Genomic DNA, 57,671 nt, shown 5'->3' with positions numbered 1-57,671 from the left:
TAATATTGAAAGCTCCGATATTACCGTAAATCACTGGTTAGAACTTTCTAAGTTGGTGCAAAAATTGGTTAATCGAGAGGATATCGGTGGTGTTGTCATTACTCACGGCACAGATAGCATGGAGGAGACAGCATATTTTCTGAATCTGACAGTTCATACAGACAAGCCAATTGTTATTACTGGATCTATGAGACCTGCTGGTGCTATTAGTGCAGACGGGCCAATTAATTTACTGCAAGCAATCCAAGTAGCGAGAACGCCATCGTCTGTAGGTAAAGGTGTGGTAGTCGTATTAAATGGCTATATTGATGGGGCAAGGGATGTATCTAAATGCAACACTACTAATGTAGCGACTTTTGATAGTCCATTAGTGGGACATCTTGGTATTGTACAAGATGGTATTGCCCACTATTATAAAGCGTCTACTCGACGCCATACGCAAGACTCTGTATTTGATGTGAGTAAATTATCTGAGTTGCCTCGTGTAGTTATAATGACTTGCTACGGTGGTATGGATGATATGGTGCCTATGAGTGTAGTTGCTACAAATCCTGACGGTTTGATCTTAACAGGGCTTGGTCATGGTACAATTCCACAAAATGTACGTCAGATTACACAGAATGCAAAATTTCCAACGGTACGTGCTTCTCGTACCGGTAGTGGTATGGTATCTGCAGTGCCACAAGATGCACTGGCAAACTATCTCGTATGTGATACTTTAAGTCCACAAAAAGCTCGTATTTTACTGATGCTAGGGCTTACAAAAACTAAAAATCTTAAAAAGTTACAACAATTTTTCCATGAATATTAAAGGCACATAATATTCATGGAACATATGAAACATAATAATTCTTTGAATCTAATAATTAATTTGAAAAATTTGAGAAAATATCTCAAATTTTAATTTGATATTCATTTTCAAAAATTATACTATATGTAACAGTTTTATATGCAATAAACCGCACATTCCGATCGCCTAGGATGTGCGGTTTTTCATTTGTATTATATTTTTCATATATGAGTGGGGTATTGAATGATAATTTTTGGGGTATCATTCTAGATATTTTTGTATATTACAAAATAGGATTATTCAGCGCCGATAGCATTTTCTAGTGCTCTTTGTACGCCTACATAGACAGCCTTGGCTAAGGTATCTCCAAATAATGAGAAGGAACCAGCATCTGTTAAGATATCTCCATTTGTATCGATGGTGAGGATGATACCATCTGTAGAGGTACCTGTGGCAGATGTTTTGCGTTCTTTTGTGATTGCGTCAGGAATGTCTTCATTAATAAACGGATGGAGTCGTACGCTTTCAACATTCCAATCTTGTAGGGCTGCGGTTTTTGCTTCGGTAATAGTCATAATAGCTTTTACCATAGCGCTATCTGTTAAAGCTTTATTTGTAAATACGAGGATATTGATTGTGCCTGGCACTATGAAGTCTCCATCACGCTCTTCGTAACAATAGCCTGTACCTGCGCGATGTGCCGTTTTTTCATAGCCTGCAGTCACGATAGTTTCCACAATAGTATCATGTTCTTCAACTTTGGCATAGGCGTGTAGATGCATTGTGGCAGACGTGAGAAGTGCTGTACCAAAATGAACAGGAGTATCAATATGTTCAAATTCTTGAGCCAAATAATCGGCTACAGAGCCACCGGGTAAATCTTTTTCTGTTTCGATTTGATATGTTAGCTGTTGGTTGCGTACCGCTAGCGTATGGTGATAGCCACCATTTAATTGTCCGCTCGAAAGAGAATAGTGGATATCGTCAAAGTGTACCGTAACGGAGTGTAACTCTCTAGTTACATAGCCTCCAGTAGCAAGCTCTTGGGGTGCTTCGTATAGATTTTTGAACATGTAAGTCTCCCTAGTTTTATGATTGTTATATATGGAATATAACGATATAATATCTTTATTATCGTATTGCAAATGCATATGTAAAATTATAGCATATATATTTACCGTTATTATATTGCTATTATGTTGTGATAGATATTTGTTATTGTATCGATTTATATTATGGATGGTTACTATGGCTAATTTCTTAAGTGCTGTTTCTGAATTTCTTTTTAAAGACGCTAATATATTAATTCAAATAAGGGACTGGTTTTTTGCACAAGCTGGAAATATCTTATTAGCATTAATTTTATTTTGGATTGGGCGATATGCTATTAAATGGGTAAAAGCATTTGCGGTCCGCATTATGACAAAAGCTTCCTATGACTCAGCAGCAATGAGCTTTATCACTCAAATTATTAATTATGCCTTGCTAGTAGGGTTAGTATTGATTTGCTTAAACCAAATCGGTATTCCTACAACATCCTTTATAGCTGCTTTTGGTGCGTTTGGTTTAGGTATTGGTCTCGCCTTACAGAATAACCTTTCTAACTTAGCATCTGGTTTATTAATTCTTATCTTCAAACCTTTTAGAGCGGGTCACGTTATTCAGGTAGGTGATGTAGTTGGCAGTGTTAAATCAATTCAATTTATGTATACAGTTATTACTACAAAAGATCAAAAGAATGTATACATACCTAATTCTCTTCTTACATCACAAGCTGTAACTAACATTGTTTATACTACAGAACGGGTTATCCCATTTACGTTTGACATTGGTTATAATAATGATCATCATGAGGCAATAAAAATCTTAAAAAATATTTTTGCAGCAGATAAACGTGTCCTTAATCCGAAGAATATGGAAATAGGTATCTCTGAATTTGGAGATAATTCTGTACGAATCGCCGCTTATGCTCGTGTTAAGTCGAATGATTTTCTCGATGTTCAATATAGCATTATGTCTGATGTAAAAGATGCATTCGACAAATATGGCATCGATATTCCATATCCTCAACGTGTAGTATATATTCAAAATGTAGATACATCGACAGGTGAAATTAAAGGGACAAAGAAGAAAGCAACTGCTACAAATGTAGCACTAGATGATAGTCTTGAAAGTTAAGATACTGGAAGGTAGAACGAGAGTGATGACACTTTTAACGACGAATATTCATATGTTTTATAAGAAATTGGTATTGGCCATAACTTTTATAGGAATCATATTTATAGGTGCTAGTGTTGCTCAAGCTGCATACATTGCACCTCCTTCTACTGTTGGTGAGGCCGTAGTCCTAATTGATGCAGATACAAAACAAATTTTATTTGCAAAGAACCCAGATAAGTGGATGCATCCAGCTAGTACTACAAAAATGGTCACCTTGTTAACTGCCTTAGAATTAAAGGGCACACAGCTTGATGAATTAGCTACTATAAGTAGCTATGCAACGAGCATGGAAGAATCAAACCTTGGGGTTCGCGTAGGCGATCAGATTACATTGGAAGGTGTTCTTGAAGGTATGATGGTTGCTAGTGGCAATGATGCGGCCGTTGTAGTAGCCGAAAATGTAAGTGGTTCTGTAGATAAATTCGCTAAGGATATGACTCGCATTGCTGCAAAAGCGGGTGCAAAGAATAGTGTGTTCTTGAACCCTCATGGATTAACACAAAAGGGTCACCATTCTACGGCTCGTGATTTAGCGATGATTGCAGCGTACGGCATGAAATACCAAATGTTCCGTGACAAGGTTGCTAATGATTATTACAAGGTGCCGTATCAAAACCGTGCACCAGAAACAATTCGTACTACAAACCATTTTATTCGCAATAAATATCCAGGTGCAAATGGCTTGAAAACAGGTTTTACAAATGCAGCAGGAGAATGTTTGATTGCGTCTGCCACACGGAAGGGCCATACTATGATTGTAGTTATGCTTAATGATGATAATCGTTGGGAAGAAGCTGTACAATTCCTTGATTATGGATTTAAACTCCGTGGGGTAATTTAAGGACCTATTGTGTAATGGGGGACATATGAGTTCATTTTTTGCATTTTTAAAACGCATGCGCTTTATCAATCGATGGAGCCTCATGCGAAATACGGAAATAGAAAATATTCAAGAACATAGCCTTGAAGTGGCTATGGTAGCGCACAACTTAGGGGCCATAAAAAATGAATACTTCGGTGGGAATGTAGATATCAATAAGGTAGCTGTCATAGCTATGTATCATGAGGTGAGCGAAATCTTTACAGGAGATATGCCGACACCAATCAAGTATTTTGATCCAAAGTTGCGGGAACTGTATGGTGAGGTTGAAACTTTGGCGCAAGAAAAAATGCTATCAACCTTGCCAGACCGGTTACAATCTGTTTATAAGCCTATACTTGTTGATGCAGAGGCTAGTCCAGAATGGCCTCTCGTTAAGGCTGCCGATACAATTTCAGCCTATATGAAATGCGTCAAAGAGCTCAAGGCAGGGAATGATGAGTTTAAAGAGGCACATGACTCTATCTTAGCTAAGTTGAAAAATCTAAATATGCCTGAGGTAGATATGTTTCTTGAAATATATCTACCTGCTCTTGGTAAAAGCTTGGATGAGTTGAACTATTACGAAATTAAATAACTACTAAAAGAGACGACTTCTTGAACTGTACCCCAAAAATTGGACACAATTTTGAAGGTATAGTTCATTTGGGCCGTCTTTTTTTGATTTTAAAGATTTGTAGATTATGTTGCTAATGCTTTATCAAATTTTGTTAGTTTGTTTAATAATAATTATTATTATAAGCGTATTTGTTAATTATTATGCCTTATTGAATATTATAGTTTGCTTTTTCTATCTATAATCTCTTGATTTCTCATTAGTATTTTTTTACCTCGCCACGAGAAGGCTCGATGACCGTATTTTGCTTTGAATTCTTTGTTCGTTAGTGTTTCTAGTTCGTCTATATTAATATACGGTTCTATCTGTTGGAATTCTGGGATGGGCGTAGTTGGAATATCTTTGTTGTGAGGACACACCTCTTGGCACACATCACAACCAAATACGAGTGGTGTTTTAGCGAGAATCTGCTCCTCTTCATCGGTGAGTTCTCCTTTTTTCTGAGTTAAGTAGCTTTTACAAGTCGCGAATTTAAATTCGTCATGGCCCAAACATTGGCCTAAGCATGCTGTAATACAACGATTACATCCTATACAGGACTGCTCAAGAGGGGCATTTGGTTTGAGTTCTAGTGTTGTTAAAATCGTACCAATAACGACATAAGAACCCCATTTAGGGCTGATAAAACAGTTGTTCTTTCCGTAAAAGCCGAGACCTGCTAAGTAGGCCATGTACCGATCTGCTAAAGGCGAGGTGTCACAATGAATGGAGAACTGAGCCGAGTCATCAATTATTTGTAATCTTTCAATAAGACGTTCTAAATATTCATTAATGACCAGGTGATAATCTGTTGACCATGTATAGCGCGATAGATTGGCATGGCCTTTGTGTTGTACATGGTACGGGAATAGACAAACGATGGCACTTTTGGGCATAAACTGAGTCGTTCCTAGTAGTCTTGCCTCCACATCTTCCGTAGTAAAGGGGCATGGATTGCTTTCAAATAAAATAGTTTTGGCCTGTTCAGGTAGTGGCCATGAGGCAATTCCAAATTCATAAATATGTAATTCTTTGCAAATTTCCTGTAAATTTATATCTTTCATCGTAGATTTAGTGGTAAATAATTGGTAAAATAAAAGTATAAGAAATGCACGAGATTTTATAGTTTTTTGTTAAGTTTGTAGTTTGGTGAGAACTGTATTTTTATAGTTAGCACCGTAATTCTGTTAGTATTAGTATACCATTGAGAGGACAGATTATGTTAGCATTTATGAAAGTATTACAACCGAAGACGGTGGAAGAGGCTTATGAATTAGCCACAAAGAACAAAACTGCTCCTATGCTAGCAGGCGGCTGTTGGCTGCGTCTAGGACGACGTACTTGGCCATCAGTGATTGATATGGCGAGTCTTGATTTGCGTTATGTTCGTGAAGAAGATAAGGAGTTTGTAATTGGCGCTATGGCGACACAAGGAGATGTGGAACGCTTTGAGCCTTTACAACAATTCTGCGGCGGTGCCGTAGTTAAAGGCGTTAAGGAGATTCTTGGCGTTCAATTTAGAAATACTGCTACCATGGGCGGTTCTGTAGCAAGTAAGTTTGGCTTCTCTGATATCATCCCTGCGCTATTGGCAGTGCATGCAGACATCGTTACCTTCAAAGGCGGTCGTATGTCCATGCAAGATTATATGGCATATAGAGAACGTGATATTCTCATGGAGATTCGCATCCCTAAGGTAGATGTACCTGTAGCTGTTGAAGCCCTTCGCATTTCTCGTGGTGATTTCCCGTTATTGACAGGTGCTCTTCGCCATGATGAAAAAGGGGTTGAATTGTATATCGGTACAAGACCTGGTGTACCTCAATTAGCTGTTAAAGCAAGTGCCTTGCTTTTAGAAAAAGGATTATCTGCCGCAAAAGAGGCAGGTCAATTGGCATCTGAAGAACTGGTGTATCAATCTAACTCTCATGCGTCCAAAGAATATCGCATGGAAATGGTAAAAGCAATGGTTCAACGCTTAGCTAAGGAGGTGGCACAATAATGGAACTCGTACTTAATATTAATAACAAAAATGTAACTGTTAATGTGCCAACTGATGAGATGTTGCTAGATACATTGCGTAATCTTGGCTATTACAGTGTCCGCTGTGGCTGTGACACTACAAACTGTGGCCTTTGCACTGTATGGGTGGATGACGAAATTATTTTGTCCTGTGCATACCCTACATTTCGTGCGCCAGGCCATAAAATTACTACATTAGAAGGCTTACAAGAGGAAGCTGAATTATTAGCGGCTTGTATCGCAAGTGAAGGCGCAGATCAGTGTGGTTTTTGTACAACTGGCATGATGATGAGTGCTATTAATTTGAAACGCAAAAATCCAAAGGCTAGCGATGATGAGATTCGCGAATACCTCATAGGTAACTTGTGTCGCTGTACTGGTTATGAATCACAACTTCGAGGAGTTCGTAAATTCTTAGAAGGAGGCCTATAATGATGAATAAGCATATTGGAAAATCCTATGACAAAGTTGACTCCAAAGGTATTTTGTCTGGTAAACCGTCTTATACTGGCGATTTTGTTCCCAAAGATGCGCTCGTTATTAAGGCTCTTCGTAGCCCTCATGCTCAGGCGCGCATCAAATCTATTGATACATCTAAAGCTAAATTGATTCCTGGCGTAGAAGCTATTTTTACTTATGAAGATGTGCCTAATACGCGATTCACATTAGCAGGCCAAACATATCCAGAGCCATCCGCTTATGATGCGCTCATTTTGGACCCTGTAGTTCGCTATGTTGGAGACGAAGTAGCTCTTATCGTAGCAAAAGATGAAGCTACAGCGCTTAAAGCAATGCCGCTTATCAAAGTTGAATACGAAGTACAGAAACCTGTACTTGATATGCACACTGCTATCGATCATGAAACTATAGTACATCCTGAAGATGATATTCATAACAATATCCCTGTAGGTCAAGATTACAAACGTAATATTTGCGTATCCTATCACAAACGGGTAGGAGATGTGGAAGCAGAACTTGCTAAATGTGATTACGTGGCAGAAGGCACATACTTTGACCAGGCCACACGCCAAACAGCGATGGAACCATTCCAAAGCTTTGGATATATAGATGCGCTAGGTCGTGTAGTTATCGTATCCTCGACGCAAATCGTATTCCATGTACGCCGTCACATCGCTCGTGCACTCGGTATTCCGGCCACAAAAGTCCGTGTTATTAAGCCTCGTATCGGCGGCGGTTTCGGCTCTAAACAAACGGCTTGTACAGAAATTATGACGGCCTTTGTAGCGTGGACATTGAAAAAACCTTGTTATCTCTTATACGATCGTACAGAAGCACAAACGTGCTCTACTACACGTCATGCTCGTGAATGGAAAATCCGCGTAGGTGCTACAAAAGATGGCATTATTAAAGTTATTGATATGGACTCCATCACAGCCGCTGGTGCACATGCAACTCATTGCTTCACTACTACAACGGCTGGCGAACATAAATCTGTACCTTTGTACAACAAAGCGACTGCTGTTCATTATGGTACAGAAGGTGTGTATACTAATCAAACTCCGGGTGGTGCTTTCCGTGGATATGGTGCAACAGAAGCATTGTGGCCATTAGAATGTGCAGTAAACCAGTTAGCTGATAAGATGGGGATTGATCCAGCTGAATTACGTCAGAAGAACTTAATAGCGGAAGGTGAACAAAGCTTAGTATATGCTCCAGATGAATATCTTGATTCTGGTCTTTTCCAAGATACTGTAAATCGCGTAAAAGAAATGGCTCGTTGGGATGAACGCCCTCATTCTTGGGATATCGATGAGCGCTACCGCGGTGGACTTGGCATGGCTTTAGCATTACAAGGCTCTGGTGTCGCAAATATCGATGTGGCATCTGTTGAAATTCGCCTTGGTGACGATGGTAATTATACATTGTATACTGGGTCTTCTGATATGGGCATGGGGTCTAATACCGTATTGACTCAAATGGCCTGTGAAGTAATCGGCTGTCCTATGGAATATATGACTGTTATTGAATCAGATACAGATATCGTACCATTCGATCCAGGGTCTTACGCATCTAGTACAACCTATGTAACAGGTACTGCTGCTAAGATGGCGGCAGAAGAATTGCGCACTAAGATTATTGCTAAATTCGCTCAATTCTTTGAAACTGACGTTGAAAACGTTGACTTTGACGGCGTTGTAGCTACCACAAAAGATGGTGCTAAAACAATGGATATCCATCAATTGGCACCAAAATTATTAGTTGGTGTTAATGCGGAGCAATTGTCTGGTTTTGCTACATGGGGGAGTCATACATCCCCACCTCCATTTATGGCATCTATTGCTGAGGTGAAGGTAGATAAACAAACAGGTAAGGTTATTCCTCTTCATTTCTATTCTTGCGTTGATTGTGGTACTGTTATCAATCCTAAATTGGCTCGCGTTCAAGTTGAGGGTGGTGTAGTACAAGCTATCGGCATGGCTTTATATGAAGATGTACGCTATTCCAACAATGGTCGTTTGGAAACAAACAATCTTATGACTTATAAAATCCCAACCCGTCAGGATATTGGTGAATTACATACAGACTTTGTAGAATCTTACGAGCCTACAGGTGGCTTCGGAGCTAAATCTATTGGTGAGGTTGTCATCAATACGGGGTGCCCTGCTATCCAACATGCCATTAAAAATGCAGTTGGTGCGGATATTCGTACATTACCTATGACACCTGAGAAGGTATTTATGGCTATGGACGAGAAATATAAAGTATAGAGATTTCTAGTTCTTTTTACTTTCTAAGGAGGCCTGGTTCTATGACATCACAAACATCCTATTGGAATCGATTGATTCAGCCGGGAATCGTTGCCCTTGTTGGGGCAGGCGGTAAAACGACTGTGCTTTCAAAACTAGTAGAATATGGACGGCTGAAAGGTCAGCCCATCGTAGTTACGACTACGACTCGACTTTATGAGTCTCAGGTGGCTCATTATGAACCGATTTATACTCGTAATATTAATGAAGCTGATGAGTATTGTACTGACCGACTTTTACGTGGCTATTGTGGTGCGTGGTTCGCTGGAATTACAGGAACAAAAGTAGACTCTTTAGATTGTGATCTCATCGATGGTTTATCCAAGTTACATCCCAATTGGCAAATTGTTGTAGAAGCAGATGGGGCGAAGGAAAAATGGCTCAAGGCACCTAAGATGACCGAACCTGTCATTCCATCTCTTACAAAGACTACGATTGGCCTCGTGAATCTACAAATGCTAGGGGCCCCGTTAGATGATGAGCACGTACATAATATCGAGCTTGTTCAAGATATTGTAAAACGCGATATGGGGGCTATTGTAACTCCTCGTATGTTGGCTGATCTTGTTTTGCATAGGCAAGGTTTATTCCAATACAGTAAAGGTAAGAAAATATTATTCTGTACTGGTTATGAAACAGTGCAACATCGCATTATCGATGATTTTATTGATCATATTGTTGATAGTGATATTACGGCTATCATTTTGGCTGATGGATATAAAGCAAGTTGTGAAATCCGTCGCATTATTCAATGTCGGTAGGTACTCATGACTATTATGAAAGCAAATTGTAACACCGCTTTTAGTCCCATGAGAGACCCCATAGACCGTCATCCTTTGCATATTGGCATTGTCCTCCTTGTGGGAGGACAATCCAAGCGTATGGGATGTAATAAGCAACTCTTGCCCTGGCGTGGTAAGACTGTTCTAGATGCGGTCTGTGGGGCTCTTCAAGGTGGATGGGGTGGACAGGTGGCTTCTACTGTATCGTGTAGGCTACCTTTTGTGGCGGTTACTGGTGATGATCATGAGAAATTAGAACCAATTGTCACAAACTATGGTTTTGAAGCCATTCGAAATGACCATCCTGAACTAGGGCAAGGCGTATCCATAGCGATGGGAGTACGTCATTTGATGAATACGTCATCCATACCGCTAGACGGTATTCTCTGTTCAGTAGGAGATCAACCACTTCTGACGAGTGCTGTTGTACACGAGGTCATTCGTGCGTTTAATGAAAACTTTCATCCGAAAACTATCGTCGTTCCACATTATGGGGCAAATTATCACTCGGGAAATCCCGTTCTCTTTGGTTCTCATTGGTTTGATTATTTACAACAGATTCAAGGGGATCAAGGGGGGAAGACCATTATTCATGGTGATGGTAAAGCCCATGTCGTGAAATTATGGATTAGTGATGATATTGGCGACGATATCGATACACCCGATGATTTTGAGCGTTTGAAACATCGTGAAAGTGAGGCATTATGAAACCATTGGTACTCATGCGTGGAGGCGGAGACATTGCTTCCGGCGCTGTATATAGATTGAGACGGGCGGGCTATCCCGTTGTAATTAGTGAAATAGCGATTCCTACCATGATTCGCCGCGAAGTATGTTACGGTAATGCGGTTCATCGTGGAGAAATGATTTTGGAACGTTTTGTTGCTCGTCATGTGTCTCTTAGTGAAGTGAAGGATACATTGGCACAGGAAATCATCCCCGTTGTCACTAGCTCATATGAGGAATTATTGGACACTTTAAAACCAGAGATTGTAGTCGATGCTATTTTGAGTAAAAAGAATCTTGGTACAAAACGGGATGATGCAGATCTCGTTATCGGTGTGGGCCCTGGATTTATTGCTGGAGAAGATGTAGATGTAGTCATTGAAACGATGCGTGGTCATTCATTAGGTCGCTGTATCTATGATGGACCAGCTCAACCTAATACGGGTATCCCTGGAAATGTAGGTGGCTACACTCATGAGCGTGTTATTCATTCTCCAAAGGCTGGACTATTTACAGCAAAACGTCATATTGGAGATTCTGTACAAGCTAATGAAGTAATTGGTTATGTTGATGAAGAACCAGTAAGAGCGAAAATTACAGGTATTCTACGAGGCATTTTAAAAAGTGGGCTCATCGTATCAGATCATTTTAAGTTGGCTGATGTGGATGCTCGTTGTGAAGAGTCTCATTGCTATAGTATTTCAGATAAATCCCTTGCTGTCGGTGGAGGTGTATTAGAGGCTGTTACCGCTTGGGATTATGAAAGGAATCTAGATGGAAACAATTTATGATGTGATGAAAGATCGTCTACAGGTTGCTGAAACTACTGTGATGGTTACTGTTCTATCCGGTCCTCGTCAAGGGGATAAGACTATTTATGCTGAAGATGGAAGGGTTCTATACGGAACTCCTATTGAAGGGTTTACTGTAGATAAAGCAAAGCTAAATTCTCTATGCATGGTAGGCGAAATGGAGTGTTTCGTACAACCTGTAGAAAATGATCCGTCAGTTCTCGTATTAGGCGCAGGTCATGTTAGCCGAGCGATTACAGATTTGCTGTTGTTTATTGGATGTCGTGTTACAGTCGTAGATGATCGTCCAGAATATGTAGTTCCTGAATTCTTTGATGAACGTGTCATACGTAAATGCTTACCTTTAGAAAACTTCAAGAACGATTTACCTCTTGATGAATATACTGGTTTTATCATTGTGACACGTGCTCATGAGTACGATAATATATGCTTAGAACAATTACGAGGGTACTTGCCTACCTATATGGGCGTTATGGGCAGCCAAAAACGCATCCATCACGCTTTTGAAGTGTTGCGTGAGCAGGGATGGACTCAAGATGAGTTAGATATGGTATATGCGCCTATTGGTCTAGATTTAGGAGCTCAAACGCCTGAGGAAATTGCATTATCTATCGTTAGTGAATATTTGGCAGTGGTGCGTGGTAAAAAAGGCGGCTCATTGCGGAAAGGTAGAGTGATCCATGAATCGTGAGTTTATTGAATACCTTAGTGAACGTAAAAACGAAACCTTAGCAGTAGCCACTATTTTATATACCTGTGGATCCACACCTCGTAAAGCTGGTACATCTATGGTTGTATTTCCTGATGGATCTATTTTTGGTACTATCGGCGGCGGCCGTGCGGAAAATGAAATCCGCCTAAGTGCGGTGGACTCTTTGAATAAAAAAGAAGCTCACCGTCGTATCGATGTTCATCTCGATGATGACGTAGCTGTTAAAGAAGGCATGGTTTGTGGGGGCCAAATGGATGTTTGGATTGAAACACAAAACATCTAATAAAAATCTCATTCAGCGTTTGTTTATAAATTTACAGTACTCTCAAAATGAGTTAAAATATAAGGTACAGTCAAAGAATTGATTGTACCTTATTATTTTGTATAAGGAGCTATTTTTATGCATATTGACGCACTTATACATACCTTTAGGCTTCTTGATATCGTTGATATCATAATCGTTGCCATTGGTATTTACTATTTATATAAATTGCTTAAAGATACACGGGCCGTTTCTCTTTTAAAAGGTCTCGTTATGTTGGCAATTTTAAATTTATTGAGTCATCTGTTAAATCTATACGTTATCAACTGGATTTTGCAACAAAGTATGACCGTTCTTCTCTTTGCGTTACCCGTTGTATTCCAACCAGAATTGCGTCGTGCTCTAGAACAATTGGGGCGTGGACGAATATTCAGCAAGGCACAAAATGTAAACGAAGAAGAAATGGATATGGCTATTAATGAAGTGATGGCCGCGGCTCGCGTTATGTCTCGTGAACATACGGGGGCACTTATCGTTTTTGAACGTGAAGTAGGTCTCAATGATTTTGTAGATACTGGTATTCTTATCGATGCTGTATTGAGCCGCGAGTTGATTAAAAATATCTTTGTTCCCAGCACACCTCTTCATGATGGGGCTCTCATTATTCGTGATGGGCGAATCCGTGCAGCGGGCTGTTTGTTGCCGTTGACTGAGGACCGCACATTGAGTACTGAACTAGGTACACGTCACCGTGCAGCTATTGGCTTATCTGAGCAAACTGACGCTGTTGTAGTCGTTGTCAGTGAGGAAACAGGGACCATTTCTTATACATATGGCGGTCATATTTATCGCCATTTACCAGAGGATCAAATTAAAGAGGCATTGCGCACCTTTATGGAACGCCCTCGTCAAACCATTACTAGTATGTGGAAATGGAGGGCAAATAAATGATGATTCATTTGAAACGCAATTGGCCTGCTAAATTATTATCCTTGTTAGCAGCTATCGTCATGTGGTTCTTTATTATGCGCGATCAGAATCCTGTGATGGAGGTAACCTATACAATACCTGTACAGGTTCAAAATCTCAATTCTGGCTATATCATAGAAGATGCACCAGATGTGGTCCGTGTTGTTCTGGCTGGTCCACGTGATACCATTATGTCTATGAAATCAGATAATTTACGGGCTTATATTGATGCATCTGGTGTAAAACCAGGTCAAAATAATGTAACTATTAATTTTACTCCTCCGGCAGGGATGAATCTTGTGGAGGTTAAACCAGATACCATCACCATCAATGTTGATGAATATGCAGAGAAAACGATTCCTGTTGAAATAGTTCCAATCGGCAAGTTCTCTGATGATATTGCTTTGAAATCGGTAACGATTGTGCCGAAAGAGGTAACTGTTTCTGGTCGTAAGCAACAAGTTAATGCAGTGAGCAAGGTTGTCATGAAAGTCAATGTGGCTGGTCAAACGAAGAACTTTAGCGCTGTTAGTACCTTAGAAGCTTGGGATACGGCAGGTAATGTACTAGATGTACATATTAATCCAAACCAAGGTCAAGCACAATATGAACTTAACTTATTACGTAAAGAAAAGGCGGTTCCTATTACTGTTCCGACTGTTGGTACAGTAGCAGAGGGTTATGAAGTTAAATCCACGTCTGCTACACCAACGCAACTAACGGTTACTGGTCGTGAAGAAATGATTGATTCCGTTACAGAAATACAAACAGAACCTATTGATGTGTCGGGTGCTACTGAAACTGTACAGGGTAACTATAATTTAGTATTACCGAATGGTGTTAATAGCAATACCACAACGGTACGGGTGAAAGTAGAAATACAAAAGAAAGTACTTAATGGATGATAAGTTTTTATGAGGCTTTGAAATCTTGCGACAAAGACCCTAATAGAGTGAATATTTCTCTATTAGGGCCTTTTTATGATTTATATATTAGCTTTTATAGTAGTGTTGTATAATAAAGATGTATGACTATTTTCTTACAGATCAAGTGGTAAAGAATTTTGGTCAAAGATTAAAGAAGTAGGCTCACCTAAAAGGGAGGCTTTAATAGGAAAGCTATGATTAGAATAATAAATCTCCGCGTGGCTGTTACGGTTAAGTCGGATATCAAAAGTATTGTAGAAAAGAAATATCCCCCGTTACGTGGCGCTATCGAAACGATTCATGTTGTTCGACGTGCCGTAGATGCCCGTAAGAAGCCAAACATTGTTTTTGTATATACCCTATTCATTGAGGTTCATAATGAAGCTCAAGTCATGAAAAAGCTTGGTAAAGAAAAGGATATATCTGTATTTGCTGCAGAAGATCCAGAACCTATTGTTTTTGGGTCCGTACCATTAGCTCATCGTCCTGTAGTTATGGGCTTTGGCCCTGCGGGGATGCTTGCAGCCTTTTACTTAGCTCGTGAAGGCTATCGCCCAATCGTGCTTGAACGCGGTCAAGATGTAGATACACGTAGTCATGATGTAGAGACATTTTGGAAAAAGGGCATATTTAAGCCTGAGTCCAACGTACAATTTGGGGAAGGCGGCGCAGGAACTTTTTCCGATGGTAAGTTGACAACTCGCATTACCCATCCGCGTTTACATGAAATATCTAAATACTTTGTAGAGTTTGGTGCGCCTGAAGAAATCTTATATAAACATAAACCTCACGTAGGTACTGATAAATTGCGTACCATGGTAAAAGCCATGCGTGAGCGCATCATCGAATGGGGCGGTGAAGTCCGCTTTGGTTCTAAGGTAACAGATTTATTTATTGAAAATGACCGTATCGTAGGCGTTGAAGTTAATGGTAGTGAGCGTATTGATACGACTGTTGTTTTGTCTGGTGTAGGCCATAGTGCACGTGACACATATGAAATGCTTTATAAACGCAATGTGGAAATGACGGCAAAACCATTTGCTATTGGTGTTCGTATTGAGCATGATCAGGCTGTAATTGATGAGTCCCAATATGGTGTAGAACCATCTAGTTTGGGCCTCGGTGCAGCAGAATATTCTCTCGTATACCACGATAAAGAATCAGGCCGTACTGCATATAGCTTCTGTATGTGCCCAGGAGGTCAAGTAGTAGCATCTGCCTCTGAAGAAGGTGGCGTTGTCGTAAATGGCATGAGCTTATACGCTCGGAACAGCGGTGTTGCTAATAGTGCTATCGTGGTTAACGTAGGTCCAGATGACTTTGGTACTCATCCATTAGATGGCGTTGCATTCCAACGAGAATGGGAACAAAAGGCCTATGAGTTGGGCGGATCTAATTTCCATGCACCTGCACAAACAGTAGGGCAGTTTTTAGGGCTTTCACAAGCACCTAGTGTACAAAATAGTATATATAGCTACGAGCCAGGTGTCGTGAATTGCGATTTACATGATTGCTTGCCACCGTTCGTCACATCCGTATTAGAGCGGGCCTTGCCATACTGGGGTCGTCGTATCCGTGGATTCGATAATCCTGCGGTGTGTATGACAGGCGTTGAAACGCGCACCTCTGCACCGCTTCGTATGGGACGCAATGAAGAACGCATTTCTCCTACTGTAGGAGGTTTCTATCCTATGGGTGAGGGGGCTGGCTATGCAGGGGGAATTATGAGTGCTGCCCTTGATGGTGCGGAAACGGCCATTTTATGTATGGCAAAATACGCAAAACCTAATTAGTGGGAAATTATACTGATGGATTGAATTACAGTATAGATTCATACTATTTATGTAATATAGATGTGACTTTATAGTAGGTATGCTTTCTATATTATGATATAATACACAACAGTAATTATTGAAAAGATACACACGGTAGATATATAGACTTGTGAAACTTTCACAAATCCTTAGAGGAGGATAATTATGGCTCGTTTATTTGGTACAGATGGTGTACGTGGTGTTGTTAATGAGTTTTTAACGCCGGAATTAGCCTATCATTTAGGTCGTGCGGCAGGAACGCATTTTGGTAAGAAAAAGGATCACCCTACGTTCTTGATTGGTCGCGATACGCGAATTTCTGGTTCTATGCTTGAAAGTGCATTAGCGGCGGGCATTTGCTCTGTTGGTGGCAATGTAGTAATTGCAGGTGTTATCCCAACACCTGCAGTAGCGTATCTTGTACGGCAACAAGGTTTTGATGCGGGTGCTGTTATTTCTGCATCCCACAACCCATATCCAGATAATGGCATTAAATTCTTTGATGGTAATGGCTATAAATTACCTGATGAAGTGGAAGATGAATTGGAAAAATATGTTCGTCAAAGTGCAGATAATGAATTGGCACGTCCTACAGGTGATGGTATTGGTAAAATTGAGTTCAATAGTAACTTGGCTCATTTATATGCTCATTTTGTACGTCACACAATCGATACGTCCCTTGAAGGGTTGACTATCGTTTATGATGGTGCCAATGGTGCAGCTTCCAGTGTAGGTCCGGAAATTTTGTCTGGACTAGGTGCTAAAGTCATTAATATTAATGTGAATCCAGATGGTTTGAATATCAATCATCATTGTGGTTCCACACATATTGAAGGCTTACAAGTAGCCGTACAACAACATAATGCAGACCTTGGTATTGCTAATGATGGCGATGCTGACCGCTGTTTATTGGTTGATGAAAAAGGTCAAGTCCTCGATGGTGATCAAATCATGTTGCTATGCGCCCTTAAGTTGAAAGAAGAAGGCAAACTTAAAGGGGATACCATAGTTGGTACCGTTATGAGTAATATTGGATTCCATAAAGCAGCAGAAGAACTTGGTATGAAAACAGTTTCCACTGCTGTTGGTGATCGATATGTATTAGAATACATGCGTGAACATAATCTTTCCGTTGGTGGTGAACAATCTGGTCACGTAATCTTTTTAGATCACAATACCACTGGTGACGGCATGTTAACAGCTGTTCAAGTGGCGGCTCTTATGAAGGAGAAAAAGCAACCTCTTTCTGAATTGGCCGGCATTATGACAAAATACCCACAAGTTCTTGTAAATGTTCGTGTAGCTACAAAAACTGGCTGGGAAGACAATGACCTCATCAAAGCTGCTATCGTAACAGCTGAAGGAGAACTTGGTGACGAAGGTCGCGTCTTAGTACGTGCATCCGGGACAGAACCACTCATTCGTGTCATGGCTGAAGGGCCTAACCAAGAAGAACTACAATCCCTGTGCCAAGAAATTGCTGATATTATCGGTAGAGAACAAGGGTTGGCTGAATAAAAGTAGGGTGTGAGGCGGCAGAGGAGCTTGCGACGATGAAGCCCACATATCACTTTGTTCCGAGCGTAAGATTTTGCGAAGCAAAATCCACAGCGAGGAACCATCTTTACTGAGATTAATCCTATGGATTTTAATAATTGTGAATCCATTCTACAATTTGACATTAAAGGTATCCCCTCCTATATATGTCCCTTTGCTCCGTCCTACGTAAAGTCGCTGCAGGAACATATATAGGAGGTTTAGAGATGAGTGATATTTAAAATTGAATAATCATAATGAATAATCTTTTTATTTTGGTTTATTCTAAGCTTAGAGGGTGAAATTATGAAAACAATAGGTTTAATTGGGGGAATGAGCTGGGAAAGTACGATTACGTATTATCAAGTCTTGAATGAAACTATTAAGCAAGTTTTGGGCGGCTTACATTCAGCAAAATGTATTTTATATAGTGTCGATTTTGAAGAGATAGAAAAGTGTCAAGTAAATGGAGATTGGATCAGAAGTGCTGAAATTTTATCCGATGCTGCTCAATCTTTAGAAAAGGCTGGTGCTGATTATATTGTTATATGCACGAATACAATGCATAAAGTAGCGGATGAAATAAAAAGACATATTCATATTCCACTTCTTCATATTGCGGAAATGACTGCAGTAGAGTTGGAAAAATCAGGTATTACAAAGGTAGGTCTGCTCGGTACCAAGTACACGATGCAACAAGATTTTTATAAATGTATCTTGGAAAATCGGGGGATTCATGTTGTTATACCTAACGAAGATCAAGTCGAACTTGTGAATGATATTATATATAATGAATTGTGTTTAGGTGTTATTTCTAATGAATCTAAACAACAATACTTAGATATTATTGGTGATTTGGTAAAATCTGGTGTACAAGGTGTTATCTTAGGCTGTACTGAAATTGGGCTACTTATTAAACAAGATGATACGGATATACCTTTATTTGATACTACATTGATACATGCAAAAAATGCGGCTTTAATTTCTATTGATAGAGCATAATATAGTTAGGTTTTATTTTGTTCAAGCAACATAACTCTCTATTAGATATTTTATTCATTTTTAGAATATTTAATAGAGGGTTATTTTTATGCAATTAGAATTAGATAGAGGCTAAAGGAAATCTTTTTGTATAGTTTGAATTTATATGAGCGGCGTTATTATAGGCACAACAGTATATAAGTAATAAATTATGTTATTATAAACATATGGTCTAAAACATGTTCGGTGATAGTAAAGGTGTAATATGAAACTTGCTATAAGAGAGTATTGGCAAAATCTAAAAATAGAATATGAAACTACTTATAAGGTATCTATATTTAGTGATTATAATGTATTAAAGGAATATGTAGAGTGTTTTAAAACATACTTGAATGGTTTGCTGCATGAGCATCCGCATGATTTAAATATAGTATGTGCTTTAGCAACTGTTGAACAGGTGTTGCGGCATGAAGAAAATTCAATACAACTATTAGAAGAGTTTCTCAGAAAATATATAGAAGAACTGAGTGATACCGATAAAGCAAGAGTTTATACTAATTTAGCTTTTTATTATAACGATGAGGGAAATATAAAAGAATATGACTATCTATCTGCAGCTGTGAAGCTAAATTCTCCATATATAGAAACTTACAGAGGGCTGGCTTTATATCATTTTTCAGCTTATAGAGATAAAGGTTCTGTAGAGGAATTGAAGGAAAGCTTACGTGCCTTTGAAAAGGGAAGAACAGTATCCGATGGTTATGAAATGAACTTTGGCTATGCAGTGTGTTTGTTTGAGCTTAAGGAATACGAGAAAGCAAAGGTCATTTTTGAAGAGTTATTAAAAAGCTATCCCAATAGGATGAGGTTACTAGTTTGTATTGCTTATTGTGATGTGTATTTAGGTAATAAAAAGCAAGCCCTCGATCGTTTGAAGCAAATTAAGCTTGGAGGCGATGTAGCATATCATTTAAGTAATGATGAAGTTTTTGAGTTTGATATCATTGACGTCTATTATATATTAGATGAGTATAGCCTATTCTTAGACGAATGTGAAAAGGCTAAAGAGCACTGTGATTTAAGTGATGGCCCTTATTACTTTGGTCTTTGGATTATGAATCAACATGATATGTTCCGTCGTGAAGTGGACAAGCAACGAACAGAAATATTGGCATGCATTGAAAATGCAAAAATGGACGAAGACTTTGATAGCGAAGAAGAAAAGCAGGACTATATCAAAAGCTGGGAAGATGATTTAGAGAATCTAAATTTATTGGAACATAAAATTAAAGATGGAAACTACAAGCCTATGGTTGAATTAAAACTGTGGCCTATATATGGCTGCTATTTAATAGACTGTTTAATTCATAACTTATAATACGCTAACTTCATAGTAATAGGTCAAAAGAATATTTATATAGTTGAAGTCTTTTATAATTTTGATTGAAAAAGAATAGCACTACTTTGGATTGGAATAATTCAAAGTAGTGCTTTTATTATTATTTATCAGCCACAACGAGTTTATATCCATTCAAGTGAATGTTACTACCTGTGGTGTCTTCGTTATTCAAAGATTTTACATGGCTGTCGCCTGTGAGTATCCAATTGGAGTCTTTGCTGAGTTTCACAGTTACTTCTTTAGCAGCATTGTCTGTGTTTACAGCGCCTACAAGGCTAGATCCATTTGTCATGTCTAGTGCGATGGTACTGATTGAATCAGCTATAATATTACCGCTTAGTTCTTGATTAGATGTGCGGAGTGTAAGATGACCGCCGTTCTCACCAGTTTTTCCCCAACGGGAGTCGGCAGCTGCTTTCACTAGGGTAGAAGTGTTCGGCATAGAGATTGTATTGTTAGAAAGGTCTACTTCAGCAGTAGTGTTGTTTACATAGAGGAACGCACCCGTAGCGTGAGTTGTAAGTGTATTATTCTCTGCTTTCAGACGAGCAATACCGCTTTCAGCATCACCAGAGAAGCTTTGATATAGCATGAAACCATTATCTTTGTAGCCTGTTACATTGGAGTTTGTAAGGGTAATGGAGTTCTTACCTTCTACGACGCCAATTTCACTGTTATTCGCTATGCCGTTGACATTGTTCACTATAATATTACCCGTGGAGTAGATAACAGGACTGCCTTCGCCAGATGTCGTAAGTTTGGCTGCTTCTGCGTTGATAGTGCCTTCTCCGCGATCTGTAGCAAGTGTGGCAGAATGAGCCCCTTCAGTGGTGATAGTTAGGTTTTTGCCATTTACAGTACCTTTGTAAGTAGCATCTAATCCACGAGAGGAATCGCTTTTTGTGTGAATATTAGTATTTTCTACGTTGATAACCGAGCCTTCACCAGTGGCAAAGACTGCGTTAGAGCCTTTAGAATTAGATGTAATATTACTGCCTTTAATATTGATTTGGCTCCCGTCGATACCGAGGACTACTGCATTTTGACCGTGGAAATTGCTGTTGTCATCGCTTGTAGTGTCGCCTGTTTTATCGAAAACGCTATTTTCAATATCAATTACCGCTTTATTTTTACCGATGAAAGCATTCTGATCAGCCGTTGTGTTTGTCATCGATTCGTGAGCAATGGATTTGTTTTCTGTAACGATAGTTGTGCCTTTAAAAGTACTAGGATCTACTTCAACTTGTGGTGCCATTCCATTAGGGGCTCCATTCTGCATAGCCATTGGAGGCATACCGTTAGGAGTGCCAGAAGGAGGATTTCCATTTGGATGTATTTGGTTAGACGTGCCTGTAGGTGATTGACCTGCAGGTGGTTTGCCGTGAGGTGCACCGTTTGGAGGTGTGCTTCCTTGTGCGGATGGTACTGTTTTAGTTTGTTCTGTTGAGGTTACAACTGCTACGTTAGTACTAGTTTGAGTCTCTGCGGCTAAGGTTGGGATAACCGCTAATGTCGACAGAGCTGCACCAAGGACTGCAGGTAATACCCAACGACGCAATTTTCTATATGACAAACTGTTCTTTTTAATTTTATGTTGCTTCTTTATAGTTGTTTTATTCATGATTATCATCTCCCAAATTATATACATACATTTTGAAAATACAACAAAATCTAATTGTGTAAAATTTAGAATGGTAGAAGTATAATTTCTTACAATGAAAAGGACGTGAAGCATAGAATCAATCTTTTCTATTCTTTTTGAATTATCTGTGGTGGTTTACTTTTTATCGATATTTTTAGTATAATATACGTCAGTACATATTTTATTTTGTACTGATTCTGCCGTATATCATAGAAAGGAATTCCAAATTCGTAAAGGCGAATAGCGCAAGTACCCGCGAAGGCAGTCGTTAGGGTAGACGAGGTGAAGAGTGATCGAGTCATCAGCGGATGCTCTTCCGGCATATTCATGTCGTAACAGGTATTAAAAAGCCCATCGGTAACGATGGGGACAAAGTATATCTGAATGAATTGTATTGAACTAATATTTAATACATTAAATAGAATATTAATCTAGAACATTAATTAGTTAGCCTTAGTTTTTGCTGGGGCTAGAAATACCCCCAGTTATAGGAGGATATACGTATGTGCGGTATCGTAGGATACATTGGCTTTAATCAAGCATCTGATTTCTTGTTGGACGGTATGGCAAAGTTAGAATACCGTGGTTATGACTCTGCAGGTATTGCTGTTATCGGTCCTGAAAATGTAATTAAAATTCAAAAGAAGGTTGGCCGTCTTGCTAATCTTGAGGCAGTTGTGAAAGCAGATCCTAATGAAGGAACTGTAGGCATTGGTCATACACGTTGGGCTACACATGGTCGTCCATCCGATATGAACGCCCACCCTCATGCATCTGAAGATGGTAAATTTGCTGTTGTACACAACGGCATTATTGAAAACTACATGCCTTTGAAAGAAGAGCTCCTTGCAAAAGGGTACCATTTCAAATCTGAAACTGATACAGAAGTTGTAGCTCATTTGTTAGAGGATATGTACGATGGCGATTTCGTGGGCACAGTACGCCGCATGCTAGCTCGTGTTGATGGTGCGTATGCTCTTGAAATCATCTGCTCCGATGAGCCAGATAAAATCATTTGTACTAAAAAAGAAAACCCATTGGTTATCGGCCTTGGCAAAGGTGAAAACTTTGTAGCATCCGATATTCCAGCTATCATTAACTACACACGTGATACATACATCTTGAGCGATGGTGAATTAGCTATCGTAACTCGTGATAATGTATCCGTATTCGACCGTGAAGGTAACCCTGTTGATAAAGAGGTATTCCATGTAAATTGGAACGCTGAAGCAGCAGAAAAAGGTGGTTATGAGCATTTCATGTTGAAAGAGATTCATGATCAACCTAAAGCTGTTCGCGATACATTCGGTACACATATCGCTGAAGATGGTAAAACAGCAATCTTTGATGAGCTAAATTGGACTGCTGAAGATGTAGCCGCTTTCAATAAAATTCTCATCGTTGCATGCGGTACTGCATACCATGCAGGTCTTGTAACAAAACAATATATTGAAAACTTGGCGCGTATTCCAGTTGATGTAGAAATTGCATCTGAATACCGTTACAGCAATCCGTTGACTGATGATAAAACATTATGTATCGTTATCAGCCAATCTGGTGAAACATCCGATACATTGGCGGCTTTGAAAGAAGCTAAACGCCTTGGTGCTAAATCCTTGGCTATCACCAATGTTGTTGGTTCCAGCATTTCTCGTGAAGCAGATAACAAAGTTTACACATGGGCGGGCCCTGAAATTTCTGTAGCGTCCACAAAAGCGTACACTACTCAATTAGTAGCGGGCTTGTTGTTCGCCGTATATCTAGGTCAATTAAATGGTAAATTAAATCCAGCCTTAGCCGAAGAAATTCTTAGCGGCGTTAAAAACTTACCATCCTTGATTCATGAAATTTTTGAAGTAGACGAAGATATGAAAGCCTTTGCTAAACATTATGGCTTCAAATCTGATGCATTCTTCTTGGGCCGTGCTATCGACTATGCAGTAGCGATGGAAGGTGCTTTGAAGTTGAAAGAAATTTCTTACATCCACGCTGAAGCATATGCTGGTGGCGAATTGAAACATGGTACATTGGCTCTTATCGAAGAGGGCGTACCTGTTATCGCATTGGCTACACAAGAGGATGTGTACGATAAGATGATTAGCAACATCCGTGAAGTAAAAGCTCGTGAAGCTATTGTAATCGGTATTGGCATGAAAGGTGACGAAGAATTATCTAAACACGTAGACCACACAATTTATGTGCCTCGTGCGAATAAATTTATCGCTCCAATCTTAGCAGTTGTACCATTGCAACTATTGGCGTATTATGCAGCAATTACACGCGGTGCAGACGTAGATAAACCACGTAATTTGGCTAAATCTGTAACCGTAGAATAATATATAACCAACAGTGCTTTGGCACTGTTGGTTTATTTCAATATAGGGAGACTATTATGGCAGTTATATTTTCCGGCATCCAACCAAGTGGGGAGTTAACACTTGGTAACTATTTGGGGGCTTTACGTAATTTCTTAGACTATCAAGATACTGATGAATGTTACTATTGTATCGTTAACCAACATGCGATTACGGTACCGCAAGATCCAAAAGAATTATTTCAAAACACTCGTAATTTGGCTGCATTGTACCTTGCGGTTGGCCTTGATCCTAAAAAGGTAACATTGTTTGTTCAATCTGAAGTACCTGAGCATGTTAAGCTCGGTTGGGTTATGCAATCTATTAGCTATGTTGGCGAATTAGAGCGTATGACTCAGTACAAGGATAAGTCTCAAAAGCAAGGGGATTCTATTCCAACTGCATTGCTTACGTATCCACCGTTGATGGCGGCAGATATTTTGCTATATGGTACGAATTATGTTCCTGTAGGGGAAGACCAAAAGCAACATCTCGAGTTGACTCGTAATTTAGCAGAGCGTTTTAACCGTAGATTCGGTGAAACTTTTGTAGTACCTGATATCAAGGTCGGAGAAGGTGGTGCTCGCGTTATGAGCTTACAAGAACCAACTAAGAAAATGAGTAAATCTGATGATAACCAAAATGCTACAATCCGTCTTTTGGATGCACCAGATTTAATCGTGAAAAAGTTGAAACGAGCTCAAACTGATTCTGATAATGCAGTGCGTTATGATAAAGAGAATAAACCTGGCATTTCTAACTTGATGGGAATATACCGTGCTATTACAAAAGACAGCTATGAAGTTATCGAAGAAATGTATGCCGGCAAAGGTTACGGTGTATTTAAATCCGATATTGCTGATCTATTAGTAGCAACCCTTGAACCAATTCAACAACGTTACAATGAATTGATTACAAGCCCTGAATTGGATGTAATCCTTGATGAAGGGGCTGCTAAGGCGCATGCTAAAGCAAGTGTAATGTATCGTAAGGTAGAACAAGCTATGGGCTTGTGCCGTAAATAAAATCATATAGTAGACTTTCAATTTGTGAGGTAAACCATGACGAAACAAGAGGCGATGGAACGCTTTTCATCAGGTGCCGTACAACAGAGCTTAGAAATACATCGCGGTATACAGTGGACCGGTCGCATCATCGGTCTAGTTGCGTGTGCGTTGATTGTAAAATATATGCCCTCAGACTGGGCGGAACGTGTATGGTATTATCTGTTGTTGCTCGTGATATTATGGACCCTTCATAGATTAGGTGAAAGTCAAGCTTTTATCTGTGAAAAGGGCCTCGTGTTAAAACGTAGGCCTTTTTCTGTGAAAGAATACTTTCACAGTTTATTCTATGGGGATGAATATTTCGTCTTTGTTGATTATGAGCATATTATCGGATTCACTGAGGAATGGCGCGAGTTGCAAGCGATGAATGGTCATGGTGGAATCTATGTGATACCACTTGATCTGCATCAGGTGGCGTACAAGGATAAAATGGCGATGATTGAGGCCATCCATAAACATACGCAGTCATAAAGCATAAGCACTAAGCGTCATATAATATAGGCATACAGAAAGATAAAGCAAATGAATCTAGAATCATAAAATGTATATGTGGAGAATCTGTAAGATAAGAAACTCAAAAATTCACCAAATTAACTATTTACAACTTTAATGAACTAAAGTATAATACAATCATTAAGTACGGAATCTAAATCTATATTGAACATATTATTAAGTGGTAAATAGGCGATAATCGCTGTGGAGGATAGTTATGAATTGGAAAAAGATGATGGCCGTTGGCCTTGCAGCTGTATCTATGATGGCATTTGTAACAGGTTGTGGTGGTGACACTAAAAAGGCTAATACAGAATTGCCTAAGAAAGTTGTTATCGGTTTAGATGATAGTTTCCCTCCAATGGGCTTTAAAGATGAAAAAGGTGAAATCGTCGGGTTTGATATCGACATGGCTAAAGAAGCAGCTAAACGTGCTGGTATGGATGTAGAGTTCAAAGCTATTGACTGGTCCAGTAAAGAAGCGGAACTAAAATCTAAAAAAATTGATGCTTTGTGGAATGGCTTAACAGTCTCTCCTGAGCGCGAGAAGAATATTTTATTCTCCAATACATATATGAAGGATAAACAATACGTCATTGTTCGTAATGACGATGACTCCATTAAAGGTAAAGCCGATTTAGCTGGTAAGGTAGTAGGCGTGCAACAAGCTAGTACTGGTGAAGCAGCATTGCAAAACGATCCAAGCGGTAAGACTGTTAAAGAAACAAAATCCTATGCGGATTTTGTAAGTGCATTTATGGATCTTGGTATTGGTCGTGTTGATGCGGTTATTGCTGACGGTGTAATCGCTCGTTATCTTATGACAAAAGAACCTGGTAAATACAAGATTGTAGAAGGTACTGACTACGGCGTTGATAATTTCGCTGTTGGTTTCCGTAAAGATGATACTGCTTTGCGTGACAAAATTAATGGTATCTTAGCTGAAATGAAAAAAGACGGTACTGCTGATAAAATTGCTGAAAAATGGTTAGGCTCAGGCGCAGACTTAGATAAGAGCGATGCTAAATAGTACAATTCGTGATATACTAATAGTACTATGGTCAGTAGGTACAACTGATAATTAAAGAACGAAATGTACACTAGAGAAGCGGCCAGATGGCCCTTCTCTAGTCGTGTTTTGAAGGAGTCTTTCATGTTAGATTATTTATTGCAGATTATCCCAACCATCGCTGATGGTTTAAAGGTAACCGTATCGCTATTCTGTATTGTATGGATTTTATCTATTCCTGGTGGCATTTTAATGGCTATGTTACGTCTATCTAAATTGCCTTTAGTAGATAAGCTTGTTGATGCTTTCGTGTACTTAATGCGTGGCACACCGTTGATGTTACAAATTTTATTCGTCTATTATGCCTTGCCAATCATTACAGACGGTGCCATTCAGATGGATGATGCGACGGCAGCAGTTCTTACCTTCGTATTAAACTACGCAGCTTATTTATGTGAGATTTTCCGTGGGGGCATTCAATCTATCTCTCGAGGTCAGTACGAAGGGGCGAAGGTGCTTGGTTTTACCTATGCGCAAACTATGCGTAAAATCATCTTACCACAAATGTTTAAACGTGTATTGCCTCCTCTTGCGAATGAGACGATTAACTTATTGAAAGATACATCTCTCGTGTATGTATTGGCGATGAATGATATCTTGCGTATTACAAAATCTATCGTACAACGTGATTTTGATATTTCTGCATTCCTCGTGGCAGCATTATTCTACTTAATCTTTACCTTTATTTTGACGAATATCTTCAGCTACTTAGAACGAAGATTTGCTGTATACGAAGATTAATCTAATTCTATGGTAGTTTGTCGTATGTAATGGTGTAGCTAGTTTTATAGGTGGAATACTTTTATTTGATGTCTATAGATGCGATTTCGTAGATGAGATATCTTTACTTGAGACGCTAATTATATACTTAATCTGACGATGTAAGAGGTACTTATGACATTTGTAAATATGGAGCGTATTGAAAAACGCTTTAATAATCAAACCGTATTGCGCGATGTGTCGCTCAAAATGAATAGAGGCGAAATTGTTTCTATTATCGGACCTTCTGGTTCTGGTAAATCTACATTTTTACGCTGCTTGGGTCAGTTAGAAACGATTGATGGAGGCTCTATTACCGTTGATGGTACGATTCTTGCTAGTACTGAAAATGGGGTTGTAAAATACGCTTCTCCTCAAACTCAGCATGAATTATTGCTCCGCATGGGTATGGTATTCCAATCTTTCAACTTGTTCCCGCATATGACGGTATTAGATAATATTATGATTGCTCCACGTATGGTAAAAGGTATGAAAGATGACGAAATCTCACCGATTGCAGAGCAATTACTCAATAAAGTAGGATTATGGGAAAAACGAGATATGTATCCATCTCGCTTGTCTGGCGGTCAGCAACAGCGTGTAGCTATTGCCCGTGCGCTAGCGATGAATCCAGAAATCATGCTTTTTGATGAACCCACATCTGCTCTTGATCCTGAGCTTACTGGTGAGGTTCTTAAGACAATCAAACAATTGGCGGACGATCACATGACGATGATTATCGTAACTCATGAAATGAACTTTGCTCGTGAAGTATCGGATCGTGTTATCTTTATGGCTGATGGTGTTATTCAAGAAGAAGGAACACCAGAACAAATTTTTAGTCATCCGCAGAACGAAAGAACGAAAGCGTTCTTGGATAATATGTTATAGGAGGTTCTATGAAGTTACGTTTATTTGCGGCAACCTTAGCTGTCATGGCTTTGGGAACGACTTCTATTATGGCGGAAGGTTTACAGAAGACGCCTGATACACCTTTATCTATTGTGGAATCTCAGAAGGATTCCGCATCTATTTTGCCAGAACAATACAAATCCTATGCTACTAAGATGAACACGGTGGTGAAGGATTACAAAAATGGTTATATGTTCTCGATTCCTTGGCGTGTAGCTGATGGTGTTATGCTAGATATGGATGTACGTAGTGAAAGCGAACATATTCAAGGGTATTCCTTTAATTTAGCGGGCCCTACCCAAGAGGATTCCTATACAGTATCTTTTACTAAGCGCAATAATACACCGCAAGAAGGAGTATCTCAAAAAGAATGGAATACAACTTGGTATGGTGTACCTATTAAGGGCATGTCTAATGAGGAGTATTTGAATATTTGGCGCCAACATAGCAATAACTTTGAGCATAATGATATTGTTGGTGGGTTCTTTGCTAAGAAAGGTGCAGTTTCCGCACGCTGGGATAAGAGTACACCAAAATCTTATGCAGATATGACATCTACAGAGCCGGTTCAGTCTGTATTTGAAGCAGAATTTATCATGGAGAAAGATCCAACTCATCGGTACAATTTGTCTAGTACGTATGCACCTGTTCGTGCAGAGTTTATGGAGCTAGGTTTGATGGAGCATACAATTCCATCCTTTGAATTGATCAATAAGCGCGGTTCTAATGCTATTAAAGGGGTAAAAAAAATATTAACCGGCACAAGCGATATCAGTGTTGCAGAAGGTATCAAATTTACCTATCCAAAAGGTTTTACCCGTCTTAATGAAAAAGGTAAGATTGCTTTTACTAAACATAATGTACGCCTTGACATTGAGTCCTTTACAATTCCAGTACAAGCTGTCAGCTCCGGTATGCCAACTATGATGGCTAAGCAGATGCTTGGTGATTATTATCTTAAACAATTGGTTGATGTGAACAAGGCCACGATTACTCGTTATGAAACGCATATCATTGACGGTAATGTGATGTTCTATTTGGCGGGCCATATGAAAAATCCAAATACATCTGATACATCTGTAGCGGAACCAGTATCCTTTGGCGCAACAATTATTCTTGGCAATGAAGGTAATGTAGCAGTAGCTCGAATGATTGGTCCATCCACTAGCAATCTTGCTACTCAGGAACTTATAGATATATTAGATGGTTTTAAATTGACTACTACACTTAATACAAATCAATCGTCTCAGGTTCTTTAATATACGCATAATATTCTTTTATTTGTATAATTCTGTACGATTTGTGCTATAATGTAATAAATCCTCAGAAAAAAGAGGAGTTTTCCTTGATGGTCTAGAATATATTAGTATAGGCTAAACGATATTTGATCATATCCCCTTTGAGGGATTAGGAATAGGAGGGGTTATTATGGTTACCTACAAAACTATTGTCGTACCTACTGATGGTTCTGAAAATGCTAAACGTGCGTTGGAACATGCTCTCGCTGTAGCGGATCGCAACCAAGCTGAATTGATTGTTGTTCACGTTGCAAATATTGTGTCTGCTATTTCCAATTTTGATCAAACACCAATTTCTGGTGGATATGTATCTGAGCAAATTGCTGAGGATATGGAAGAAACTGGTAAGGAAATTCTTAATGATGTAGTGAAAGAAATTCCTGCAGGCGTAAAAGTTAAAAGCGTATTTGAAGTTGGCTCCCCTGGACCTGCACTACTTGCAGTGGCAAAAAAATATAATGCTGATCTCATCGTAATGGGTAGCCGTGGTCTTGGCCCTTTGAAAGGCTTATTCATGGGTAGCGTAAGTAGCTATGTAACTAGCCACTCCACTTGCCCTGTATTAATCATTAAATAATTTATATCTTATATCTTATATAGATATGATAAAAAAAGAGACTTTGGTTTCTCAAAGTCTCTTTTTTATGTTAAAAATGATATAATGTCTATATGTATGCCATACATATTGGTGTTATACGTTAAGACGTATCGATTAGTGACATAGAAGAGCTACAAAAAAGAATGGATAGGATTAAAAAAGGGGGATTATATGACCGACAAACAAGAATCATTGCTGAAGCTAGCAGAACTGTTTAAAATCTTGGGTGATCCTACACGCCTTAAAATAGTAGAGCTATTACTAGAAAATGAAATGTGTGTTAATCACATTGCAGAAACCATGGAGATGGGACAATCTGCTATTTCTCATCAATTGCGTGTATTGCGCCAAGCACGCCTTGTTACATATCGTAAAGATGGGAAAACAGCATACTATTCTCTAAACGATGATCATGTTGAATGTTTAGTTCGCATGGGGATGGAACACGTAGCTCATCAATAATTTAAATTTTTTATAATGAACACATTTCGTCCTACTTAGGATGAAATGTGTTTTTATATTTTATATATTTTATTTGAGTTGTATTTGATTATGGAGAAGTATATAAAGTGAATCTGTTAATGAAAAATATAGGAATATTAGTGGTGTTTTTAGCTACTGTATTCTTATCAACAAAATCTATATGGGCAAAACTAATTTATTTAGATTCACTGAGCCCCTTAAATGTTCTTGTGTGTAGGGCTGTTTTATCATTACCTTTTTTTCTTATACCAATGATTCGCTTTGATTGGAATAGCGTGAATAAAAGTAAGGTTTTTAAATACTCATTTTTGGGGGCTATTCTTTATGTATCTTCATCTATAACGGACTTCATAGGATTATTATATATATCTGCCTCATTAGAACGTGCTGTTCTATTTACATTTCCAATTTACGTTTTTCTGTTATCATCAGATTTATCACGCATTACATTTTCAAAAGTAGTTTTAATTGTATCTACTGTGCTAGGATTAGCAATTATGTTTAATCCTACCGTTGATAACCACCTTACAGATACTTTAATAGGCATTTCACTAGTCTTTCTTTCTGCCATCTTTTGGGCGTTGTTTATTATTTATAGTAAGAGGGCTGTTTCGAATATTAGTTCTACTATTTTTACCAGTACTTATATGTGTATAACTACAGTACTTTTACTTCTCGGCTTTATAATTGATAGCAAAAATTTTACTACATTTTCAACACTCCAAACACATACTATGATTTATTTAGTATTTTTGGCCATTTTTTGTTCTATCATTCCTTCATACTTGATGTCTTTTGGTCTTAAAAGAATTAATGCATCTCTTGCAGCCGTTATTAGTGCAATGGGACCAATAGTTACTTTAGCTTTAGATGTAGTTATTCTTAATCATAATTTAGCCTTGAATGAAATTATTGGTGCTATAATTGTTACAGCTTGTGTAACTTGTTTAACAAGGCTAAATGCTAAGGCATAAAAAATCACTCATAGTCATATGGCTATGAGTGATTTTTTATAACTATGATTTTTTATTTTAATATAATGGGAATAGATAATAGGCTATAGTAATAAACAGTGGCATAGTTATAGCGGATAAAATAGTTGTGCCCATTACGATTTGTGTAGCATATTCTGGATTATTCTTCATTTCAATAGCAATAAGAGACATATTGATAGCCGTAGGTACGCTGTAGGTTATGATGATGGTTTGTGCCGCTATTGGATGCATAGGACCGTAGAACATAATGAATAGTATGGTAATACCAGCGGCTATGAGTGGACTTACAATGAGCCGTAATGTAGTAGCAAGCATGACATCCATCTTAAAGAAGTTTAGCGGTGTTCTATTAATTTGAACACCCAAGGCAATCATAGCGACGCCAACGAAAGCATTGGCAAATATATTGAGCGGTGCAAAGAAGAAGAGACCGTGTAAATCGAAAGGGAATAGGTGGCAAAGTAGCGCCAGTGGGATAGCATATACCATGGGCATGTGGAATACGACTTTTAGTGCATCCCGAGGGGTTAATCGTCCTGCTCCCGCTTGGTAGAAACCGTAGGTATTACTGCTAATAGTTTGTATGATCATGATAGATACAACACTCACTAAACCTAGATTAGCATAGGGGGTAGCACCATCGATGACGTATGGAATGTTAGTAAATACAAAGATAGCAAGGGCGACACCCATATTCCCAACGTTATTAAACATAACGCAGTTTTTTAAGGTTGCAATCTTAGCCACATCATATCCTTGCATCTTACCTACCACATCTGAAAGGATGGAGTTTAATATGAGTACACAGAGCGCACAGAATACAATCTCCAAAGTACCTGAGTTAAGTTTAGCTTCATACATCGCTCGAAATATAAAGGTAGGTAACAATATATAAAAGTTTAGTTTACTCAGCGTATATAGATCGAGTTTAAATCTTCTATCTAATATAAATCCCACGCCTATAAGTACTAAGATAGGGACCATAGAATTCATAAAAATATGGCCTACTAATTCGAATAGATTCATCATCTCACCTAGAGTTTTTCTTTAATATATTAGTTAATATATAAGGCATAGTTTTAATTAATCGTATAACTATATGTAGTAAATATACAGTTGTTTTATATAAGCTGTAAGTGAATAAGTTTTTTAAAATATTTTTATCCTTTGTAGTATTATCATACCATAGTATCTATTGTTTGGGGCTTAAAAATTTATCGATTATAATTACTTATCATAATCATCAGAAATATCTATGCAATATGTGATTTTGGATATACGACTTTAACCATCGATTTATAGTATAATATGAATATATTGTATATTTTAGTTTGTTAGTACACGAGGTGTCTCTAGGTGTTACCATAGCTTTTACAGTGTGGCGTTTTAAGGGATGCACAGGAGGAATTATGAAACGAATTTTATTAGTGTTAATGAGCGTTTTCATGCTTGCCTTTTTAGTCGGTTGTGGCAATGATGCAAGTAAACCAGCTGAGTCAGCTAAACCAAGCACATCTGAAAAGATTACTGTACAAGCTGCAGCAAGCCTCAAAGGTGCTCTTACAGAATTGGCTGATGCTTACAAAAAAAGCCATAACTTAGCGGATGATCAAATCGCTATTAACTTCGCTGGTTCTGGTACATTACGTCAACAAATCGAACAAGGTGCACCAGCTAGTTTATTTATTTCTGCTGACGAGAAAAATATGAAAATGTTACAAGAAAAAGATTTGGTAACTGATGTAAAACCATTCGTAACTAATGAACTCGTTCTCGTAGTTCCAAAAGGTCAACCTAAGGTTGAGCTAAATCAAATCGCTACAGTAAAGCGTATCGTATTGGGCAATCCTGAAACAGTACCAGCTGGTAACTATGGTAAACAAGTATTAACAAAACTAGGCGTTTGGGAACAGGTAGAACCTAATGTAGTATACGCTAAAGATGTAAAAGCTGTAACAGCTTCCATTAGCCAAGGTGCTGGTGATGCTGGTTTCATCTATAAAACTGATGCTATCGCAGCGGGCGATGCAGTTGAAATCTCTGCAGTAACACCGGCTGATTCCCATGATCCAGTTATCTATCCAATTGGTATTATTAAAAAATATGACAACGCATTGGCAAAAGACTTCTACCAATACGTAATGAGCCCAGAAGGCCAAAAAGTATTAGAAAAATACGGTTTCTCTACTTCTAAATAAGAGTAAAGCGCTAGCTTTCAGGGCTAGCGTTTTCTTATGATACAATAGAGATATTATTGATATTACTAATCTTATGATTGCTCACTGTATGCTTTTTCTTTTACTCATTTGTAGTGATGAGTGCTTAATAATCTAGCATATGATATGATTTTGTGCATATAATTTGTTTGAAAAGTATTTTTGAATTAATAGATATAGCACATACTTTAGAGTTGTTGTGTATAGAAAGGGGGCGTGACATGAGTCCATTATGGCTGTCGCTATGGGTGGCAAGTATAGCTCTTATTATAGTTATTTTAAGTGGCTTAGCGACTTGTTACTGGATGAACCGTTGCAAGTGGGGTGGTATTGCCATTCTTGATGCACTTATTACCTTGCCACTTGTACTGCCTCCGGTAGTTGTTGGTTTTGCGTTACTTATGGTATTTACTCCAGGTTATGCGTTTGGTGCTTGGCTTGAAGCTCATGATATGAGTGTTGTTTTTGCTGCATCCGGTGCCGTGATAGCCTCCTCTGTAATTGCATTTCCGCTGTTTTATCAAACGGTGCGTTCAGCATTGCAATCCGTCGATCATAATATGGAGGACGTAGCGCGTACATTAGGTGCTTCAGAGTTACGTATCTTTTTTACTATCTCCGTACCACTCGCTTGGAAAGGCATTTTGACGGGCAGTATCTTAGCCTTCTGTCGTGCTATGGGCGAGTTCGGTGCCACAATCTTGATTGCCGGTAATATTCCAAAGGTAACGCGCACCATGCCACTTGCTATCTACTCTTACGTAGAGGCAGGGCAGTACATGGATGCTTTTGAATTAGTTATCTATATTTGTGTGCTCACATTGGCATTGTTGAGTGGGATTCACCTCATCACAAAGGGGTCCTTGTTCCGTCACATTGATAATAATTAGGAGGTCCGATGATTACATTTTCCTTTACCGTAGCTAGACCTTCTGTGACTGTGAAAGCCGATGGGGTACTTCCTTCTGGTATTACCGTTTTGACAGGTCAATCTGGCAGTGGTAAAAGTACTTTCATTAAATGCATTGCAGGACTGGTAAAACCCACTACAGGTAGTATTCACTGTAATGAAACAACGTGGGTGGATCGAGATAATAAGATTTGGGTTCCCGCTCAAAAACGTCAGGTAGGCTATATGCCACAAGGCAACATCGTATTCCCTCATTTGTCTGTGGAACATAATATTACCTATAGCAAACGAGGCACACCTGACATGTGCAATAGTCTATTGCAGCGTTTAAGCCTTGAGAAATATCGCAAAACGAAGGCTGGCAGTCTGTCTGGTGGCGAACAGCAACGAGTTGCTTTGGGACGTGCGCTCTACTCTAAACCGACTATCTTGCTTCTTGATGAGCCTTTATCTGCTTTAGATTGGAACTTGCGAAAGCATGTGCGCGAAGATTTGGTGTCCATTATTCGCGAGTGGGATGTACCTTGTGTATGGGTTACCCATGATGAAAGCGAAGCCGAAATGGTTGGAGATCGGCACTGGACCTGTGAAGACGGAATTATTACAATTCCTAAATAAGGAGAAGTCTAATAAAAATATAAAACACCTTCATAAACGTTATCATATGATATATGCTATTCAACTTGAATAGGGTCTCATTTTGATGACTATTTGTGAAGGTGTTTTTGCTATTACTATAATCTTTATTATTGATTTAGTATATGTACATTACGTTTTAGTTGTTGTTACTGTTTAATTTCTGCAGATGTGTGTGCTGTTTTACTTATAAATCCAATGATAGCTGTAACGACAAATGCCATTGTAAAGGTTGGTAATGTGGCACCTATTGTGCTTTCACTATGTAACATATAGTGGTATAAACCAACAGATACCGCCCAAATAAGACCTCGTACGAGATAAGCCGATAGTGTTTGTACTTGTTGGCGATTGATAAAGTAGTCCGCCAATAAGATGGCAATCATCGGCGCAAATACAGAGCCGATGAGGTATAGGAAGTCTGTAATATCGTCCATCGGATATAAGATAGCTGCAATAGTGCCAACGATGGTAACAATAACTGCAATGCCCTTACTAGATGCACTATTATAGATTGTGGTGCTAGAAACACCTGCAGAGTAAGCGTCCATAAAGGTTGTAGTGACAGTAGAGAAGATAATTACGAGGAGCCCTGCTAGGCCAAGGCCTGCATTCATCAGAATGGTAATAATAGAGTCTCCACCACCAAAGATGGCCGCACTAAGACCTAAGGTATACATGACGATACTCGTTACCGTGTAGATTGTAGCACTTGTAAGTGATGCGGAGAAAGGTTTTTTGCTTTCACGGGTATAATCACTGATGAGAGGTAGCCAAGATAGTGGCATGGCAATAGATAATTCAAGAGCAGCGATAAAACTCATATTTCCGCTAGTTAGAAGGCTACCTTCGTTAGGCCACTGCGATATCATGTGAGCGCCCATGTAGAGGGTGAGACCTAGCAATAGAACAGATACGATGGCTTGAATATAGCCCGTATTATGGAGGCCGATGAAGAGCCACAAAATGACGAGGGCCCCGATGGCAATGGTCCAAATCATAGGTGATAGAGGTGCCAGTGCTTGTAAGGCTAACATGGCATCGTAAATCATGATGCTGGTCCAACCGATGAGTTGGAGCATATTTAAAAAGGCAAAGCCCTTTGCCCCTAGTGGGCCAAAGCTGAAGGCGGTAGTATTCATACTGCCTTGCTGTAAACGTCCACCGATGAGGCCAGCTCCAAAAAGTAATATACCGCCAATGATGTGCCCCAGTATGATGGCATAGAGACCCTGTGTAAGTCCTAAGGGGGCCAGATAGGTACCGGTCATAATTTCCGCAATCGATAGAGCGGCACCGAACCATATCATGGCAAATTGTGGTTGCGTGATGTGTGTATTTTTCATACGTCCTCCTTGCCAGGAAGTCATAGAAAAAGCCGAGCTCACAGGAACTCGGCCATTAATCCTCTATGTTCCCTACGTTGGCATTATCCAAATCAGGTTATGGGTTAAAGCTTTAGCTTACTCTCAGCCCACTTGTGTGAGCACCCCATTATGGCTTCATTATACGAGGTGCTACGGGAACCGTCAATTATTTTGTTGCATAGATTGTATAATAATGTTATAACTAGATTATAAAAATATATTGCCACTAGGGGTGCTTTTGCTGAGATTGACCATTCAAAACCCTAGACCTGATCCAGATAATACTGGCGTAGGGAAGTGGAATGAAACATGATACCAAACTATTACGAGACCATTCCATTTGAGGTGGTCTCATTTTTATTTACTTGGAGGTATTATGAAAAAAATGATTATTGCTAGTATATGTGTGGCCTTAGGTGTCGTCTTATCGACTACGTCGATTCCTATTGGCCCTGCTCGTATTTTTCCATTTCAACATATGATAAATGTAATCTTAGCCGTTATAGTTGGAGCGAGATTCTCTGTAGGCGCTGCCTTTAGTACTTCTTGCTTACGTAATGTACTAGCACTAGGTTCTCCATTAGCCTTTCCAGGTAGTATGATTGGCGCTTGGTTATCTGCGTATTTATATAAAAAATACAACGCCATCTGGGCAGCGGCTTTAGGGGAAATCATTGGCACTGGACTTATTGGTGCTCTTCTAAGCTATCCAATTGCTCATTTCCTACTAGGCAAACCATTGGCATTGTTGACCTTAATTACATCCTTTTCCATGAGCTCTATCGGAGGTGCTTGCATTGGCTTTGTAGTATTACAAATCTTATCTCGACGTAATCTGTTACACAAGGAGGCATAATGAAACTACATACTGCATTAACAATTGCCGGTACTGACCCTAGTGGTGGCGCTGGCATTATGGCTGATTTAAAATCCTTCCAAAGTCGAAATGTATACGGCATGGCCGTTGTTACTTCTGTGGTGGCTCAAAATACAACGGGTGTACATCACGTAGAACACCTATCGCTAGAAAGCATAGAAAAACAGTTACACGATGTATATTCAGATATTACACCACAAGCCGTTAAGACGGGCATGATTGCTTTACCAGAGATGATGGATCTCATTTATCCTTATGTGAGTAAGAACATCCCTTATGTGATGGATCCAGTTATGATTGCCACCAGCGGTGATCGACTTGTATCGGATAAGGCCGTCGATTTCTTAAAATCTAAACTCATTCCGGTCGCCACAGTCATTACACCTAATCGTAGCGAGGCAGAGGTGTTAGCGGACATGTCTATCTCTTGTAAAAGTGACATCACAACAGCAGCTAACCGTATTTTACGTGAATTAGGACCTCAAGTGGTCATCATTAAAGGTGGGCATATTGGAGATGATGCAACGGATTATGCTTTCACCAAAGATGGAGATGTGCGTACGTGGACAAGTCCTAAATATAATACTGTTCATACTCACGGTACGGGTTGCACCTTCTCGGCGGTTATTACGGCAGAGCTCGCGAAAGGGCGTGATGTAATGGAAGCCATAGGTATTGCAAAGAACTATATTGCCCTTGCGATTAAGCATAATCCAGCGCTTGGAACTGGCTGCGGACCTGTTAATCACATGGCTTATGGTTTATTGACAAATGGCCCTCAAACGATGGATGAACTCTTGAAAAATGAGTAGAGGAGATAGTTATATGACCTATGAAAATCCATATATAAATAGCTCAACTTGGACCGAACTGAATATATTAGAGACTCTACGCAAAAGAAATCCGCTTATTATTTGTATTACAAATGATGTAGTGCGAACCTTTACGGCTAACGGTTTACTAGCCATCGGAGCATCACCCGTGATGAGTGAGTGTAGCGAAGATTTGAAAGACCTCATCGCCCATGCATCGGCGCTACTCATCAATATTGGCACTCTTACCCCAGACAAGGTTAGTTACTATAAAGATGCCATAGCACTGGCGAAGAAACATGAGGTTCCTATTGTTTTAGATCCAGTGGGCTGTCATGCTGGGGTTTATCGATTATCTGTAGTTTTAGACTTGATTAAAACTGATGCTATTTCGTTGCTACGGGGCAACCAAAGTGAAATCAAAGCCATCTATGATGCTCTTAATACAAATCATAAGGTTAATAATTCTCTCTCTGGTAAGGGCGTAGATGGGGAACAAGTTGAGGATAGCGCAATTATAACGTATCGTCTTGCACGCCAAATTAACTGTCCTGTTGTCGCAACGGGGGAAGAGGACTATGTTTCTGACGGAACCCGTGTATTTGCAGTTCCTCATGGTCATCCAATCATGACAGCCGTAACTGGGACTGGTTGTTTATTAGGTGCTGTGTTAGCTGCATTCTTTAGTTCCTATTGTCCATTCATGGATAACATGTCTATAGGTGAGTTTCTTGCGTATGCACTGGCTTACTATGGTCTAGCTAGTGAAAGTGCGGTTAATGTGAGCGGTGTAAAACCTGGTAGTTTTAGTATGGCATTTATGGATGCCTTATATGAATTCGATGATGCGATGCTTTTATCCGAAAACCGAATACGGCCTGTAGTTGTGCCCGATCAATTAAAGGTATATTTTATTAGTGGTACACAGGATGTAGGTTTTAATGAAAGCCATTTACTGGACATTGTTGAAGCTGCTTGTCGAGGTGGTGCGACCTGCTTTCAATTTAGAGAGAAGGGCATAGGAACATTAGAAGGACAACAAAAATTAGAATTAGCTCAGCAGTTAAAAGAAATCTGTGCCATGTATAATGTGCTTTATATTATTAACGATGATGTAGACTTAGCAGTGGCTGTTAACGCTGATGGTGTTCACGTAGGACAAGAAGATATGCGTTTAGAAGACGTTCGTAATCTTGTAGGGAATAAGGTTGTTGGTATATCCATTCATTCTGTGGAGGAACTTCATAAGACCAATGTAGTTTATGCGGATTGTGTTGGTGTAGGCCCTATGTATACTACAAGTAGTAAACCTGATGCTCAATTGCCGTGCGGACCTGAGCGCATTGCTGAGTTACGAGCAGAAGGTTTAACATTACCATGCGTTGGTATCGGGGGTATTACCTTAAATAACGCAAAGCCTGTTTTGGAAGCAGGTGCTAGTGGAGTAGCCGTGATATCTGCTATTGCTCATGCAGATAATCCATATGAAGCAACACAACAATTTAAATGCTTGGTAGATAATATTAAGTGATATGTCTTTATAATCTTAAAATAGTAAATAATAAGCACTATACAAAGGAAATAAAAAACATATTATAGTGAATAGAATAAAATATAGTAGACAAAATAAAAATCTAGCAAAAGAATGCAAAAAAAGACGATGACAAACAAATGTCATCGTCTTTTTGTTAAGGAAGTTGTCAGTACTTACTGTAAGTTTAGATTGTACTTACAGGTATAGTTTCATTAAAATCTGTACTTACAGGCTATTAATCTAGTTGGTGTCGCACTTACAGATTAGATGGATTCAACGAAACGGTGGAAGAAAGCTTGTGGGTGTGCACATACAGGACAAACTTTTGGAGCTTCTTCACCAACGTGTACATAACCGCAGTTAGCACAGATCCAAGCTACTGGTTCGTCATTGTGGAATACTTTGTTACCGGATACTTGAGCGGCTAATGCAAGGTAACGAGCTTCATGACGAGCTTCAATTTTACCAACTTCGCGCATTTGGAAAGCGATTTTAGCAAAGCCTTCTTTTTCGGCTTCGTCAGCGAATTCTTTGTACATTGTAGTATGTTCGTAGTTTTCACCAGCTGCTGCATCGCGAAGGTTAGCTTCGATATCAGCGGAAATATCGCCACCATGAAGAGCTTTGAACCACAATTTAGCATGTGCAGATTCGTTGTGAGCTGTTTCTTCGAAATAGTCAGCGATTTCGTTCATGCCAGCTTTACGAGCTGCACTAGCGTAGAATGTATATTTTTGAAATGCTTGGGATTCGCCAGCAAATGCTGCTTGAAGATTTTTTTCAGTGTTAGAACCTTTTAATTCTGCCATTTTAATACTCCTTTGTACTTACGATAATTTTCAAAATTGTTACTTAACGTATATATTCATAACCACTTGGTTGTGAATGCAATGGAATAGAATACTTATTCTATCAATTTCGAGGGCGACTTCGCCTTAGTAAGAAAACTTATTCTTAGATCAAATAGACACTTGCCTAACTCTTAAAATAGTACTTACTTATTTGTGTGTTTCGGCACTTGCCGTCTTAACAGTTTTATATACAATGTGTTATCCGTATACTTAACGAATAATCATTGTTGACTATATTGTAACATACTAAATGAGAAATGCAAGTCTTTTTGTAAAATTTATTTCGAAAATTTTCTAAATGATAAATATTATCAATGCAGTAAAAATGTGGGTTTATAAAGATTGAATAGTATGGGATTTATAAAAAATCTATATTTTGATATTGAGAATGATAACTAAATGAAAAATCATTATTGTTTAGTTGTTAATGTTAATTCCGTTGTATGCACTAATATTTCCCCATAAAATATAATGATTAAGTGCAAAGTTTCTGTAACCTTTTGGTGGTTATAAAATAATAATTCTCTTGATTTATGGTTTAATTATAAGAACAGTAGATATATTAAAATTGTACATTATATATTTAGGGTGAAAATTTTATGGTTATATATAATAGAGGATTGAACTATAGAATTAGGGTATATTTATAGAAGTAACTATTTTATGTATAATAAATATATAAATACTGACAGAAGTTAAAGGAGGCGCTATGGCATTTGTTAGATATTACGTAGGCGATGTAGTGAAAATGAAAAAATCGCATCCTTGTGGCAGTGACGAGTGGGAAGTTAAGCGAATCGGCACAGACTTTCTCATCGTATGTAATGGCTGCGGTCATCAACTCTTGATGCCGCGCCCTAAATTTGAAAAGGCTGTTAAGAAAATCGTCTCTCGATTGCCGGAAAATGAGTAAGGAGGAGTTATGGTACGACTTACTGATTATGTTACAAGTGGAGGCTGTGCGTGTAAGATTGGGCCTCATATATTGAACCGTGTGCTAAAAGCTGTAACACCCGTTACTAACAAGCATGTTCTCGCGGATATGACTGGTGCCGATGATGCTGGAGTATATCAAATCTCTGATACCTTTGCATTGGTGCAAACCTTAGATTTCTTTACCCCTATGGTTAATGATCCTGTTTTATTTGGTAAAATTGCAGCTGCCAATGCATTAAGCGATGTATATGCTATGGGTGGCACCCCTTTAACAGCGATGAATATCGTAGGCTTTCCGGTTCCTCTTGTCGAGCAAGGTGTTTTGACGGATGTGTTAAATGGGGCTGGTTCGATTGTAGCCGAGGCTGGTGCAGCCATCGTAGGTGGACACAGCATTGAAAATAAGGAACCTATCTTTGGGATGTCTGTGACAGGACAAGTAAATCCAAATCAGATTTGGAAAAATAAAGGTGCTCAAGTAGGGGACGTGTTGGTGCTAACAAAACGCATTGGCACAGGTATTATGAATAATGCTCTGAAAGCAGGTTTATTTCCTGTAGGTACGGAACAGGCTGTTACTAGTATGAGTACTTTAAACCGTGTAGCGGCTGAGGTGGCACATAACTTTACAGTTCATGCTTGTACAGATGTAACAGGCTTTAGCCTTATGGGGCACTCCGTAGAAATGGCAAGTGCTTCTGATGTGACGATTCATATCAAAGCTTACGATATCCCTCTTTTTGATGATGTTATCGAGGCGGCTCAAATGGGCTTAATTCCGGCTGCATCTTATGGTAATCGCAAGGCTATAACTGAAGTACAAGTTGATGAGGACTTGGATCCTGTATGGACGGATATTGTATTTGATCCTCAAACCTCTGGCGGGTTACTATTTTCTGTTCCTGCTAGCGAAAGTGAGACACTTGTCGAGGCCTTTTATAAGGCGGGGATTGACTGTGCTGCTATTGTGGGCACTGTTGAAAGCTTCAGCGGTCTTGCCGTACGAGTAACAAAATAAACTCATAAAAGATAAGTACTGTATGGTATTGATTTAGCTATTTAAATAAAATATTATTAGCTGATAGCTGATAGCTGATAGCTGATAGCTGATAGCTGATAGCTGATAGCTGATACTTTCACAAATTATATAATGTATATAGAGGTGTATGATGAGCAATACAAAGGAATTAACGGTAGATGTGCGCGGTAGCTTGTGTCCAAAACCTGTTATTGAAACTAAGAAGGTAAGTGATGCGAATCCAAATGCTGTTATTATTACAATTGTAGATAATGAAGTGAGCCGCGATAATGTAGAGAAGTTTGGTAAGTCTCGTGGTTATGTTGTAGGTATTCGCCAAGATGGCAAGGATTTTTATCTTACTATGACACCAAATGCAAATTCGGTAACGGAAGTAAGTTGTGAACCTATGAACTATGGAAATCGCGTCATTTTGATGACGAAGGATTATCTTGGTGAAGGTAGTGAAGAGCTTGGCCGAAATTTGATGAAAACCTTCTGGGTATGTATGCTTGAAGCTGACGTAAAGCCTTCTAAGATTTATTTCATTAATAGCAGTGTTAAGATGGTAGTCAATGATTCGGTTCATTTGGAAAATATCAAGAAATTAGCTGAGCTTGGTGTAGAAATTGCAGCATGCGGCATTTGTCTTGATTATTTCGGTGTAAAAGATAAGCTGGGCGTAGGCAGTATTACTAATATGTACGCTATTACAGATGCAATCCTTGGAGATAATATTGTTAAGCTATAATATTAGTATTTTATTTTGATATATCGATTTAGAGCTACTGATTTAAAGTAGATTTCTTATTTCTAGAATGAATCATTGAGATGAAAGACATTTAATCGTATCTACTTTGGTAGGAGGTGAGGCATTGGAAAATAAAAAATTACTTGTCGTTTTTACATCCTATTATTTTGGTGATAAAGCGGATAAAGTATTAACCGAGTTAGATGTGCCTCATCAGTTGATGGCCACACCCCCAGAACTTTACGATATGTGCGGTTTATCTATTGCAATAGACTCAAGTATAGTGGATCAAGTAAAGACCATTTTAAAAGAACATAAAATTAGTATGTCTGGCTTCTTTTGGTATGAAAAAGGAGAGCTAGCCGTACCGTATAAAGTCTAGACGTTGTCTAGGCTTTTTTTACTTTAGTGTCCATCTTCATATAACTTGAACGATGAGTGTGGTACTATAGAAACATGATATATTTTATCAATTACAGATATTAATTATGGAGGTATATATGAGTAAATATGAAATAGAAAATGTAAAATTAACAGCCCCTAAATTTGATCGTAAAGATTTAGAATATGCTATGACATATCGCTATGCATGTAAGAAATTTGATAGCGCTGAAAAGATTTCTGATGAAGATTGGCAAGGTATTTTAACGGCGGCGCGCTTGTCTCCAACCTCCTTAGGTTTTGAAGCTTACCAATTATTAGTTATTCAAAATCCTGAAATCCGTGAAAAGATGAAAGCTTATGGTTGGGGGATTCAAGCTGGTCTTGAAGCGAGTCATTTCGTAGTGTTTTTAACACGTAAAAAGGTGGATTTGGAATTTGATTCCCCTTATGTACGCTACATTCAAGAAGAGGTGAAACAATTACCTGCTGAAGTCGATGCTATTTATAAAGAAAAATATGCTCAGTTCACAACTGAAGACTATAAAACATTTGAGTCTGATCGTGCTGCCTTTGATTGGTCTTCTAAGCAAGCGTATATTGTAATGGCTAACATGATGACTATGGCTGCTTATGAAGGTCTTGATTCCTGTGCATTGGAAGGCTTTAATCAAGATAAGATGACAGCTTTTTTAGGTGATGAACTAGGGCTCTTTGATACAAAACATTTTGGTATTGCCGTTATGGCTGCTTTTGGTTATCGCGATGAAGAACCGCATCGCAATAAAACACGTCGCACAATGGATGAAATTGTTACAGTAGTTTAATCGATTGCGACTTTTATAACCATATCGAATTTCTTCATCTAATCTTTAGAAATGAATGGTATATTATAAATATACACATTATTTATTATATTTATAAAGCCCGTATAATTTGGTAGGATATTATAAATATATTGATTAAATAGGAAGGAGTGATCGTATGTTATGGTCAATTATTGTTGGTGGTTTTATCGGTTTTCTTGCGGGAGCCATCACTAACAAAGGTGGAGCAATGGGCGTTATTGCCAATGTTGTTGCTGGTTTAGTTGGTTCGTCCGTGGGTCAAGCAATATTTGGCACATGGGGTCCTAACTTAGCTGGCATGGCATTAATTCCTTCTGTTCTTGGCGCTGTAATTGTTGTTGCTGTTGTTTCGTTTTTCTTCGGGAAAAAGGGATAGTAATCTATTTTTAAAAGTATAGCTAACATATATAGCTAACATAACTAAAAATGATTTCATATGAAAGGATTCATAATTATGGCATTAGAAGATAAATTAAATCAAGCTAAAGGTGCATTAAAAGAAAATGCCGGTAAATTAACTGGTGACAAAAAATTGGAAGCAGAAGGTGCTGTAGAAAATACAGCTGCAAAAGTTAAAGATGCTGCACATGATGTTGCTGAAGATCTCAAAAAAGCAGCTGAAGATGTTAAAGATGCTGTAGATGGTGCGATTAGTGGCGTCAAAAATGTTCTTCATAAAGACGATAAATAATATTATATAAAGGTTATAATTAGTAATAAAAAACCAGTAAATCCTGAGATTTACTGGTTTTTGTTATATAAGTTTGTTTATACATTGAAGCGGAAATGGGTTACATCGCCGTCTTTCATAACGTAGTCTTTACCTTCAAGGCGTACAAGGCCTTTTTCTTTAGCCGCGTTTTGGCTACCGCAAGCTTGTAGATCATCAAAGGAGACAATTTCAGCGCGGATAAAGCCTTTTTCAATATCCGAGTGAATTTTACCAGCAGCTTGAGGTGCTTTGGTACCATTTACGATTGTCCAAGCACGAGCTTCCATTTCACCAGCTGTGAAGTAATTGATAAGACCTAAAAGTGCATAACTTGCTTTGATAAGTTTAGTTAAGCCAGACTCTTCAAGGCCAAGATCTTCAAGGAATGCAGCGGATTCTTCTTCGGATAACTCTGCAATTTCGGACTCGATACGTGCGGACACAACAACGATACCAGCGCCTTCGTTTTTCGCATATTCCTCTACGCGTTTTACATATTCGTTGGCAGAATAATCAGATACTTCATCTTCAGAAATATTGGCTACATAAAGAGATGGTTTTGCTGTAAGCAATGTTAACTCTTTGATCATTTCCAATTCTTCTTCTTCAAGACCTTGTGCACGAACAGGTTTCGCTTCACCTAAACCTTCGATGATGCGTTCTAATAATGGTAATTCAGCACGTGCATCTTTGTCGCCAGATTTAGCAATTTTTTCAATACGTTGTTTGCGTTTTTCTACGGACTCAAGGTCTGCAAGGCAAAGCTCAGTATTTATGATTTCGATGTCACGGATTGGGTCAATAGAGCCAGAAACGTGAGTGATGTTAGGGTCATCGAAACAACGAATAACTTGTGCAATCGCATCTACTTGGCGGATATGGCTAAGGAATTTATTACCCAAACCTTCGCCCTTGGATGCACCTTCTACGAGGCCAGCAATATCTACGAAGCGCATAGCAGCAGGAAGGATGCGTTTGGAACCGAACATTTCAGCCAATACAGCTAAACGATTATCTGGAACGTCAACGACACCTACGTTAGGTTCAATTGTACAGAATGGATAGTTGGCAGCTTCAGCGCCCGCTTTTGTGATAGCGTTGAATAATGTACTTTTACCAACATTTGGAAGGCCTACGATGCCTACTTCTAAATTTGTGCTCATGGTACCACCTTTTATTAATAAATTGATTTCGTTCTTTGTGAAAGTTTATAGCAATAGTTTGTTATAAACCTTATCAAATAAATATTATACCATACTAATAGGATGGAGTTACTCTATAAATATAAAATAGATTATTTCAAAGTGCTATAATATAAATAGAGTTAAATATATTACTTAAATAATGTGATAAGTTCATATTAAAATATAGGATTAATATAGATTTTTATTCGCCGTAACTATATTGATATAATTTATAGGTGTATATATTAATAGGGTATGGAATGTATCCAATCATGTTAATGTATATATTTTTAAACCTATATAGTGAAAGCTAATAGGAAAGGAAGTTCAGTATGTTTTCCAAGCTATTTGATAGTTTCTTAGTCCATTATTTAGAACGTTTCAATGATCATTGTTTCACCGTAAAAATTGGAGATAATGAATATACAATCGGTGACGGAGAATCCGAGTTTACCGTCATCGTTAATCGCGATATTCCCAAGAAAGATTTGTTAATATCCGCAGAACTCGCCCTCGGTGAAGCGTATATGCGTAAAGATATCGAAATTGAAGGGGATTTGTTTAAAGCCCTTTGTGTAGTCCTTGGTCATGTAGGTAAGGACTCTATCAATCGTAAGGTACTTAGCTCGCTCTTTAATGCGGGTCTTAAAAAGAAAGATCAAAAACAACAAGTATCTTCCCATTATGATTTAGGCAATGAATTCTATAAATTGTGGCTCGATGAAACCATGAGCTATTCCTGTGCGTATTTTAAGCATGAGAATGATAGTCTCAAAGATGCGCAATATCAAAAGGTTCATCATATTCTTGATAAATTGTATTTAAAAGAGGGAATGACTTTACTTGATATCGGTTGCGGATGGGGATTCCTTCTCATTGAAGCGGCTCGTAAATACGGTGTTAAGGGCTATGGGTGTACTCTTTCCGAAGAACAATGGAAAAAAGGACAGGAACGCATTAAAGAATATGGCCTTGAAGGACAGGTTGAGATTGAACTTATAGATTATCGCGACGTAGCAGCTTCCGGACGTACCTTTGACCGTATTGTCAGCATCGGCATGCTTGAACATGTAGGTCGGCCTAATTTTCCTCTGTATATGGAGGACGCATCGGATATGCTTAAAGACGGAGGTTTGTTCCTGCTTCACTATATTAGTGATCCCTCTGAAAAGGAAACAAGTGCTTGGATTCGTAAATATATCTTCCCGGGCGGATGTTTGCCGTCCCTCCGCGAAATGGTCAGCCTCGCTTATGACTATGATATGAATGTCATTGATATTGAAAGTTTACGGTATCACTATTATAAGACTCTAATGCATTGGTATAACAATTTCCAAGGCGTCCGTGAGCGAGTAGAAGCGAAACGAGGCAGTGAATTCGTACGCATGTGGGATCTGTATCTTTGTGGATGTGCGGTAGGTTTCTACATCGGTAATATGGACTTGCATCAAATTCTGATGACAAAAGGTGTTACGAACGAGTTGCCATTAACACGTTGGTATTAATTAAATGTAAAATAAGGTTAATAGAACGAAAAAGAGACCATCTGGTATGGTCTCTCTTTTAATGTGTATGAAAAAGGCCCTCATCTATTAAGTCGATGAGGGCCTCGCTCTATTATAGCGAATGTGCTCTTAATTCTTCAGCAGATTGTGTGGAAATCCAAGCTGGTGGAATGTCGAATACTGTGTAGCAACCTGTGCCGCCGTGTTTAGCAAGTCGGTAGAGACCACGAGCGTAAGCAACAAGTGCAGAGCCTGTAAATTCAGGGTTAGAGTCAAGTTTCAAGGAGTACTCAATAACGTGACGTGTGCCTTCTGTACTTTCACCAGAGCGAAGAACGAAGCCACCATGTGGAATGCCTTTGTGGTCGCGATCAAGTTCTTCTTGGGAAATGAAGTTGACTACAGTTTCATAGCCTACGAAGTAGTTTTCCATAGTTTTGATTTCGTTTTCGATTTTAGCTTTGTCCGCATCAGGAGCCGCTACTACATAGCACTCACGAAGGTGACCTTTATAGCCATCAACATCTGGAGTTTCGCCGTTACGGATAGCTTCTAGGTATTGTTCTTTAGGCACAGTATATTGACGAGCATCAAGAACACCATCGATACGGCGAATAGCATCGGAATGACCTTGGGATACACCGCGACCCCAGAATGTGTAGGATTTACCTTTTGGTAAGATTGCTTCCGCGTAAACGCGTTGCAAAGAGAACATGCCTGGATCCCAACCACAAGAAATTAATGTAGCAGTTTTGGCCTCTTTAGCTACTTTATCTACATTAGCGAAGTGTTCAGGAATACGTGCATGTGTATCGAAGGAATCGATACAGTTAAAGTATTTTGTTACCATCGGTGTTTGTTCGATAAGATCTGTTGCAGAACCACCGCAAAGAACCATTACATCGATTTTGCCTTTAAAGTTAGGAATATCTTCCATCGTGTAAGTAGGTACACCAGATACAGTTTCAATACCTTGACGGCGAGAAAATACGCCGATGAGCTCCATATCAGGTTGTAACTGAACAGATGCTTCTACGCCACGAGCTAAGTTGCCGTAACCAACGATACCAATACGAATATTCATATTAGCCTCCTATATAAGTTGAAATTTAATAATTAACATATTTATTATAGCATAAAATTAATAGCTTTTAATATTTTTCTATAGAATTTATTAGAGGGTATAGAAAATAATTAATATTTAATTTAAACAAGTAATTTGTGCACAACTATATCGATACATAGCGTGTTGTTATAGGGGACAAATAAAAAATCATATGAGTAGAAATTGACACATATACCCTGAATCTAGATACAATTAAATTGGTTATGTTAGTTAGTTATGTTCATAGTTGAAGTGTTAAGGAGGTATAACATGAGAAGAAATGTAAAAGCTGCTGTTATTGCTGCATTAATCGTAACAGGTGCTAATGCTTTTACCATGGTATCAGCCACAACTGTGGAAAGTCATACAGACGGAAAATCCATTGGCCTTAATTTGTGGGGGGAAAAGAGACATTATACAGATGACTTAACTGTTAATGTATCAGGTTTAGGTGTAAATGGAACAAAATATCATAATAATGTTACAGGTATTTATGCCCTTGATGGGACACAAGTTGCTATCGATAAAAATGTAACTGTAACAGTTAAAAACCCAGCACCTGCAGAAAGTGGTGCGAAACGTAGACCTGATTTGGCACATTATTATATGAGCGGTATCTATGCTGGTTATGGTGGACTTACTAATGATGGAAATAACGATGATACTCGAATTACCGTAAAGGGTAATGCTAAAGTCGATGCTGTTGGCGTTGGTTTGCAAGCTAATAAAGATGGATATATTCGTATACTAGGTGGGGCCGATGTAAAAACATATCCTTTAGATACCTCTGATACTTACTCTGCATTATCTGAAGAAGGTTTTGTTTATGTAAATACAGGTATGGATGGCTTACATCCGGGAACGAATGATGTGAAGATGTATGGTAATATAGGATTTTTAGATAAAAACTATGGTATCGACAAGAATCCACATAACCATGGATCTGAAATTTCTTTAGGTTTAACAACACCAAATTCTAAATTGGTAGGGGGCGTACTTAATGAATTTGATGAAAGCAACAACAATCCGTACCATGGTGGTTTGCGATTATACTTACAAAATGGTGCGACTTGGCGCAATGAATGGCTAGGAGCTGAACGCGTATATCCTACACAAGGTCGTCCTAATAATGCAAACTATTTATATACAGGTAGTCGTGTAGAGCATTTCATTGGTGGTAAAGATATAAATAGTCAAGGTATTATCCAAGCCGTAGATCCACGACCAATTACTATTAACAACTATGCTGGTCATGCAGCTATCGACTATGAAAAGGGAGCCCCTGCGACTGCACAAGGTAAGGGCAAAGTTGTTATCAACCATGCTGATAAAGGTTCTTCTGTGACTATGCGTAGTTCGGCAGATGCACTTAAAGGGTCTGTAAATGTAGATAACCCAAGAGGTACTTTGCAGCAGTTGGCTAATAAATTAACATATACCGGCTTTACTAAGGGTGAACGTAATTTAAATGTGAATGTTCAAGTCGATTCAGGCCTTATTAGCCCTGCATATTCCACTAAGCTTGGTACAGATAGCTTTACTGTTGATGGAAAACCTAGTATTACTAACCAAGCGGTTGTGACAGCGCGTGAAAGCGAAGTTGTTTCTGGTGCTAAGAGTGCGGTAGCCTCCTCTGTGATGCAAATGAGAGCCGATACGAATGATTTACAACGTCGCCTCGGTGATGTGCGACTCAACTCCAATAAGCATGGTGTATGGGGAAAATACATCGGTGGTAAATCTAAAATTACAGACAGCGCCTATGTAAATCAAACCTATAACATGGCGCAAGTAGGCTATGACACATTGCGTGGCGATTGGACTATTGGTGGTGCCTTGTTATATGGTACAAGCAATAGCGATTACGCTTTAGGTTCAGGGTCTGGTAAAACCGCAGGTTTAGCATTATACGGTGCAAAACAATATAATGATGGTCGTTATTTAGATGTGATTGGTAAAGTAAGTCGTTTGAAAAATGATTTCATTGTACGCAATAGCTTGGGTACAAGCTTGAGCGGAGATTACCGCAATACAGGTACCTCTTTGAGCGTTGAATATGGTAAACGAATCAAGAAAGACAATGGTTTCTATATCGATCCTAACGCAGAATTGACGCTTAGTCGCTTGTCTGGTGTAAGCTTCGATGCTAGTACAAATACAGGTAGCACAGTGCACATTAACTCTGATGCGGTAAACTCCGTTATTGGTCGTATCGGTGTAGGCATTGGCAAGGAAAGTAAGAATAGCAACCTCTTCCTCAAAGCAGCATTAGCGCATGAATTCTCTGGTAAAATGAAAGCTACTTATAGCATGACCGGTGAGCCAACTACAGGCAGTGAAGTGAATCTTAAAGATACATGGCTAGATGTTGAGTTAGGTGGTTCATGGAGCGTACGTCCTAATACATATATTTATGGGACTTTCACTAAAAACTTTGGTGCTATCGTAGACAATTCCTATCGCATTGACGCAGGGATTCGTCATAACTTTTAATTAAGGGTAAAAATAGCAGAGGCAAATAATATGGGGATGTTATTTGTTAGTAATATAGTGTTAAGGAATACTAGAATTAAATATTCATATATGTAAGGGTATATAAAAAGACCGACTACATTCCTATTGAAGGACTGTAATCGGTCTTTTAGTTTTATAGATATAAACTACTTTAAATTAGATGTCTCAAATTAAATGTAATCTAAATCTAAATCAAGATCTAAATCTAAATCAAAATATAGACATAATTATATTAGAATTGTAATGTTTTGATTCTTTCAACGGCGCGAATTGTATTTTCACGGCTACCGAATGCTGTCAAACGAAGGTAACCTTCACCATGAGGGCCAAAGCCAGAGCCTGGTGTAGATACGATTTGAACTTGTTCGAGCAAGATGTCGAATAATTCCCAGCTAGTCATGTTGCCAGGCGTTTTTAGCCAAATATATGGAGCGTCAACACCGCCGTATACAGTAAGGCCGATAGATTCAAGACCTTCTTTGATGATGCGAGCATTTTCTTTGTAGTACGCAATGTTTGCACGTGTTTGTTCACGTCCTTCTTTTGTGTATACTGCTTCTGCACCACGTTGGATGATGTAAGGAACACCATTGAATTTAGTGCATTGACGACGGTTCCACATAGGGTTTAGCGGTTGGCGTTCACCAGATTTAGTTTTGCCAGTGACCTCTTTAGGTACTACTGCATAAGCACAACGTGTACCAGTGAAACCTGCAGTTTTAGAGAAGGAACGGAACTCGATAGCCACTTCGCGAGCGCCTTCGATTTCGTAGATAGATTTTACAGTATCTTCTGTGCTGATGAAAGCTTCGTAAGCGGAGTCAAACATCAAAATCGCATCATTATCTTTACACCATTTGATCCATTCTGCCAAACGAGCACGGCTTAAAACAGTACCAGTGGGATTGTTAGGCGAGCAAAGATATACGATGTCTACGCGTTCAGACGGGAATTCTGGAGAGAAGTTGTTTTCAGCGTAAGTAGGGAGGTATACAACCTTTTGGAAGATGCCTTCTACAGCTTCGCCAGTACGACCACCCATAACGTTGGAGTCTAAGTATACTGGGTACACAGGATCTGTGATAGCAATGATGTTATCTTCGCTGAATAACTCTTGGATATTACCAACGTCAGACTTTGCACCATCGGAAACGAATACTTCGTCAATAGCGATATCTACGCCCAATGGTTTGTAATCGCCATCAATAATAGCCTGACGTAAGAAATCATATCCTTGTTCAGGGCCATAACCTCGGAATGTTTCTGCTTTTCCCATTTCTTGAACAGCTTTACTCATAGCATCGATAATTGCTGGAGCAAGAGGTAATGTAACATCGCCGATACCAAGACGAATAATATCTGCATCTGGATGAGCAGTTTGGTATTCATTTACCTTTTTAGCAATATTAGCAAATAAATAAGAACCTTGAAGGTTTAAGTAGTTTTCATTGATATTAGCCATGATGACTCCTTTTTATAATCAGATTTCTCTATATATAGTAAATTATATAGAATAATGACGCAAGGATTTTCTATAGAATTTCTGATTTATATAAATATTGTTTAAGTCTATGACTATAAAAGGTCGTATTATGAGGACTTTATTAGTCATACCATTTGTTTTATAATTTCTTTTAGAAATTCTATTTATGTTGTATAATAAAAAAAAGAGAGCCATCGACGTGTGGTAGCGTTAGGCTCATCTTATAAACATTTTTTAGGATTGCCTAGCGTGCGAGTATTTTGTATACTCTGTTGCGTTAGGCTTTTGTCTTTATACTATTTGAATAGTGCAAAGAGTGATATTACTATAGACCAATTTTTGCGTAGTATTTTACTACGCTTTTTTATTGAAAAAATCAAAACTTTATATAGCATTAATTTTATTTCTGATATAATCTAAATGAATACATATTATAGTGCGGTTTTATATGAAAGTGGTGTCTTTATGCTGACGATTAGCAATAAGGGATGGCTTTTTACGTCTATATTAAGTGCTTTGATGGCGTTTACATCGTTGTCTACGGATATTTATTTGCCAGCTATGCCTGAGATGGGGCGTGACCTCAATGGTGATGCGGAGCTTACGTTGACGGGTTTCTTAATTGGGTTTGCGCTAGCTCAGCTTTTTTGGGGCGCCGTTAGTGATAAAATTGGTCGTAAGAAGCCACTGATTATAGGGATAGTCTTATTTATCATAGGGTCTGTGGGCTGTGCCCTAAGTTCGTCTATGCTAGAATTACTAGCTTGGCGTGTGTTTCAGGCTTTTGGTGCCTGTGTAGGACCGATGTTGTCACGGGCTATGATTCGGGATTTATATGGTCGGACTGAGGCGGCTAAAATGTTGTCTACATTGGCCATTGTTATGGCTATAGCGCCTATAGCAGGCCCAATGTTAGCCGGACATTTACTTGTATGGTATACATGGCATTCTATATTCTGGTTGCTTGTTGGTATAGGACTTTTAATGCTCGTTGCCGTATTAGTGCTTCCGGAAACACATCCCGTAGAGAAGAGGAGCAAAAAGTCCATAGGTCATACCTATAATAACTATTGGATTTTATTACGCAATAAAGGTTTTATGAAATATACCCTATGTGTTAGCTCATTTTATATTGCCATTTATGCGTTTTTAACGGGATCGCCTTATGTATATATAGATGTGTATGAAGTGCCCAAAGAATATTTTGGTTATCTCTTTTCTGTTAATATTATTGGTGTTATGTTGTTAAGTGCCATTAATCGTCGTATTGTTAGTGCTATACGCCTTGATAGACTATTGAAATATGCCACACTATTTGCTGCTGTTTGTGTATCCATTGTTATGGGCTTGATGTTCTTAGGTTACCATTCATTGTGGTTAATCGTTATTGGTTGTTTTTTATTCTTCTCCATGAATGGTATCATTGCCGCTGTAACTAATGCATTAGCTTTAGATAGAGCAGGTAGAATGGCTGGATCTGGGGCGGCACTATTAGGTGCCATGCAATATGGTAGTGGTATTGTGTCATCGTTGATACTTACCTTCTTACCAAATGATACGGCCTATCCTATGATGGGGGTAATAGCCATATTTGTAATTATCTGTGCTATGATTGCCTTTCCTGAGGATGAAAAATATAATCGTATATAATATTGGTGAAAGCAAGGACTTAAACTGAGCCCTTGCTTTCATCATTTTTTTAGGTTATAATAGTAAGGCTTATTGATGGTAAGCACTTCCTACCCCTATGTGTCGATAGGGGCATTAGTCCGAAAGAGGAGGTGATTTTGTATGAACAAATACGAAGTCATGTTTATTGTGAAACCAGCTGAAGAGGAAGCAACTAACGCTGTTATTGAAAAAGTAGAAGCTTTAATTGCTCGTGTAGGCGGCACAGTAGAAAAGGTAGATCGTTGGGGCAAGCGTCGTCTTGCTTACGCGGTGAAGAAATTCACTGACGGTTTTTATGTATTGATCAACTTTGAAGCAGCTCCTGCTGAAATCAAAGAAATCGATCGTGTATTGAAAATCAACGATGAAGTCCTAAGACATCTAATTGTTAAACACGAAGCATAATTAAAGCCTGGAGGAAAACATGAACTCTGTACAAATTCTAGGTAATTTAGCTCGTGATCCTGAAGTACGCTATACCAAAACTGGTCGTGCTGTAGCAACTTTCACAGTAGCTGCCACAAACACCTATATTGATTCCACAACAAATGAGACGAAAGAACAAACTGCTTTCATCAACTGCGTTGCTTGGGGTAAACTTGGTGAAGCGGCAGGCAATCTTCGTAAAGGCAGTCGTTGCTTTGTAGAAGGTCGTTTGCAAACTCGTTCTTACGAGACTCAGGACGGTCAAAAACGGTACGTTACTGAAGTGGTAGCGAACTTTGTGGGCCAATCCCTTGATATGAATACTAATTCTTTCGAAGGTGGGTCCAATTTTGATAGTTTCAGTACAGGCGGCGATGACGAAAACATCCCGTTCTAGTGTCAGGGACTCCTACTAATTCGAAAAGGAGGATTCGCAATGAGAAGAGATAGAGGCAGAAAGCCAAGAAGAAAAGTATGCGTTTTCTGTGCAGACCATATCGATCAAATCGACTATAAAGATGTTGCTAAACTTCGTCGTTTTACGACTGAACGCGGTAAAATCTTACCTCGTCGTATTTCCGGTACTTGCGCAAAACATCAACGCAAATTGACTACATCTATCAAACGTGCACGTGCAATTGCTTTATTGCCATTCACTGCTGAATAATTGATGAATCAAGGCGGTACAACCATTTGGTTGTGCCGCCTTTTTGCGTTTGGTCCATGATTCACATGGAAGTGTATATCTTTGAATTTATTTAACTGGAGATGTTAGAAGGCTATATTAGGGATTGAAGCTTATTGTATAGATTGTTGTATAAAAGTATAGAATAAAAATAGATAGGACCTATGCATTTAGAGCATAGGTTCTATCTATTTCCTTTTATTCTCATTAATTATCGTAGTTACTTGTTGTAATAAATATTCATAAAAATAGATATGGTTATTTAAAGTTAAAAATTTGAATAATTTAATAAATAATAGGTTTTATATGACTAATCTATATAGATTAGTTAATCAATCTTATGCATGCGATTAGAAATATTTATACTATAATACAAATATACATATATAGCTGTAAAGTTCAGTGAAAGGTGGTAAGTACATGGGATTTTTGAAAAAGGATATATCCCGTCGCCAGTTTATTGGTGGTGCTTTAGCTTTAGCGGCTGCATCAGTAGTGCCGTCGTTTATACGAGGTGCTTATAAGCCAACACAATCTGATTCGTTACAAGTATGGACTTGTGGAGGCTTGTCAGAAGCATTTCTTGATTTAAACCAAGTCTACACGATGCACACAGGTCACAATATTCAGTACACCGGTGCTTTTGCAGGGGCTATTGGTAAATCTTTGTTAGCAGAAAAAAGTCGCACCGAAATCTTTGGAGCTCGCGGATTAGAGTTAGCAAAAAATATGCGCAAAAAAGGGATAAGTATCGCTTTTGAGCCGCTATGTTTTACAGACTACGTCATAGTCACACCTAAAGGTAATCCTGCCGGTATTCGTGATCTTAAAGATATGGCGGAGCCCGGTGTGCGTGTCATGTTACCATTGGGGGCATCTCCTCCAGGTAGTGCATCTGTAAAGGGCGTCATGAAACTGTCTGGGTTAACCGATGGCATCATGAAAAACTTGATAGCAGAAAATGCTTGTGTTATCTCCATGATGTGTGATCTCGTAGAAGGCAAGGCCGATGTGTCCATCATTGAAAAACGCCTTACTACACATGACCGGTTTAAGGATCGTATCGAATATTTCGACATACCTGCACAGTTTGTGCCGCCTGCACCGCTGACTTTCACCATTAACACGATGAAATATGTACAAGATCGTGCGTTGGCTGCCGATTATATTGAATTTACACGTTCCCAAGAAGGACAACAAATCTTAGAAAATCACGGATTTACATCCGTTCATAGTGCGAGAGGTCTCGATTTGATAGAAAGGTTTGGTGTAAAAGATGTGTAATCAATGTCCATCATCTACAACCTGTGGGGCTCAAACAAGCTCTGGTATATCTGGAACTAAGGCTCCTAAGAATTTAACGCTTTGGCGTCGTATCGTTCAATT

Annotated in this window: 58 protein-coding genes and 2 riboswitches (2 of these 60 running past the window's edge); of the genes, 49 read left to right on the top strand and 9 right to left on the bottom strand. The window is 38.8% G+C overall.

Annotated elements, in window-relative coordinates:
• Positions 1-811, top strand: the 3' portion of a protein-coding gene (locus AAAT26_RS04815; RefSeq protein WP_187002514.1) for an asparaginase. The gene continues 167 nt to the left of window position 1, outside the view; only the last 811 of its 978 coding nucleotides appear in the window; the start codon falls outside the window, past its left edge; the stop codon is at positions 809-811.
• 275 nt (positions 812-1,086) lie between these two features.
• Here AAAT26_RS04815 and AAAT26_RS04810 read toward each other — a convergent pair whose 3' ends face one another.
• The gene (locus AAAT26_RS04810; protein WP_349208934.1) at positions 1,087-1,863 is read right to left on the bottom strand and encodes an adenosylcobinamide amidohydrolase; all 777 of its coding nucleotides are present in this window, start codon (positions 1,861-1,863) and stop codon (positions 1,087-1,089) included.
• Between the two features lie 175 nt (positions 1,864-2,038).
• On the opposite strand from AAAT26_RS04810, the gene AAAT26_RS04805 reads away from it, so the two are divergent.
• Genes AAAT26_RS04805 through yfbR form a run of 3 tightly spaced genes read left to right on the top strand, consistent with a single transcriptional unit; the run spans position 2,039 to position 4,467 of the window.
• Complete coding sequence (locus AAAT26_RS04805; RefSeq protein WP_004697944.1) at positions 2,039-2,968, top strand: mechanosensitive ion channel family protein; 930 nt, start codon at positions 2,039-2,041, stop codon at positions 2,966-2,968.
• Between the two features lie 25 nt (positions 2,969-2,993).
• Positions 2,994-3,851 carry a D-alanyl-D-alanine carboxypeptidase family protein gene (locus AAAT26_RS04800; RefSeq protein ID WP_187002515.1) on the top strand — a complete coding sequence of 286 codons (858 nt, stop codon included), beginning with the start codon at positions 2,994-2,996 and terminating at the stop codon, positions 3,849-3,851.
• A 25-nt stretch (positions 3,852-3,876) separates the two neighbouring features.
• Complete coding sequence (yfbR, locus tag AAAT26_RS04795; protein WP_287510469.1) at positions 3,877-4,467, top strand: 5'-deoxynucleotidase; 591 nt, start codon at positions 3,877-3,879, stop codon at positions 4,465-4,467.
• Between the two features lie 197 nt (positions 4,468-4,664).
• Here the strand turns inward: yfbR and AAAT26_RS04790 are convergent, their stop codons facing one another.
• Complete coding sequence (locus AAAT26_RS04790) at positions 4,665-5,549, bottom strand: epoxyqueuosine reductase (protein ID WP_004693896.1); 885 nt, start codon at positions 5,547-5,549, stop codon at positions 4,665-4,667.
• Positions 5,550-5,704: 155 nt separating this feature from the next.
• Between AAAT26_RS04790 and AAAT26_RS04785 the strand changes: the two genes are divergently transcribed.
• The 14 genes from AAAT26_RS04785 (at position 5,705) to AAAT26_RS04720 (ending at position 20,173) form a co-directional block, all read left to right on the top strand.
• Entirely contained in the window at positions 5,705-6,487 is a 783-nt protein-coding gene (locus tag AAAT26_RS04785; RefSeq protein WP_287510468.1) for an FAD binding domain-containing protein, read from the top strand.
• Positions 6,487-6,939, top strand: coding sequence for a (2Fe-2S)-binding protein (locus tag AAAT26_RS04780; protein WP_004693892.1), 453 nt, complete (start codon positions 6,487-6,489; stop codon positions 6,937-6,939). The genes AAAT26_RS04785 and AAAT26_RS04780 overlap by 1 nt, the downstream gene beginning before the upstream one ends.
• A complete protein-coding gene (locus AAAT26_RS04775) occupies positions 6,939-9,236 on the top strand; it encodes a xanthine dehydrogenase family protein molybdopterin-binding subunit (protein WP_060919405.1) in 2,298 nt (765 codons plus the stop codon). Before AAAT26_RS04780 ends, AAAT26_RS04775 begins: the two co-directional genes overlap by 1 nt.
• A gap of 41 nt (positions 9,237-9,277) precedes the next feature.
• Positions 9,278-10,036 (top strand): selenium cofactor biosynthesis protein YqeC, encoded by a 759-nt coding sequence (gene yqeC / locus AAAT26_RS04770; protein WP_008715366.1) that lies wholly within the window; start codon positions 9,278-9,280, stop codon positions 10,034-10,036.
• Between the two features lie 6 nt (positions 10,037-10,042).
• Positions 10,043-10,765, top strand: coding sequence for a nucleotidyltransferase family protein (locus tag AAAT26_RS04765; RefSeq protein ID WP_278456671.1), 723 nt, complete (start codon positions 10,043-10,045; stop codon positions 10,763-10,765).
• On the top strand, positions 10,762-11,574 hold the full coding sequence (gene yqeB / locus AAAT26_RS04760; protein WP_008602932.1) for a selenium-dependent molybdenum cofactor biosynthesis protein YqeB: 813 nt from the start codon (positions 10,762-10,764) through the stop codon (positions 11,572-11,574). The genes AAAT26_RS04765 and yqeB overlap by 4 nt, the downstream gene beginning before the upstream one ends.
• Positions 11,558-12,286 carry an XdhC family protein gene (locus tag AAAT26_RS04755; RefSeq protein WP_325306341.1) on the top strand — a complete coding sequence of 243 codons (729 nt, stop codon included), beginning with the start codon at positions 11,558-11,560 and terminating at the stop codon, positions 12,284-12,286. The genes yqeB and AAAT26_RS04755 overlap by 17 nt, the downstream gene beginning before the upstream one ends.
• Positions 12,276-12,590, top strand: coding sequence for an XdhC family protein (locus AAAT26_RS04750; RefSeq protein WP_004693881.1), 315 nt, complete (start codon positions 12,276-12,278; stop codon positions 12,588-12,590). Before AAAT26_RS04755 ends, AAAT26_RS04750 begins: the two co-directional genes overlap by 11 nt.
• A 117-nt stretch (positions 12,591-12,707) precedes the next feature.
• The gene (gene cdaA, locus AAAT26_RS04745) at positions 12,708-13,520 is read left to right on the top strand and encodes a diadenylate cyclase CdaA (protein WP_004697909.1); all 813 of its coding nucleotides are present in this window, start codon (positions 12,708-12,710) and stop codon (positions 13,518-13,520) included.
• The gene (locus tag AAAT26_RS04740) at positions 13,517-14,443 is read left to right on the top strand and encodes a CdaR family protein (RefSeq protein ID WP_012863867.1); all 927 of its coding nucleotides are present in this window, start codon (positions 13,517-13,519) and stop codon (positions 14,441-14,443) included. The genes cdaA and AAAT26_RS04740 overlap by 4 nt, the downstream gene beginning before the upstream one ends.
• A gap of 215 nt (positions 14,444-14,658) precedes the next feature.
• Entirely contained in the window at positions 14,659-16,257 is a 1,599-nt protein-coding gene (locus AAAT26_RS04735; RefSeq protein ID WP_278456669.1) for an NAD(P)/FAD-dependent oxidoreductase, read from the top strand.
• Between the two features lie 186 nt (positions 16,258-16,443).
• Positions 16,444-17,796, top strand: a complete 1,353-nt coding sequence (glmM, locus tag AAAT26_RS04730) for a phosphoglucosamine mutase (RefSeq protein WP_008602925.1) — start codon at positions 16,444-16,446, stop codon at positions 17,794-17,796.
• A 324-nt stretch (positions 17,797-18,120) separates the two neighbouring features.
• Positions 18,121-18,816, top strand: coding sequence for an aspartate/glutamate racemase family protein (locus AAAT26_RS04725; RefSeq protein WP_316581130.1), 696 nt, complete (start codon positions 18,121-18,123; stop codon positions 18,814-18,816).
• 244 nt (positions 18,817-19,060) lie between these two features.
• Complete coding sequence (locus AAAT26_RS04720) at positions 19,061-20,173, top strand: tetratricopeptide repeat protein (RefSeq protein WP_316581129.1); 1,113 nt, start codon at positions 19,061-19,063, stop codon at positions 20,171-20,173.
• Between the two features lie 121 nt (positions 20,174-20,294).
• On the opposite strand, the gene AAAT26_RS04715 is transcribed toward AAAT26_RS04720, so the two are convergent.
• Positions 20,295-21,815, bottom strand: coding sequence for a hypothetical protein (locus tag AAAT26_RS04715; protein WP_349208933.1), 1,521 nt, complete (start codon positions 21,813-21,815; stop codon positions 20,295-20,297).
• Between the two features lie 524 nt (positions 21,816-22,339).
• Between AAAT26_RS04715 and glmS the strand changes: the two genes are divergently transcribed.
• From glmS to AAAT26_RS04665, 10 genes are all read left to right on the top strand, one after another.
• On the top strand, positions 22,340-24,172 hold the full coding sequence (gene glmS, locus AAAT26_RS04710; protein ID WP_119562334.1) for a glutamine--fructose-6-phosphate transaminase (isomerizing): 1,833 nt from the start codon (positions 22,340-22,342) through the stop codon (positions 24,170-24,172).
• Positions 24,173-24,228: 56 nt separating this feature from the next.
• The gene (trpS, locus tag AAAT26_RS04705) at positions 24,229-25,215 is read left to right on the top strand and encodes a tryptophan--tRNA ligase (RefSeq protein WP_278456663.1); all 987 of its coding nucleotides are present in this window, start codon (positions 24,229-24,231) and stop codon (positions 25,213-25,215) included.
• Between the two features lie 36 nt (positions 25,216-25,251).
• Positions 25,252-25,728 (top strand): hypothetical protein, encoded by a 477-nt coding sequence (locus tag AAAT26_RS04700; protein WP_008602920.1) that lies wholly within the window; start codon positions 25,252-25,254, stop codon positions 25,726-25,728.
• 238 nt (positions 25,729-25,966) lie between these two features.
• Positions 25,967-26,779, top strand: coding sequence for an amino acid ABC transporter substrate-binding protein (locus tag AAAT26_RS04695; RefSeq protein WP_012863876.1), 813 nt, complete (start codon positions 25,967-25,969; stop codon positions 26,777-26,779).
• 123 nt (positions 26,780-26,902) lie between these two features.
• Positions 26,903-27,559, top strand: a complete 657-nt coding sequence (locus AAAT26_RS04690) for an amino acid ABC transporter permease (protein ID WP_227037746.1) — start codon at positions 26,903-26,905, stop codon at positions 27,557-27,559.
• A gap of 153 nt (positions 27,560-27,712) precedes the next feature.
• Positions 27,713-28,468 (top strand): amino acid ABC transporter ATP-binding protein, encoded by a 756-nt coding sequence (locus AAAT26_RS04685; protein WP_077708072.1) that lies wholly within the window; start codon positions 27,713-27,715, stop codon positions 28,466-28,468.
• An 8-nt stretch (positions 28,469-28,476) separates the two neighbouring features.
• Entirely contained in the window at positions 28,477-29,748 is a 1,272-nt protein-coding gene (locus tag AAAT26_RS04680) for a hypothetical protein (protein ID WP_278456660.1), read from the top strand.
• A 169-nt stretch (positions 29,749-29,917) separates the two neighbouring features.
• A complete protein-coding gene (locus tag AAAT26_RS04675; protein WP_004693853.1) occupies positions 29,918-30,364 on the top strand; it encodes a universal stress protein in 447 nt (148 codons plus the stop codon).
• 192 nt (positions 30,365-30,556) lie between these two features.
• Positions 30,557-30,847: an ArsR/SmtB family transcription factor gene (locus tag AAAT26_RS04670; protein WP_004693850.1), complete on the top strand. Its 291-nt coding sequence runs from the start codon at positions 30,557-30,559 to the stop codon at positions 30,845-30,847.
• Positions 30,848-30,966: 119 nt separating this feature from the next.
• Positions 30,967-31,842 carry a DMT family transporter gene (locus AAAT26_RS04665; protein ID WP_232192021.1) on the top strand — a complete coding sequence of 292 codons (876 nt, stop codon included), beginning with the start codon at positions 30,967-30,969 and terminating at the stop codon, positions 31,840-31,842.
• A gap of 57 nt (positions 31,843-31,899) precedes the next feature.
• On the opposite strand, the gene AAAT26_RS04660 is transcribed toward AAAT26_RS04665, so the two are convergent.
• Positions 31,900-32,889, bottom strand: a complete 990-nt coding sequence (locus AAAT26_RS04660; RefSeq protein ID WP_316581470.1) for an AEC family transporter — start codon at positions 32,887-32,889, stop codon at positions 31,900-31,902.
• A 383-nt stretch (positions 32,890-33,272) separates the two neighbouring features.
• Between AAAT26_RS04660 and modA the strand changes: the two genes are divergently transcribed.
• From modA to AAAT26_RS04645, 3 genes are all read left to right on the top strand, one after another.
• Positions 33,273-34,061 carry a molybdate ABC transporter substrate-binding protein gene (modA, locus tag AAAT26_RS04655; RefSeq protein WP_008715397.1) on the top strand — a complete coding sequence of 263 codons (789 nt, stop codon included), beginning with the start codon at positions 33,273-33,275 and terminating at the stop codon, positions 34,059-34,061.
• 239 nt (positions 34,062-34,300) lie between these two features.
• Positions 34,301-34,969 (top strand): molybdate ABC transporter permease subunit, encoded by a 669-nt coding sequence (gene modB / locus AAAT26_RS04650; RefSeq protein WP_278618475.1) that lies wholly within the window; start codon positions 34,301-34,303, stop codon positions 34,967-34,969.
• A gap of 8 nt (positions 34,970-34,977) precedes the next feature.
• Entirely contained in the window at positions 34,978-35,607 is a 630-nt protein-coding gene (locus tag AAAT26_RS04645; RefSeq protein ID WP_349208932.1) for an ATP-binding cassette domain-containing protein, read from the top strand.
• A 167-nt stretch (positions 35,608-35,774) separates the two neighbouring features.
• Here the strand turns inward: AAAT26_RS04645 and cytX are convergent, their stop codons facing one another.
• Positions 35,775-36,971 (bottom strand): putative hydroxymethylpyrimidine transporter CytX, encoded by a 1,197-nt coding sequence (gene cytX, locus AAAT26_RS04640; RefSeq protein WP_349208931.1) that lies wholly within the window; start codon positions 36,969-36,971, stop codon positions 35,775-35,777.
• Positions 36,972-37,023: 52 nt separating this feature from the next.
• A riboswitch (TPP riboswitch) is annotated at positions 37,024-37,129 on the bottom strand.
• A gap of 81 nt (positions 37,130-37,210) precedes the next feature.
• A riboswitch (TPP riboswitch) is annotated at positions 37,211-37,305 on the top strand.
• 63 nt (positions 37,306-37,368) lie between these two features.
• On the opposite strand from cytX, the gene thiW reads away from it, so the two are divergent.
• From thiW to thiM, 3 genes are read left to right on the top strand one after another with little or no spacing between them, the layout of a single operon-like run.
• Positions 37,369-37,848, top strand: coding sequence for an energy coupling factor transporter S component ThiW (gene thiW, locus AAAT26_RS04635; protein WP_349208930.1), 480 nt, complete (start codon positions 37,369-37,371; stop codon positions 37,846-37,848).
• Positions 37,848-38,681: a bifunctional hydroxymethylpyrimidine kinase/phosphomethylpyrimidine kinase gene (gene thiD / locus AAAT26_RS04630; RefSeq protein ID WP_004693834.1), complete on the top strand. Its 834-nt coding sequence runs from the start codon at positions 37,848-37,850 to the stop codon at positions 38,679-38,681. Before thiW ends, thiD begins: the two co-directional genes overlap by 1 nt.
• A gap of 13 nt (positions 38,682-38,694) precedes the next feature.
• Positions 38,695-40,212, top strand: a complete 1,518-nt coding sequence (gene thiM / locus AAAT26_RS04625) for a hydroxyethylthiazole kinase (RefSeq protein WP_349208929.1) — start codon at positions 38,695-38,697, stop codon at positions 40,210-40,212.
• A 266-nt stretch (positions 40,213-40,478) separates the two neighbouring features.
• On the opposite strand, the gene rbr is transcribed toward thiM, so the two are convergent.
• Positions 40,479-41,024, bottom strand: coding sequence for a rubrerythrin (gene rbr / locus AAAT26_RS04620; protein ID WP_004693830.1), 546 nt, complete (start codon positions 41,022-41,024; stop codon positions 40,479-40,481).
• Positions 41,025-41,775: 751 nt separating this feature from the next.
• Between rbr and AAAT26_RS04615 the strand changes: the two genes are divergently transcribed.
• From AAAT26_RS04615 to AAAT26_RS04585, 7 genes are all read left to right on the top strand, one after another.
• Positions 41,776-41,979 carry a DUF951 domain-containing protein gene (locus tag AAAT26_RS04615; RefSeq protein ID WP_004693828.1) on the top strand — a complete coding sequence of 68 codons (204 nt, stop codon included), beginning with the start codon at positions 41,776-41,778 and terminating at the stop codon, positions 41,977-41,979.
• Between the two features lie 9 nt (positions 41,980-41,988).
• On the top strand, positions 41,989-43,020 hold the full coding sequence (gene selD / locus AAAT26_RS04610) for a selenide, water dikinase SelD (RefSeq protein WP_316138730.1): 1,032 nt from the start codon (positions 41,989-41,991) through the stop codon (positions 43,018-43,020).
• A 151-nt stretch (positions 43,021-43,171) separates the two neighbouring features.
• The gene (yedF, locus tag AAAT26_RS04605) at positions 43,172-43,771 is read left to right on the top strand and encodes a sulfurtransferase-like selenium metabolism protein YedF (protein ID WP_349208991.1); all 600 of its coding nucleotides are present in this window, start codon (positions 43,172-43,174) and stop codon (positions 43,769-43,771) included.
• Positions 43,772-43,895: 124 nt separating this feature from the next.
• Positions 43,896-44,153 (top strand): putative Se/S carrier protein, encoded by a 258-nt coding sequence (locus AAAT26_RS04600; RefSeq protein ID WP_004697984.1) that lies wholly within the window; start codon positions 43,896-43,898, stop codon positions 44,151-44,153.
• Between the two features lie 118 nt (positions 44,154-44,271).
• Entirely contained in the window at positions 44,272-44,979 is a 708-nt protein-coding gene (locus AAAT26_RS04595) for an NAD(P)H-dependent oxidoreductase (RefSeq protein WP_004697967.1), read from the top strand.
• 157 nt (positions 44,980-45,136) lie between these two features.
• Positions 45,137-45,376 carry a GlsB/YeaQ/YmgE family stress response membrane protein gene (locus AAAT26_RS04590; RefSeq protein ID WP_349208928.1) on the top strand — a complete coding sequence of 80 codons (240 nt, stop codon included), beginning with the start codon at positions 45,137-45,139 and terminating at the stop codon, positions 45,374-45,376.
• 60 nt (positions 45,377-45,436) lie between these two features.
• A complete protein-coding gene (locus AAAT26_RS04585) occupies positions 45,437-45,691 on the top strand; it encodes a CsbD family protein (protein WP_428837335.1) in 255 nt (84 codons plus the stop codon).
• Between the two features lie 77 nt (positions 45,692-45,768).
• Here the strand turns inward: AAAT26_RS04585 and ychF are convergent, their stop codons facing one another.
• Positions 45,769-46,875 (bottom strand): redox-regulated ATPase YchF, encoded by a 1,107-nt coding sequence (gene ychF / locus AAAT26_RS04580; RefSeq protein ID WP_004693813.1) that lies wholly within the window; start codon positions 46,873-46,875, stop codon positions 45,769-45,771.
• Positions 46,876-47,228: 353 nt separating this feature from the next.
• Between ychF and AAAT26_RS04575 the strand changes: the two genes are divergently transcribed.
• Positions 47,229-48,401: a class I SAM-dependent methyltransferase gene (locus tag AAAT26_RS04575; protein WP_349208927.1), complete on the top strand. Its 1,173-nt coding sequence runs from the start codon at positions 47,229-47,231 to the stop codon at positions 48,399-48,401.
• 112 nt (positions 48,402-48,513) lie between these two features.
• Here AAAT26_RS04575 and AAAT26_RS04570 read toward each other — a convergent pair whose 3' ends face one another.
• A complete protein-coding gene (locus AAAT26_RS04570; protein WP_008602878.1) occupies positions 48,514-49,485 on the bottom strand; it encodes a diaminopimelate dehydrogenase in 972 nt (323 codons plus the stop codon).
• A 291-nt stretch (positions 49,486-49,776) separates the two neighbouring features.
• On the opposite strand from AAAT26_RS04570, the gene AAAT26_RS04565 reads away from it, so the two are divergent.
• Positions 49,777-51,999 (top strand): autotransporter outer membrane beta-barrel domain-containing protein, encoded by a 2,223-nt coding sequence (locus AAAT26_RS04565; protein WP_349208926.1) that lies wholly within the window; start codon positions 49,777-49,779, stop codon positions 51,997-51,999.
• Positions 52,000-52,252: 253 nt separating this feature from the next.
• Here AAAT26_RS04565 and AAAT26_RS04560 read toward each other — a convergent pair whose 3' ends face one another.
• Positions 52,253-53,482, bottom strand: a complete 1,230-nt coding sequence (locus AAAT26_RS04560) for an LL-diaminopimelate aminotransferase (protein WP_004693803.1) — start codon at positions 53,480-53,482, stop codon at positions 52,253-52,255.
• A 486-nt stretch (positions 53,483-53,968) separates the two neighbouring features.
• On the opposite strand from AAAT26_RS04560, the gene AAAT26_RS04555 reads away from it, so the two are divergent.
• The 6 genes from AAAT26_RS04555 to AAAT26_RS04530 form a co-directional block, all read left to right on the top strand.
• A complete protein-coding gene (locus tag AAAT26_RS04555; RefSeq protein WP_195213471.1) occupies positions 53,969-55,153 on the top strand; it encodes a multidrug effflux MFS transporter in 1,185 nt (394 codons plus the stop codon).
• A 141-nt stretch (positions 55,154-55,294) separates the two neighbouring features.
• Complete coding sequence (gene rpsF, locus AAAT26_RS04550; protein WP_004693799.1) at positions 55,295-55,579, top strand: 30S ribosomal protein S6; 285 nt, start codon at positions 55,295-55,297, stop codon at positions 55,577-55,579.
• A gap of 19 nt (positions 55,580-55,598) precedes the next feature.
• Positions 55,599-55,997: a single-stranded DNA-binding protein gene (locus AAAT26_RS04545; RefSeq protein ID WP_004693797.1), complete on the top strand. Its 399-nt coding sequence runs from the start codon at positions 55,599-55,601 to the stop codon at positions 55,995-55,997.
• A 39-nt stretch (positions 55,998-56,036) separates the two neighbouring features.
• Positions 56,037-56,267, top strand: coding sequence for a 30S ribosomal protein S18 (gene rpsR / locus AAAT26_RS04540; RefSeq protein WP_004693795.1), 231 nt, complete (start codon positions 56,037-56,039; stop codon positions 56,265-56,267).
• A 438-nt stretch (positions 56,268-56,705) separates the two neighbouring features.
• A complete protein-coding gene (locus AAAT26_RS04535; RefSeq protein ID WP_349208925.1) occupies positions 56,706-57,569 on the top strand; it encodes a substrate-binding domain-containing protein in 864 nt (287 codons plus the stop codon).
• A protein-coding gene (locus AAAT26_RS04530) for a 4Fe-4S binding protein (protein ID WP_349208924.1) crosses the window boundary here: on the top strand, positions 57,562-57,671 show its 5' portion. Its footprint extends 697 nt past the window's final position; only the first 110 of its 807 coding nucleotides appear in the window; it begins with the start codon at positions 57,562-57,564; its stop codon lies beyond the right edge, outside the window. Before AAAT26_RS04535 ends, AAAT26_RS04530 begins: the two co-directional genes overlap by 8 nt.

This window comes from Veillonella parvula (assembly GCF_040094895.1).
Taxonomy (GTDB): Bacteria; Bacillota; Negativicutes; order Veillonellales; family Veillonellaceae; genus Veillonella; species Veillonella parvula_L.
Note: the sequence above shows the minus strand (reverse complement) of the source record. Positions and strands in the feature narration are given on the sequence as shown.

Coding starts and splice junctions, on each gene's coding strand:
- AAAT26_RS04570 (WP_008602878.1), bottom strand. CDS start 49,485: ATGAATATTCGTATTGGTATCGTTGGTTACGGCAACTTAGCTCGTGGC.
- AAAT26_RS04675 (WP_004693853.1), top strand. CDS start 29,918: ATGGTTACCTACAAAACTATTGTCGTACCTACTGATGGTTCTGAAAAT.
- AAAT26_RS04670 (WP_004693850.1), top strand. CDS start 30,557: ATGACCGACAAACAAGAATCATTGCTGAAGCTAGCAGAACTGTTTAAA.
- AAAT26_RS04740 (WP_012863867.1), top strand. CDS start 13,517: ATGATGATTCATTTGAAACGCAATTGGCCTGCTAAATTATTATCCTTG.
- AAAT26_RS04775 (WP_060919405.1), top strand. CDS start 6,939: ATGATGAATAAGCATATTGGAAAATCCTATGACAAAGTTGACTCCAAA.
- AAAT26_RS04720 (WP_316581129.1), top strand. CDS start 19,061: ATGAAACTTGCTATAAGAGAGTATTGGCAAAATCTAAAAATAGAATAT.
- AAAT26_RS04695 (WP_012863876.1), top strand. CDS start 25,967: ATGAATTGGAAAAAGATGATGGCCGTTGGCCTTGCAGCTGTATCTATG.
- AAAT26_RS04585 (WP_428837335.1), top strand. CDS start 45,437: ATGAAAGGATTCATAATTATGGCATTAGAAGATAAATTAAATCAAGCT.
- cytX (WP_349208931.1), bottom strand. CDS start 36,971: ATGAAAAATACACACATCACGCAACCACAATTTGCCATGATATGGTTC.
- modB (WP_278618475.1), top strand. CDS start 34,301: ATGAGTCCATTATGGCTGTCGCTATGGGTGGCAAGTATAGCTCTTATT.
- AAAT26_RS04590 (WP_349208928.1), top strand. CDS start 45,137: ATGTTATGGTCAATTATTGTTGGTGGTTTTATCGGTTTTCTTGCGGGA.
- AAAT26_RS04565 (WP_349208926.1), top strand. CDS start 49,777: ATGAGAAGAAATGTAAAAGCTGCTGTTATTGCTGCATTAATCGTAACA.
- AAAT26_RS04575 (WP_349208927.1), top strand. CDS start 47,229: ATGTTTTCCAAGCTATTTGATAGTTTCTTAGTCCATTATTTAGAACGT.
- AAAT26_RS04755 (WP_325306341.1), top strand. CDS start 11,558: ATGGAAACAATTTATGATGTGATGAAAGATCGTCTACAGGTTGCTGAA.
- AAAT26_RS04765 (WP_278456671.1), top strand. CDS start 10,043: ATGACTATTATGAAAGCAAATTGTAACACCGCTTTTAGTCCCATGAGA.
- modA (WP_008715397.1), top strand. CDS start 33,273: ATGAAACGAATTTTATTAGTGTTAATGAGCGTTTTCATGCTTGCCTTT.
- AAAT26_RS04725 (WP_316581130.1), top strand. CDS start 18,121: ATGAAAACAATAGGTTTAATTGGGGGAATGAGCTGGGAAAGTACGATT.
- ychF (WP_004693813.1), bottom strand. CDS start 46,875: ATGAGCACAAATTTAGAAGTAGGCATCGTAGGCCTTCCAAATGTTGGT.
- yfbR (WP_287510469.1), top strand. CDS start 3,877: ATGAGTTCATTTTTTGCATTTTTAAAACGCATGCGCTTTATCAATCGA.
- thiD (WP_004693834.1), top strand. CDS start 37,848: ATGAAACTACATACTGCATTAACAATTGCCGGTACTGACCCTAGTGGT.
- AAAT26_RS04700 (WP_008602920.1), top strand. CDS start 25,252: ATGACGAAACAAGAGGCGATGGAACGCTTTTCATCAGGTGCCGTACAA.
- AAAT26_RS04685 (WP_077708072.1), top strand. CDS start 27,713: ATGACATTTGTAAATATGGAGCGTATTGAAAAACGCTTTAATAATCAA.
- AAAT26_RS04800 (WP_187002515.1), top strand. CDS start 2,994: ATGACACTTTTAACGACGAATATTCATATGTTTTATAAGAAATTGGTA.
- AAAT26_RS04595 (WP_004697967.1), top strand. CDS start 44,272: ATGAGTAAATATGAAATAGAAAATGTAAAATTAACAGCCCCTAAATTT.
- trpS (WP_278456663.1), top strand. CDS start 24,229: ATGGCAGTTATATTTTCCGGCATCCAACCAAGTGGGGAGTTAACACTT.
- AAAT26_RS04545 (WP_004693797.1), top strand. CDS start 55,599: ATGAACTCTGTACAAATTCTAGGTAATTTAGCTCGTGATCCTGAAGTA.
- AAAT26_RS04560 (WP_004693803.1), bottom strand. CDS start 53,482: ATGGCTAATATCAATGAAAACTACTTAAACCTTCAAGGTTCTTATTTA.
- AAAT26_RS04750 (WP_004693881.1), top strand. CDS start 12,276: ATGAATCGTGAGTTTATTGAATACCTTAGTGAACGTAAAAACGAAACC.
- AAAT26_RS04735 (WP_278456669.1), top strand. CDS start 14,659: ATGATTAGAATAATAAATCTCCGCGTGGCTGTTACGGTTAAGTCGGAT.
- AAAT26_RS04555 (WP_195213471.1), top strand. CDS start 53,969: ATGCTGACGATTAGCAATAAGGGATGGCTTTTTACGTCTATATTAAGT.
- rbr (WP_004693830.1), bottom strand. CDS start 41,024: ATGGCAGAATTAAAAGGTTCTAACACTGAAAAAAATCTTCAAGCAGCA.
- yedF (WP_349208991.1), top strand. CDS start 43,172: ATGAGCAATACAAAGGAATTAACGGTAGATGTGCGCGGTAGCTTGTGT.
- AAAT26_RS04535 (WP_349208925.1), top strand. CDS start 56,706: ATGGGATTTTTGAAAAAGGATATATCCCGTCGCCAGTTTATTGGTGGT.
- AAAT26_RS04680 (WP_278456660.1), top strand. CDS start 28,477: ATGAAGTTACGTTTATTTGCGGCAACCTTAGCTGTCATGGCTTTGGGA.
- AAAT26_RS04805 (WP_004697944.1), top strand. CDS start 2,039: ATGGCTAATTTCTTAAGTGCTGTTTCTGAATTTCTTTTTAAAGACGCT.
- glmM (WP_008602925.1), top strand. CDS start 16,444: ATGGCTCGTTTATTTGGTACAGATGGTGTACGTGGTGTTGTTAATGAG.
- AAAT26_RS04790 (WP_004693896.1), bottom strand. CDS start 5,549: ATGAAAGATATAAATTTACAGGAAATTTGCAAAGAATTACATATTTAT.
- AAAT26_RS04810 (WP_349208934.1), bottom strand. CDS start 1,863: ATGTTCAAAAATCTATACGAAGCACCCCAAGAGCTTGCTACTGGAGGC.
- thiM (WP_349208929.1), top strand. CDS start 38,695: ATGACCTATGAAAATCCATATATAAATAGCTCAACTTGGACCGAACTG.
- yqeC (WP_008715366.1), top strand. CDS start 9,278: ATGACATCACAAACATCCTATTGGAATCGATTGATTCAGCCGGGAATC.
- selD (WP_316138730.1), top strand. CDS start 41,989: ATGGTACGACTTACTGATTATGTTACAAGTGGAGGCTGTGCGTGTAAG.
- AAAT26_RS04690 (WP_227037746.1), top strand. CDS start 26,903: ATGTTAGATTATTTATTGCAGATTATCCCAACCATCGCTGATGGTTTA.
- AAAT26_RS04615 (WP_004693828.1), top strand. CDS start 41,776: ATGGCATTTGTTAGATATTACGTAGGCGATGTAGTGAAAATGAAAAAA.
- glmS (WP_119562334.1), top strand. CDS start 22,340: ATGTGCGGTATCGTAGGATACATTGGCTTTAATCAAGCATCTGATTTC.
- AAAT26_RS04780 (WP_004693892.1), top strand. CDS start 6,487: ATGGAACTCGTACTTAATATTAATAACAAAAATGTAACTGTTAATGTG.
- thiW (WP_349208930.1), top strand. CDS start 37,369: ATGAAAAAAATGATTATTGCTAGTATATGTGTGGCCTTAGGTGTCGTC.
- AAAT26_RS04785 (WP_287510468.1), top strand. CDS start 5,705: ATGTTAGCATTTATGAAAGTATTACAACCGAAGACGGTGGAAGAGGCT.
- AAAT26_RS04665 (WP_232192021.1), top strand. CDS start 30,967: ATGAAAAATATAGGAATATTAGTGGTGTTTTTAGCTACTGTATTCTTA.
- cdaA (WP_004697909.1), top strand. CDS start 12,708: ATGCATATTGACGCACTTATACATACCTTTAGGCTTCTTGATATCGTT.
- yqeB (WP_008602932.1), top strand. CDS start 10,762: ATGAAACCATTGGTACTCATGCGTGGAGGCGGAGACATTGCTTCCGGC.
- rpsF (WP_004693799.1), top strand. CDS start 55,295: ATGAACAAATACGAAGTCATGTTTATTGTGAAACCAGCTGAAGAGGAA.
- AAAT26_RS04660 (WP_316581470.1), bottom strand. CDS start 32,889: ATGAATCTATTCGAATTAGTAGGCCATATTTTTATGAATTCTATGGTC.
- AAAT26_RS04715 (WP_349208933.1), bottom strand. CDS start 21,815: ATGAATAAAACAACTATAAAGAAGCAACATAAAATTAAAAAGAACAGT.
- AAAT26_RS04645 (WP_349208932.1), top strand. CDS start 34,978: ATGATTACATTTTCCTTTACCGTAGCTAGACCTTCTGTGACTGTGAAA.
- rpsR (WP_004693795.1), top strand. CDS start 56,037: ATGAGAAGAGATAGAGGCAGAAAGCCAAGAAGAAAAGTATGCGTTTTC.